55 protein-coding genes (2 of these 55 cut by a window edge) are annotated in these 57,671 nt (G+C 55.1%); 22 read left to right on the forward strand and 33 right to left on the reverse strand.

Going from position 1 to position 57,671, the window contains the following annotated elements:
* The 3 genes from CUC55_RS11780 to htpX form a co-directional block, all read right to left on the reverse strand.
* Positions 1 to 529: the start of a heparinase II/III family protein gene (locus tag CUC55_RS11780; RefSeq protein WP_103087942.1), read on the reverse strand. Its footprint begins 1,094 nt before the window's first position; only the first 529 of its 1,623 coding nucleotides appear in the window; the start codon lies at positions 527 to 529; its stop codon lies off the left edge, out of view.
* Positions 530 to 873: 344 nt separating this feature from the next.
* Complete coding sequence (locus CUC55_RS11785) at positions 874 to 2,256, reverse strand: RsmB/NOP family class I SAM-dependent RNA methyltransferase (protein ID WP_103087943.1); 1,383 nt, start codon at positions 2,254 to 2,256, stop codon at positions 874 to 876.
* Positions 2,253 to 3,212, reverse strand: coding sequence for a zinc metalloprotease HtpX (gene htpX / locus CUC55_RS11790; RefSeq protein ID WP_103087944.1), 960 nt, complete (start codon positions 3,210 to 3,212; stop codon positions 2,253 to 2,255). Before htpX ends, CUC55_RS11785 begins: the two co-directional genes overlap by 4 nt.
* A 108-nt stretch (positions 3,213 to 3,320) precedes the next feature.
* Here htpX and CUC55_RS11795 point away from each other — a divergent pair, with 108 nt between their 5' ends.
* Positions 3,321 to 3,521: a DUF1674 domain-containing protein gene (locus CUC55_RS11795; RefSeq protein ID WP_067646075.1), complete on the forward strand. Its 201-nt coding sequence runs from the start codon at positions 3,321 to 3,323 to the stop codon at positions 3,519 to 3,521.
* 64 nt (positions 3,522 to 3,585) lie between these two features.
* Here CUC55_RS11795 and CUC55_RS11800 read toward each other — a convergent pair whose 3' ends face one another.
* From CUC55_RS11800 to hemE, 8 genes are all read right to left on the reverse strand, one after another.
* Positions 3,586 to 4,470 (reverse strand): ParB/RepB/Spo0J family partition protein, encoded by an 885-nt coding sequence (locus tag CUC55_RS11800; protein ID WP_067646077.1) that lies wholly within the window; start codon positions 4,468 to 4,470, stop codon positions 3,586 to 3,588.
* Between the two features lie 70 nt (positions 4,471 to 4,540).
* Complete coding sequence (locus CUC55_RS11805; RefSeq protein ID WP_103087945.1) at positions 4,541 to 5,335, reverse strand: ParA family protein; 795 nt, start codon at positions 5,333 to 5,335, stop codon at positions 4,541 to 4,543.
* 20 nt (positions 5,336 to 5,355) lie between these two features.
* Positions 5,356 to 5,973 carry a 16S rRNA (guanine(527)-N(7))-methyltransferase RsmG gene (rsmG, locus tag CUC55_RS11810; protein ID WP_103087946.1) on the reverse strand — a complete coding sequence of 206 codons (618 nt, stop codon included), beginning with the start codon at positions 5,971 to 5,973 and terminating at the stop codon, positions 5,356 to 5,358.
* Between the two features lie 11 nt (positions 5,974 to 5,984).
* Positions 5,985 to 7,862 carry a tRNA uridine-5-carboxymethylaminomethyl(34) synthesis enzyme MnmG gene (gene mnmG, locus CUC55_RS11815; protein ID WP_103087947.1) on the reverse strand — a complete coding sequence of 626 codons (1,878 nt, stop codon included), beginning with the start codon at positions 7,860 to 7,862 and terminating at the stop codon, positions 5,985 to 5,987.
* Positions 7,863 to 7,917: 55 nt separating this feature from the next.
* On the reverse strand, positions 7,918 to 9,243 hold the full coding sequence (gene mnmE, locus CUC55_RS11820) for a tRNA uridine-5-carboxymethylaminomethyl(34) synthesis GTPase MnmE (RefSeq protein ID WP_103087948.1): 1,326 nt from the start codon (positions 9,241 to 9,243) through the stop codon (positions 7,918 to 7,920).
* 84 nt (positions 9,244 to 9,327) lie between these two features.
* Positions 9,328 to 10,593, reverse strand: a complete 1,266-nt coding sequence (gene rho, locus CUC55_RS11825) for a transcription termination factor Rho (protein ID WP_103087949.1) — start codon at positions 10,591 to 10,593, stop codon at positions 9,328 to 9,330.
* Between the two features lie 187 nt (positions 10,594 to 10,780).
* Positions 10,781 to 11,278 carry a protoporphyrinogen oxidase HemJ gene (gene hemJ, locus CUC55_RS11830; RefSeq protein ID WP_103088011.1) on the reverse strand — a complete coding sequence of 166 codons (498 nt, stop codon included), beginning with the start codon at positions 11,276 to 11,278 and terminating at the stop codon, positions 10,781 to 10,783.
* 59 nt (positions 11,279 to 11,337) lie between these two features.
* The gene (gene hemE, locus CUC55_RS11835; protein WP_103087950.1) at positions 11,338 to 12,372 is read right to left on the reverse strand and encodes a uroporphyrinogen decarboxylase; all 1,035 of its coding nucleotides are present in this window, start codon (positions 12,370 to 12,372) and stop codon (positions 11,338 to 11,340) included.
* A gap of 405 nt (positions 12,373 to 12,777) precedes the next feature.
* Between hemE and CUC55_RS11840 the strand changes: the two genes are divergently transcribed.
* From CUC55_RS11840 to dnaQ, 5 genes are all read left to right on the forward strand, one after another.
* Positions 12,778 to 13,599: a pyruvate, water dikinase regulatory protein gene (locus CUC55_RS11840; protein ID WP_103087951.1), complete on the forward strand. Its 822-nt coding sequence runs from the start codon at positions 12,778 to 12,780 to the stop codon at positions 13,597 to 13,599.
* A 33-nt stretch (positions 13,600 to 13,632) separates the two neighbouring features.
* Entirely contained in the window at positions 13,633 to 14,232 is a 600-nt protein-coding gene (locus tag CUC55_RS11845; RefSeq protein WP_067646093.1) for a Maf-like protein, read from the forward strand.
* The gene (locus CUC55_RS11850) at positions 14,225 to 15,082 is read left to right on the forward strand and encodes a shikimate dehydrogenase (protein ID WP_103087952.1); all 858 of its coding nucleotides are present in this window, start codon (positions 14,225 to 14,227) and stop codon (positions 15,080 to 15,082) included. The genes CUC55_RS11845 and CUC55_RS11850 overlap by 8 nt, the downstream gene beginning before the upstream one ends.
* Complete coding sequence (coaE, locus tag CUC55_RS11855; RefSeq protein ID WP_103087953.1) at positions 15,079 to 15,678, forward strand: dephospho-CoA kinase; 600 nt, start codon at positions 15,079 to 15,081, stop codon at positions 15,676 to 15,678. The genes CUC55_RS11850 and coaE overlap by 4 nt, the downstream gene beginning before the upstream one ends.
* A gap of 2 nt (positions 15,679 to 15,680) precedes the next feature.
* The gene (gene dnaQ, locus CUC55_RS11860; protein ID WP_067646099.1) at positions 15,681 to 16,379 is read left to right on the forward strand and encodes a DNA polymerase III subunit epsilon; all 699 of its coding nucleotides are present in this window, start codon (positions 15,681 to 15,683) and stop codon (positions 16,377 to 16,379) included.
* A 140-nt stretch (positions 16,380 to 16,519) separates the two neighbouring features.
* Here dnaQ and secB read toward each other — a convergent pair whose 3' ends face one another.
* Positions 16,520 to 17,002, reverse strand: a complete 483-nt coding sequence (secB, locus tag CUC55_RS11865) for a protein-export chaperone SecB (RefSeq protein WP_103087954.1) — start codon at positions 17,000 to 17,002, stop codon at positions 16,520 to 16,522.
* An 83-nt stretch (positions 17,003 to 17,085) separates the two neighbouring features.
* Positions 17,086 to 17,598 carry an FxsA family protein gene (locus tag CUC55_RS11870; RefSeq protein WP_103087955.1) on the reverse strand — a complete coding sequence of 171 codons (513 nt, stop codon included), beginning with the start codon at positions 17,596 to 17,598 and terminating at the stop codon, positions 17,086 to 17,088.
* Between the two features lie 194 nt (positions 17,599 to 17,792).
* Between CUC55_RS11870 and CUC55_RS11875 the strand changes: the two genes are divergently transcribed.
* The 5 genes from CUC55_RS11875 (at position 17,793) to CUC55_RS11895 (ending at position 23,151) form a co-directional block, all read left to right on the forward strand.
* Complete coding sequence (locus CUC55_RS11875; RefSeq protein ID WP_157940949.1) at positions 17,793 to 18,488, forward strand: Tim44/TimA family putative adaptor protein; 696 nt, start codon at positions 17,793 to 17,795, stop codon at positions 18,486 to 18,488.
* Positions 18,485 to 19,603, forward strand: a complete 1,119-nt coding sequence (mltA, locus tag CUC55_RS11880; protein ID WP_103087956.1) for a murein transglycosylase A — start codon at positions 18,485 to 18,487, stop codon at positions 19,601 to 19,603. The genes CUC55_RS11875 and mltA overlap by 4 nt, the downstream gene beginning before the upstream one ends.
* Complete coding sequence (locus tag CUC55_RS11885; RefSeq protein ID WP_103087957.1) at positions 19,603 to 20,190, forward strand: Smr/MutS family protein; 588 nt, start codon at positions 19,603 to 19,605, stop codon at positions 20,188 to 20,190. Before mltA ends, CUC55_RS11885 begins: the two co-directional genes overlap by 1 nt.
* Positions 20,187 to 20,552, forward strand: coding sequence for a helix-turn-helix domain-containing protein (locus tag CUC55_RS11890; RefSeq protein WP_103087958.1), 366 nt, complete (start codon positions 20,187 to 20,189; stop codon positions 20,550 to 20,552). The genes CUC55_RS11885 and CUC55_RS11890 overlap by 4 nt, the downstream gene beginning before the upstream one ends.
* A gap of 160 nt (positions 20,553 to 20,712) precedes the next feature.
* Positions 20,713 to 23,151: a DNA gyrase subunit B gene (locus CUC55_RS11895; RefSeq protein WP_103087959.1), complete on the forward strand. Its 2,439-nt coding sequence runs from the start codon at positions 20,713 to 20,715 to the stop codon at positions 23,149 to 23,151.
* A gap of 115 nt (positions 23,152 to 23,266) precedes the next feature.
* Here the strand turns inward: CUC55_RS11895 and CUC55_RS11900 are convergent, their stop codons facing one another.
* Positions 23,267 to 23,869 (reverse strand): nitroreductase family protein, encoded by a 603-nt coding sequence (locus tag CUC55_RS11900; RefSeq protein WP_103087960.1) that lies wholly within the window; start codon positions 23,867 to 23,869, stop codon positions 23,267 to 23,269.
* Positions 23,870 to 24,061: 192 nt separating this feature from the next.
* On the opposite strand from CUC55_RS11900, the gene CUC55_RS11905 reads away from it, so the two are divergent.
* From CUC55_RS11905 to CUC55_RS11940, 8 genes are all read left to right on the forward strand, one after another.
* A complete protein-coding gene (locus tag CUC55_RS11905) occupies positions 24,062 to 24,904 on the forward strand; it encodes a fumarylacetoacetate hydrolase family protein (RefSeq protein ID WP_103087961.1) in 843 nt (280 codons plus the stop codon).
* A gap of 169 nt (positions 24,905 to 25,073) precedes the next feature.
* Positions 25,074 to 26,309, forward strand: a complete 1,236-nt coding sequence (locus CUC55_RS11910; RefSeq protein ID WP_067646121.1) for a polyhydroxyalkanoate depolymerase — start codon at positions 25,074 to 25,076, stop codon at positions 26,307 to 26,309.
* Between the two features lie 45 nt (positions 26,310 to 26,354).
* Positions 26,355 to 27,122 carry a M48 family metallopeptidase gene (locus CUC55_RS11915; protein WP_103087962.1) on the forward strand — a complete coding sequence of 256 codons (768 nt, stop codon included), beginning with the start codon at positions 26,355 to 26,357 and terminating at the stop codon, positions 27,120 to 27,122.
* Between the two features lie 103 nt (positions 27,123 to 27,225).
* Positions 27,226 to 27,882, forward strand: a complete 657-nt coding sequence (locus tag CUC55_RS11920; RefSeq protein ID WP_103087963.1) for a phosphoribosylanthranilate isomerase — start codon at positions 27,226 to 27,228, stop codon at positions 27,880 to 27,882.
* 2 nt (positions 27,883 to 27,884) lie between these two features.
* Positions 27,885 to 29,105 carry a tryptophan synthase subunit beta gene (gene trpB / locus CUC55_RS11925; RefSeq protein ID WP_067646127.1) on the forward strand — a complete coding sequence of 407 codons (1,221 nt, stop codon included), beginning with the start codon at positions 27,885 to 27,887 and terminating at the stop codon, positions 29,103 to 29,105.
* A gap of 2 nt (positions 29,106 to 29,107) precedes the next feature.
* A complete protein-coding gene (trpA, locus tag CUC55_RS11930; protein WP_067646129.1) occupies positions 29,108 to 29,947 on the forward strand; it encodes a tryptophan synthase subunit alpha in 840 nt (279 codons plus the stop codon).
* Between the two features lie 37 nt (positions 29,948 to 29,984).
* Positions 29,985 to 30,878, forward strand: a complete 894-nt coding sequence (accD, locus tag CUC55_RS11935; protein ID WP_067646131.1) for an acetyl-CoA carboxylase, carboxyltransferase subunit beta — start codon at positions 29,985 to 29,987, stop codon at positions 30,876 to 30,878.
* 40 nt (positions 30,879 to 30,918) lie between these two features.
* On the forward strand, positions 30,919 to 32,262 hold the full coding sequence (locus CUC55_RS11940; RefSeq protein ID WP_103088013.1) for a bifunctional folylpolyglutamate synthase/dihydrofolate synthase: 1,344 nt from the start codon (positions 30,919 to 30,921) through the stop codon (positions 32,260 to 32,262).
* Between the two features lie 148 nt (positions 32,263 to 32,410).
* Here the strand turns inward: CUC55_RS11940 and trxA are convergent, their stop codons facing one another.
* From trxA to chvI, 12 genes are all read right to left on the reverse strand, one after another.
* Complete coding sequence (gene trxA, locus CUC55_RS11945; RefSeq protein WP_067646133.1) at positions 32,411 to 32,731, reverse strand: thioredoxin; 321 nt, start codon at positions 32,729 to 32,731, stop codon at positions 32,411 to 32,413.
* A 90-nt stretch (positions 32,732 to 32,821) separates the two neighbouring features.
* The gene (addA, locus tag CUC55_RS11950) at positions 32,822 to 36,379 is read right to left on the reverse strand and encodes a double-strand break repair helicase AddA (protein WP_103087964.1); all 3,558 of its coding nucleotides are present in this window, start codon (positions 36,377 to 36,379) and stop codon (positions 32,822 to 32,824) included.
* Entirely contained in the window at positions 36,369 to 39,545 is a 3,177-nt protein-coding gene (gene addB / locus CUC55_RS11955; RefSeq protein WP_103087965.1) for a double-strand break repair protein AddB, read from the reverse strand. Before addB ends, addA begins: the two co-directional genes overlap by 11 nt.
* 25 nt (positions 39,546 to 39,570) lie before the next feature.
* On the reverse strand, positions 39,571 to 40,290 hold the full coding sequence (locus CUC55_RS11960; protein ID WP_103087966.1) for a nucleotidyltransferase family protein: 720 nt from the start codon (positions 40,288 to 40,290) through the stop codon (positions 39,571 to 39,573).
* Positions 40,291 to 40,300: 10 nt separating this feature from the next.
* Entirely contained in the window at positions 40,301 to 41,815 is a 1,515-nt protein-coding gene (gene tsaE / locus CUC55_RS11965; protein ID WP_103087967.1) for a tRNA (adenosine(37)-N6)-threonylcarbamoyltransferase complex ATPase subunit type 1 TsaE, read from the reverse strand.
* Positions 41,812 to 44,247, reverse strand: a complete 2,436-nt coding sequence (locus CUC55_RS11970; RefSeq protein WP_245417747.1) for a sensor histidine kinase — start codon at positions 44,245 to 44,247, stop codon at positions 41,812 to 41,814. Before CUC55_RS11970 ends, tsaE begins: the two co-directional genes overlap by 4 nt.
* A gap of 352 nt (positions 44,248 to 44,599) precedes the next feature.
* Complete coding sequence (ahcY, locus tag CUC55_RS11975; RefSeq protein WP_103087969.1) at positions 44,600 to 46,000, reverse strand: adenosylhomocysteinase; 1,401 nt, start codon at positions 45,998 to 46,000, stop codon at positions 44,600 to 44,602.
* Between the two features lie 126 nt (positions 46,001 to 46,126).
* A complete protein-coding gene (locus CUC55_RS11980) occupies positions 46,127 to 46,402 on the reverse strand; it encodes an HPr family phosphocarrier protein (RefSeq protein ID WP_067646147.1) in 276 nt (91 codons plus the stop codon).
* Positions 46,403 to 46,416: 14 nt separating this feature from the next.
* Entirely contained in the window at positions 46,417 to 46,818 is a 402-nt protein-coding gene (locus tag CUC55_RS11985; RefSeq protein WP_067646150.1) for a PTS sugar transporter subunit IIA, read from the reverse strand.
* Positions 46,819 to 46,943: 125 nt separating this feature from the next.
* Complete coding sequence (locus CUC55_RS11990; RefSeq protein ID WP_425352816.1) at positions 46,944 to 47,462, reverse strand: HPr kinase/phosphorylase; 519 nt, start codon at positions 47,460 to 47,462, stop codon at positions 46,944 to 46,946.
* Positions 47,398 to 49,176: a stimulus-sensing domain-containing protein gene (locus tag CUC55_RS11995; RefSeq protein ID WP_425352824.1), complete on the reverse strand. Its 1,779-nt coding sequence runs from the start codon at positions 49,174 to 49,176 to the stop codon at positions 47,398 to 47,400. Before CUC55_RS11995 ends, CUC55_RS11990 begins: the two co-directional genes overlap by 65 nt.
* A 64-nt stretch (positions 49,177 to 49,240) precedes the next feature.
* Complete coding sequence (chvI, locus tag CUC55_RS12000; RefSeq protein WP_103088014.1) at positions 49,241 to 49,966, reverse strand: two-component system response regulator ChvI; 726 nt, start codon at positions 49,964 to 49,966, stop codon at positions 49,241 to 49,243.
* 336 nt (positions 49,967 to 50,302) lie between these two features.
* Here chvI and CUC55_RS12005 point away from each other — a divergent pair, with 336 nt between their 5' ends.
* Together CUC55_RS12005 and arfB are read left to right on the forward strand one after the other, a co-directional pair.
* Entirely contained in the window at positions 50,303 to 51,913 is a 1,611-nt protein-coding gene (locus tag CUC55_RS12005; protein ID WP_103087972.1) for a phosphoenolpyruvate carboxykinase, read from the forward strand.
* Between the two features lie 109 nt (positions 51,914 to 52,022).
* Complete coding sequence (gene arfB / locus CUC55_RS12010; protein WP_067646301.1) at positions 52,023 to 52,457, forward strand: alternative ribosome rescue aminoacyl-tRNA hydrolase ArfB; 435 nt, start codon at positions 52,023 to 52,025, stop codon at positions 52,455 to 52,457.
* Between the two features lie 3 nt (positions 52,458 to 52,460).
* Here the strand turns inward: arfB and coaA are convergent, their stop codons facing one another.
* From coaA to hisB, 7 genes are all read right to left on the reverse strand, one after another.
* The gene (coaA, locus tag CUC55_RS12015) at positions 52,461 to 53,429 is read right to left on the reverse strand and encodes a type I pantothenate kinase (RefSeq protein WP_103088015.1); all 969 of its coding nucleotides are present in this window, start codon (positions 53,427 to 53,429) and stop codon (positions 52,461 to 52,463) included.
* Positions 53,430 to 53,458: 29 nt separating this feature from the next.
* Positions 53,459 to 53,782: a phosphoribosyl-ATP diphosphatase gene (locus CUC55_RS12020; protein ID WP_103087973.1), complete on the reverse strand. Its 324-nt coding sequence runs from the start codon at positions 53,780 to 53,782 to the stop codon at positions 53,459 to 53,461.
* A gap of 16 nt (positions 53,783 to 53,798) precedes the next feature.
* Complete coding sequence (gene hisF / locus CUC55_RS12025) at positions 53,799 to 54,575, reverse strand: imidazole glycerol phosphate synthase subunit HisF (RefSeq protein ID WP_103087974.1); 777 nt, start codon at positions 54,573 to 54,575, stop codon at positions 53,799 to 53,801.
* Entirely contained in the window at positions 54,572 to 55,306 is a 735-nt protein-coding gene (gene hisA / locus CUC55_RS12030) for a 1-(5-phosphoribosyl)-5-[(5-phosphoribosylamino)methylideneamino]imidazole-4-carboxamide isomerase (RefSeq protein ID WP_067646166.1), read from the reverse strand. Before hisA ends, hisF begins: the two co-directional genes overlap by 4 nt.
* 1 nt (position 55,307) lies before the next feature.
* Positions 55,308 to 55,958, reverse strand: a complete 651-nt coding sequence (gene hisH, locus CUC55_RS12035; RefSeq protein WP_103087975.1) for an imidazole glycerol phosphate synthase subunit HisH — start codon at positions 55,956 to 55,958, stop codon at positions 55,308 to 55,310.
* Between the two features lies 1 nt (position 55,959).
* A complete protein-coding gene (locus tag CUC55_RS12040) occupies positions 55,960 to 56,451 on the reverse strand; it encodes a DUF2628 domain-containing protein (RefSeq protein WP_067646170.1) in 492 nt (163 codons plus the stop codon).
* A 75-nt stretch (positions 56,452 to 56,526) separates the two neighbouring features.
* Complete coding sequence (hisB, locus tag CUC55_RS12045) at positions 56,527 to 57,123, reverse strand: imidazoleglycerol-phosphate dehydratase HisB (RefSeq protein WP_067646172.1); 597 nt, start codon at positions 57,121 to 57,123, stop codon at positions 56,527 to 56,529.
* Positions 57,124 to 57,324: 201 nt separating this feature from the next.
* Here hisB and hslV point away from each other — a divergent pair, with 201 nt between their 5' ends.
* Positions 57,325 to 57,671, forward strand: the 5' portion of a protein-coding gene (gene hslV / locus CUC55_RS12050) for an ATP-dependent protease subunit HslV (protein ID WP_103087976.1). Its footprint extends 181 nt past the window's final position; only the first 347 of its 528 coding nucleotides appear in the window; it begins with the start codon at positions 57,325 to 57,327; its stop codon lies off the right edge, out of view.

Here is a 57,671-nt window from a genome sequence, read left to right on the forward strand (position 1 = left end):
CCAAGGCTATCCGGATTTTCAAGCGGATTTCACCATCAGGCGCATATTTTGCGATGAGGCTGAGATACCGCACGTGGTACCCAAGGCTTTTCAGAAAGCGGCGATAGAAGCCAGCATCTGCATTCTGTAGAATGACCGGAGAATGCGATAGCCAGGAAATCAGCCTTTGTGCCACAATTTCCGGGGTCCAGGCGACCCCTTTGATCCTTCGCCCATGAAGGGCAATCCAGTCTGACACCAGAAGCCTGGAGCGAGCGCAGGCCTCATCCGATTTGCTGGCGCGGACGTGCCGCAACCAGCCAAATGCGTGAAGCCTCTCTTCGAAAGCTGCCGATGGCAGATCGAGCGAGAAAGGGGATGCCCCGCCCGTTTCCAGAACGCGTCCAGCGAGCGCGATACGCCCCTTGACCAATTCCTGCGCGACATAGGGGTCGACCGCGCGCAAATCCGTAGGTGCTGCAACCAGACCACTGGGAACACGTTCGGCAAATCTCAGAAAACGGAGACGCGACGGCGCAATGCCGATCATGGCACGGTTTCTAAATATCCGTATAAAAAGCCCCGCAACACTCAAGTTGCTTTTCAGGGATGTAACCAAACTTGCGTTTCCCGCCCGCCCGAAGACGTGTTCTGGTTCAGTATCTCAGCTGGAAATCATCGTTGATTTTCGTGCTAAGACGCCGATTGAAAGCGACCTTTATGCAGCTGAACGTCCGCACCGCCCTTGGGAAAGGACGCCATATTGCGATTGCGACATCGATCAATATTTCAGGAAAAGCTTCATATTTTGTAAACGATCCAAATCCGGCATGACCAACGTAGATCATTCAAGATGTGAATCCGGCTCAAGGTTTAATGTCTGGCTAAAAATGCTTATGTCAAACGCAGAACCGCAGCATAAAAGCCGTCAACGCCGCCAAACATATCCGGCGTCGTACGCAGATCTCCGATATCATTGATAGCAGCTTCCAAGCCAGGAAACTGGGCTTTAGCAGTTGGAACACGCTGCAAGGAAGGTTCACTCGCGAGAACCTTCGCCACCATCTCCTCACCCTCGGACGGATCGAGCGAGCAGTTTGAGAACACGATCATGCCGCCGGGCTTGACCATGGTCATGGCGTGGCGAAGCATCTGTTCTTGCAGGGCTGCGAGCTTGGCGATATCTCGCTCATCCTTGGTCCAGCACACGTCCGGGTGCTTGCGCAAAGTTCCGGTGGAAGAGCAGGGCGCATCCAAAAGCACAGCATCGAACAAAACATCGGGCTGAAATTTCAGCATATTGCTTTCGATCGTCTCGGCTTTCAGCTTTAGTCGATCGAGATTTTCACGGAGCCGCTTCAGTCTGTTGCCGGATTGATCAAGCGCAGTAACATCCGCACCGGCAAGGATAAGCTGTGCTGTCTTGCCGCCAGGCGCGGCACAGAGATCAGCCACGCGTTTGCCCCTCAGGTCACCCATCAACCGCACCGGCAAGCTGGCAGAAAAGTCCTGCACCCACCATTCACCATCGGAGAAGCCATCCAGTCCGGAGACGGATCCCTCGAAAGAGCCAAGTCGAACGCTGCCATTGGGCATAACGATACCGTTCAACTTTTCAGCCCAATGATCGGGATTGGANTTTACAGTAACATCAATGACAGATGGCACAAGCTGCGCCTCGGCCATACGCTCCGCAGCGTCNTTTCCATAAATCTTGACCAGACGGTTGTAAAACCAGCTTGGCAAAACTGGCACTGCACTCACCGCCTGCAAAACATCGTCTTTTTCACGTCCCAAACGCCGCAAGACAGCATTGACGAGTTTTACGAAGCGCTTATTTCTTGGATCGCGATGTGCTTGCTCCACCGCCAGATCGACAGCCGAATGGTCCGGAATATCGAGATAAAGCATCTGAGTGACACCAACGACGAAAACATGGTGCAATGACCGCGCTCCCTGTGGCAAAGGCCCATCCAGAAGCATTGCGAGAACTGCTTCGATACGTGGGAGATGTCTCAGCGAGGTGTTGACGATGGCACGCACCAGAGCACGGTCAGGAAGGCTCAGTGCCCGATAGGCAGGGTTGCCGTTCTCCGCATCCAGCATGCCATCCAGCGATGTCTTTTTGTCCAGCACCGCAGAGATGATCTTGACTGCAGCTACGCGAGCAGCGAGCCCTGGTTTCCAGTCGTCAGCGAAGGATGCCTCGTTGTTGTTTCCACCAGACGGCTTACGTTTATGATGTTTTGCCGGCGTGGCGGAGGAATTCGATGTCAAGACCAGGGACCTTTGCGCTCGTTTTGATCGCTTTTTCCNAAACCGGTGTTTGGAACAGAGCGTGATTTGCGAACCGCATTAGCATTTGTCGGCTGAGAGGTCGATGCCTGCGAGTAACCCTTCGACATGGCATGAAGCGCAGCGATCCGGTTGTTCGTATCGGGGTGTGTCGAAAACAGATTGTCCATCCGTTCGCCGGAGAGCGGGTTGATGATGAACATATGGGCTGTCGCCGGGTTTCTCTCGGCGTCGTCATTGTGGATTTGCTTGGCTGCACCGGCGATCTTTTGCAGAGCAGAGGCAAGCCACAACGGATTCCCACAAATCTCAGCACCGCGTCGATCAGCGGAATATTCACGTGTACGGCTAATTGCCATCTGCACCAGCATAGCAGCAAGCGGTGCGACGATCATCGCCACCAGCACACCTATGAAGCCAAGCGGATTGTTGTTTTCACGATTTCCACCAAAGAAGAAAGCGAAGTTGCCCAGCATTGAAATCGCACCGGCCAATGTGGCCGTGATGGTCATCGTCAATGTGTCGCGANTTTGAATATGGGCCAGCTCATGAGCCATGACGCCAGCCACTTCCTGCGGCGTCAGGCTTTCCATCAATCCGGTCGATGCTGCGACAGCTGCATTTTGCGGGTTGCGACCCGTCGCAAAAGCATTGGGTTGAGGACTATCATAGACGTAGACCTTCGGCATAGGCAGACCTGCATTGTGCGAAAGGTCCCGGATCATGGCGNAAAAATCCGGCGCATTACGTTCATCGACTTCTTGCGCCCGGTAGGCCTTCAGCACCATTTTATCTGAATTCCAATAGGAAAACAGGTTCATTCCAGCTGCGACGAGAAGAGCGATCATCATGCCGCCTGTGCCACCAATTAGAAAGCCGATGCCCATGAACAAAGCGGTCATGAACGCCAACAACATAGCCGTACGCATCAGGTTCATCTAAAATCTCCGATCAAAAGGCGAAATGACTTATCAAGTCATAGCAACTTCTATAATCTGGTTACGAACAAACGTATTTCAATATGCTGTCATAAGGCCTTGAGATCTATGCAAGACGCGTACAACGACAACAGTGGCGAAAATGAAAAGAAGCTGCCACCTGCGGCAGAGCGCGCGCTGAAGGAGGCTGAGGAGCGCCGCCGGATGGCAAAGGCGCTGGAATTGCCCGCAGAAACCGGCGGGAGAGGCGGCGCCGAACCCGTGCGTTTTGGTGACTATGAAATCAAGGGGCGAGCCATCGATTTTTGAGCGAGGCTGCCTAGGCCCCGCTTCTATAAAATACAATTTTATATTTAAAATCAGTTATTTACGACTATTTCTGTTCAAGAAGACGACACACGCCTTCCAGTTGTTCAAGCGTGCGGTAATTAATACGGATATGGCCGCCCGTTCCCTTGTGATTGATCTTAACGTCAAGCCCCAAAGCATCCGACAGCGTGCGCTCCAGCGCAACCGTATCGGAATCCTTTTCATGCTCCTCTCTGCGCGGTAGCGTAGGATTGAGCTGCATGTGGATATCAGCCTGGGCCAGACGTTCCGCGTCGCGAACGGACAGTCCTTTTGCGACAATGGAGCGTGCAAGGTTGATTGGGTCTGACGTCGAAACCAATGCCCTCGCGTGCCCGGCCGACAGGGAGCCCTGTGACAACATATCACGAACGGGTTCAGGCAGCTTCAGAAGACGCAAACTGTTGGCAACGTGGCTTCGACTCTTGCCAATAATCTCGCCGAGATCATTTTGCGTGTAGCCGTGTTCAGCGATCAGTTGGTCATACCCCATCGCCTCTTCCAGCGGATTGAGGTCAGAACGCTGAACGTTTTCAACAATTGCCAACTCAAGTGCGGTGCGATCATCGACATCACGGACAATCACTGGAACTTCGGTAAATCCTGCAAGTTGTGCTGCGCGCCAGCGACGTTCACCGGCAATGATCTCATAACGATCTTGGCTTGTTGTACGAACGACAACCGGCTGAACGATACCATGCTGACGAATCGAGGATGCGAGATCCTGAAGTTCGCTCTCATCGAAATGACGGCGCGGGTTACGCGCGCTACGGGCAATAAACTCAATTGGAATAGTACGGTCTGCATTCACCGCGCGTTGCGGTTCACCAACAGGAAGCGGTTGGTCCATTTCGCCAATCAAGGCTGCAAGACCACGTCCAAGACGGCGCTTCGAAAGATCATCACTCATATTCAACTCCACAATCACGCAGACGCGTTATTCATCGTACTCTGCGGTGTAATGCTTATTTCGTCGCTGTTTAGGCGGCTTTCCGTAAACGCTCGCGCTGAATAACTTCAGATGCCAATTGCAAGTACGCTTGGCTTCCAGCACATTTCAAATCGTATAATATGGCGGGCTTACCGTAGGAAGGCGCTTCAGACACACGGACATTCCGAGGAATGAGTGTGTGGTAAACCTTTTCGCCGAGATGCGTGCGGACGTCGTTGACGACCTGCTGAGCCAGATTGTTGCGGGAATCAAACATTGTCAGCACGATGCCCTGGATATCCAGAGTAGGGTTCACGGTACCACGTATCTGATTGACGGTGTCGAGCAACTGACTCAACCCTTCAAGCGCGAAGAACTCACACTGCAGCGGAACAAGCACGGAATGCGCTGCGGCCATCGCATTCATCGTCAAAAGGTTGAAAGAGGGCGGGCAGTCGACAAGAATATAGGAATAGGAGCGAGCATCATCGGCTTGCAAAGCGTTTCTCAGAAAAAAGACCCGATTGGCTGCATTCGCCACTTCCATCTCGAAACCAAGCAAATCCATCGTGGAGGCGACGATGTCCAGATTTGGGACAGCAGTCGGCACCGCGACTTCCGCGACGGAATTCGTACCGACTAATAAATCATAGGATGAAAGTTTACGAGATCGCCGATCAATACCCAAGCCCGTGCTTGCGTTGCCTTGAGGATCGAGATCCACAACCAGAACACGTTCACCAATTGCTGCAAGTGCCGTCGCAAGATTGATGGCAGTCGTTGTTTTACCGACGCCACCTTTCTGGTTTGCAATCGTAATTATCCGGNTTTTTTCGAACATAATGCCGCACCTGACTTGGTAAATCAGCTTCTCGAGGCAAGGTGACTAATCTCCAGAACTACGGAGCTCGCTTCGACGCTGCTCTGATGNTTTAACAGATCGAAATCCCAACGACCACGCGCTTTTTGCACCTCTGCCTCATAATCCCGGCCTTTGTTGAAATAGCAGCGCAAATTTTCGTTTTTGCGGTTCCAAGGCTCCACATACTCCAGCAATAAGTCCAGGTCGGCGAGTGCTCTCGCAGATATGACATCACAATTGGTTATAACCGCCGATGCCGCTTCAATGCGAACGGGATGTACTTTTCCCCGCGCGCCTGTTTCATTCAAAGCCACACGAAGAAACCCGGCCTTTTTCCTATTGCTCTCCACAAGATGAACCCAGCCTTCACCGAACTCAGCCATAAAAATTGCTGTAATAATTCCGGGAAATCCGCCCCCGCTCCCTAAATCGACCCAAATCTGGGGCTTGGGAGAGAGTTGGAAAATCTGAGCGCTGTCAGCAATGTGCCGCGACCACAATTCGCCGAGCGTGGAGGACGCGACCAGGTTCGTTGTCGCATTCCANTTTTTGAACAGATCGACAAAATGCTCAAGACGCTCTTGTGNTTCACGTGNAACACTTTGACCGTTTATCATCATATTAGGACTCGTTATAGCTGTGAGCGCAACTTTTGATTTTGCGTGGAAGTGCCCTTTTTGACGAGAGCGAGAATGAGTGAGATAGCCGCGGGGGTCATTCCGTCAACACGTCCGGCCTGAGATATGTTGGAAGGACGCGCTTTTTGAAGTTTTTGCTTCAGTTCATTCGACAGCCCCGACNAAATGGAGAAGTCAAAGTCTTCCGGAATTGTCCGATCCTCATCCCGTTTGATGTCAACTATATCAGCACTCTGACGCTGCATATAAACCGCGTAACTAGCCTCGATCTCAAGGACTTCCCCGACCTTACTGGAGATCTCATGAAATTCGGGCCACACTGTTTTGAGGCTTTCGAAGGTGATATCGGGGTAAGCGAGCAATTCGTATGCGGAACGCCTTTGCCCATCATGGTTCAATTTCAAACCATGCTTCGCCGCTTGGGTCGGGCTGATTGAGCTTTCTTTTAAAACAGAACGACTGTGCTCAAGTCCCTCGACAAAATTATTGAATCTTTGTCCTCTGGCTGTGCCAACGATACCAGCGTTTATTCCAAAAGGTGTTAAGCGCAGATCGGCATTGTCTACACGAAGCGACAGCCGATATTCGGCGCGTGACGTAAACATCCGATACGGTTCTGTCACACCTTTGGACGTCAAATCATCGATCATGACGCCAATGTAAGATTCAGTACGGCTAAAGTGCACCGGCTGNCCCCCACCTGCAAGAAGGGACGCGTTAAGACCTGCGACGAGACCCTGTGCCGCAGCTTCTTCATAGCCTGTCGTCCCATTGATCTGACCAGCGAGAAAAAGCCCCGGTATCTTACGGCACTCGAGCGAAGGTCGGAGTTCGCNGGGATCGACATAGTCATATTCAATGGCATAACCGGGCTGGATGATCCTGACACCTTCTAGCCCTGGGATTGCATGAATGAACATCTCTTGAACGCTAGCGGGAAGGGATGTCGAAATACCANTTGGATAAATTGTATCGTCATCTAATCCTTCGGGCTCGAGAAATATCTGATGTCCGTCGCGCTCGCCGAAACGAACGANTTTGTCCTCAATGGATGGGCAATATCGGGGACCGACACCTTCAATTTGCCCCGAATACATCGCCGATAAATGGATGNTTTCTTGGATGATTTTATGAGCGACCGGAGTTGTCCGCGTCACACCACATTCGATTTGCGGATTGACGATTTGATCAGTCATAAATGNAAATGGCACTGGATCGGCATCAGCACCCTGGCGTTCAACTGCGCTCCAGTCGATCGTCTTACCGTCAAGACGGGCAGGCGTACCCGTCTTCAGCCGGCCCATGTTCAAGCCTGCCCGGGTTAGGGTGTCGGACAGTCCAATGGAAGGTTTCTCGCCAACGCGGCCCGCCGGTATCTTTTCGGAACCGATATGAATGAGACCGCGTAAGAAAGTTCCGCTCGTCAAAACGACTGCTGCGCAAGGGATTCTGCGACCGTCGGACATGATGACTGCCGTGATGGCACCGTGCACTATCTCGATATCATAGGCATCGCCTTCGATGACAGTCAAATTTTTGATAATGCGAATTTCGTTCTGCATTGCTTCTCGATACAGACGACGATCAGCTTGGGTCCGAGGTCCCCGAACCGCAGGCCCTTTTTTGCGATTGAGCATTCGGAACTGGATGCCACCCGCATCGGCGACCCGACCCATCAGGCCATCGAGCGCATCAATTTCCCGTACAAGGTGACCTTTACCCAAACCACCGATTGCCGGGTTACAGGACATTACGCCAATGGTATCTTTGTTGTGCGTCAATAGAGCGGTCTTCGAACCATGACGCGCAGCGGCAGCCGCTGCTTCGCTTCCAGCGTGACCGCCACCAATTACAACGACATCATATGTCATTATAAATCTCTTTGCTTTTGACGCATCTCATCAGAGTGCGAGTGTTTCACGTGAATCATTTGCCGATACNAAACTCGGNAAATATGACGCCGAGTAAGTCTTCGACATCAACGCGGCCGGTGATGCGACCGAGAGAGGTTGCAGCCAACCGCAGATATTCCGAGCGGATCGCTAGATCCATACCCTCGGATTTCAGCGCATCACTAACATAGTTTAACGTCTCTTCAAGGCGTTTCTTATGTCTTGCCCTGCCAGGCACAAGTGTCAGGGATGAACCGACACGCTTTTCAATCTCTGAAGCGATATGCTGATGCAAACAGTCTAGTCCCCAGCCAGTCTCGGCAGAGACAGAAATATGNTTTGCAATATCGTCAGGTGGTTGAGCCAGATCGGCCTTGGTCCTGATGAAGGTAAACGGTAATTCAGACAGTTCGGCCAATTGTTGCGGTGCCGAATCGATGTCAGACAACAAAAGAACGAGATCAGCCTGGCCTGCGGTTTGTTTCGCGCGACGAACACCTTCGAGCTCGACAACATCAATTGTATCTCGCAAACCGGCTGTATCGAAGACGGTTACAAGGTAACCGTTGATATTGAGATCAACACTCAAAACGTCGCGGGTAGTACCGGCAATATCGGTCACTATGGCGATATCTCGACCACTGAGCGCATTGAGGAGACTGGACTTGCCGACATTGGGCGCACCAACCAACGCGACCTTGAAGCCATCACGAACGATTTCTGACGATGACCCCGCCTGAAGGTGAGTGTCAAGCTCGCCATAAAGGCTGGAAACATCATTCCAGACCTTATCCGCGACAGAATCTGGGACGTCTTCCTCATCAGAGAAATCCAGTTCCGCTTCGATGAGAGCTCGACATCGGGTCAAGCGATGCGCCCAACCGTCATAGAGTTCGGATAAACGACCACTCGTCTGCTCGACTGCGAGACGCCGCTGCATCTCAGTCTCGGCCTTCAACAGGTCGGCGAGACCTTCAACTTCCAGCAAATCCATCTTGCCATTGTCATAGGCGCGTTTCGAAAACTCACCCGCGTCGGCGTGGCGTATTTCCGAGATAGCATCGAGTTCCCGAAACACAGCTTCTGCAACAGCTCTGCTGCCGTGAATATGGATTTCTACGCAATCCTCGCCGGTAAACGAGTGAGGCGCTGGAAACTGAAGGACCAGCGCTTGATCCAACTCTTCATTGTTTCGGTTACGAATCGTTTTTAATGCTGCTTTGCGCGGTGGTGGCAGATCGCCCGCTGTCATCAAACCTAAAGCCGTTAATGCCTTAGGTCCGCTCAATCGTAAAACGGCAACGCCCGCCGGAAGAGAACCGCTCGACAAAGCATAAATCGTATCATTGGAATGAGACATAAAGCGTCATCTCGCTNAAACAATTGGCCGCATCCGAATAACGGACGCGGCCTTATGGTCGGTTAGCATGATCTCAGAAGAAGATCAGGTGTTCATGGAATCGAAGAAATCACCATTCGTCTTCGTCTGCTTAAGCTTGTCGATAAGGAATTCGATAGCATCTGTTGTGCCCATTGGCGCCAGAATGCGGCGCAGGACAAAGATTTTCTGGAGATCCTGGCGCGGCACCAACAGGTCTTCCTTACGTGTACCGGATTTGAGAATATCCATCGATGGGAAGATGCGCTTATCGGCGACCTTGCGGTCCAGAACGATTTCAGAGTTGCCCGTACCCTTGAATTCTTCGAAGATAACTTCGTCCATACGGCTGCCGGTATCGATCAAGGCGGTTGCGATGATCGTCAGCGAGCCACCTTCTTCGATGTTACGGGCCGCACCAAAGAAGCGCTTGGGGCGCTGCAAGGCGTTGGCATCCACACCACCTGTCAGGACTTTACCCGAAGACGGGACGACGGTGTTGTAAGCGCGGCCAAGGCGCGTAATCGAGTCGAGCAGAATAACCACGTCACGCCCGTGTTCGACAAGGCGCTTAGCCTTTTCGATAACCATTTCAGCGACCTGAACGTGGCGAACGGCGGGTTCATCGAAGGTCGAGGAAACGACCTCACCCTTCACCGAGCGCTGCATATCGGTCACTTCTTCCGGCCGCTCATCGATCAGAAGAACGATCAGGTAGCATTCTGGATGATTGGCGGTAATGGAATGAGCAATGTTCTGGAGCAGAACGGTCTTACCTGTGCGCGGTGGCGCAACGATAAGGCCACGCTGACCTTTACCGAGCGGTGCCACGAGATCCATGACACGAGCGGAGAGATCCTTCGATGTCGGAACCTCCAGCTCAAGCTTGAAACGCTCATTCGGATAAAGCGGCGTCAGATTATCGAAATGGACCTTGTGGCGGANTTTTTCCGGATCATCGAAATTGATCGTGTTGACCTTCAGCAGCGCGAAATAGCGCTCACCTTCTTTCGGTCCACGAATCGGCCCTTCGACGGTATCGCCTGTTTTCAAGGAGAAACGGCGGATTTGCGAGGGCGAGATATAAATATCGTCAGGACCTGGCAGATAATTCGCGTTGGCCGAACGCAGGAAGCCAAATCCGTCCTGGAGAACTTCGACGACACCTTCGCCGATGATCTCGATGTCCTGACTTGCCAGAACCTTGAGGATTGCAAACATGAGCTCCTGCTTGCGCATCGTGCTCGCATTTTCGACTTCCAGAGATTCCGCAAATGTCAGCAAATCGGTAGGGGATTTGCTCTTAAGTTCCTGAAGCTTCATTTCAGCCATGAAGAGAAAGACCGTCTTTAAAATATGTGTGTGGGGAAAGGCTTGATCGCGAATCAGGTACTNGGGGTGTCCCGCAGACGGCTGAATAATTCACATGCCATTGAGATGAGTTACGGGAAAATAGCGATTCAACCGTAAAGCCGCAAGAGGAAAGCACCAATTCCGAGNAAATTATCGTGAACACCTCTCAAGCGAAGGGTTTCACAACCACAAGTATGACTATGGCGATCATCAGAACCGTCGGAACCTCGTTCATCAACCGCCAGTGACGGGCAGAACGTTTGTTTTCATCCCGGGCAAAGCGCTTGACGCTGCGGCTAAAGTAGACATGCGCCGCAGTCATGAGAACGACAAGACCGANTTTCGCATGCAGCCATCCGCCCGAAAATCCATAAACAGACCAGGCGAGGTAGAGACCCAGAACCCAGGAAATCATCATCGCCGGGTTCATTATGACCTTCAAGAGCCGCTGTTCCATGATTTTGAAGGTCTCCGATGTCTCTGATCCGGGCGCCGCATCCGTGTGGTAGATGAACAGTCGTGGCAGATAAAACAGGCCCGCCATCCAGGAAATCACCGCGATGATGTGCAACGCCTTGATCCAGAGATAAGCATCAGCCGGATCCACATGCAGAACGACCGCGATCAGCGCGACGAAGACCACGAGTGCCATACCGGCGCGCATCCGTGTCTTGCGACCGGCCTTTGCGGATGTCTGCTCATTGTGCGTTTGCTCGCTCTCGCTCATTTCACCACACCGTGGGAGCGTACCCTTGCGACGAGCCGTGCGACGTTCTCAGGGTCTGCTTGTGGGGTGATGCCGTGGCCGAGATTGAAGATCAGTGGTCCTGNCCCGAGACAGTCAAGGATAGCATCGATACCGTCTTCAAGCGCTTTGCCGCCGGCAACCATCAGCATCGGGTCGAGATTGCCCTGCACCGGACCGTCCTTCTGCAGATCACGAGCGAAAGAGAGAGGCACGCTCCAGTCGAGACCGATGGCATCGGCTTTCGTTTTCTGGCGGTAATCCTTCAGCAGAATACCGGCACCTTTAGCAAAAGCGATGATTTTAGCGTCCGGTTTACGAGCCCGCACGGATTGAATGATCCTTGCGACAGGCTTTACAGCGTAATCCTCGAATTCTTTTTCACCGAGCACGCCTGCCCAGGAATCGAAGATTTGCACGGCATCGGCACCGGCATCAAGCTGCGCTACGAGGTAATCAGCGGAGACCTCAGCCAGAAACGCCAAAAGCTTTTCCATGGCCTCCGGATGCTGGTAACCGAAAAGGCGTGCAGGTGCCTGATCAGGCGTGCCGTGACCGGCAATCATGTAGGTGGCGACCGTCCAAGGCGCACCACAAAAACCAAGAAGAGTGGTTTTTGATGGTAAGTCATGGCGAAGCTTCGTAACCGTTTCAAACACCGGTTGGAGATGCGGTAGGATGTTATCCGCCTTCAGATCCNAAATACCGGCAGGGTCAATTGGATCCATGGCCGGACCCTTACCCTCGGTGAAGGTCACATTGCGTTTCAGGGCGTCAGGTATCACCAGAATATCGGAAAACAGAATAGCTGCGTCCAGATCAAACCGGCGGATCGGCTGGAGCGTCACCTCAGTGGCAAGCTCTGGATTGTAGCACAGGTCCAGGAAACTTCCTGCGACTTTACGCGTTTCTCGATATTCCGGAAGATAACGACCCGCTTGCCTCATAAGCCAGATAGGGGGAGGGCTAAGTGCCTCTCCATTCAAAACCTTCNAAACGCTACGCTCAGACATCGGCTCATCNTTTCTAAAAATAAAATAAAAGAGATTCTTAAGATTTTCTATTTCTTAGAGTCTGTGAGTAGCAAGGATTAAATCCTGTCCGGCTTATATGCCGCATGCTGGAAAACGTCGTGGCTGTGAGGATAAGAGTCCACCAAAGATTGGATCGTTTCTTGGATAAGTCAAAATCCATCATAAAAACAGATATTTAAGGTTGAGATTCAGCCATTCTGAATTGTGGATAACAGCTGAAAGATTTTTAATAGCCTCTTATTGTCCTCACAATTCACAAGCGGGTCTTTGCTTGCTACACAAAAAGCCGATTGTGGATAAAACGCAGGTTTTGCGCCCAGCGGACCACCACCCGCTGCAAAGCCTCATCTTGTCCACCCTTATCAACAGGGAGACGAAAACAGCGTGGAGAACCAAAAAAGCTTCTTCCATCTTCACCTGATTTCTGACTCCACGGGTGAGACTCTGATGTCGGCAGGCAGGGCGGTGTCAGCGCAGTTTCAAACGGCCATGCCGCTGGAACACGTATATCCAATGATCAGAAACCAGAAACAGCTTCAGCAGGTCCTCGATAGCATCGATAAGGAACCCGGGATCGTGCTCTACACGATTGTTGATGAAAAGCTGGCGGAATTCCTGAACCTACAATGCCACGCTATCGGCGTTCCCTGCGTCAATGTTCTGGAACCTGTCATCGGCANTTTCCAGACGTATCTTGGGACAGCATCCAGACGACGGGTTGGTGCGCAGCATGCCCTAAATGCAGATTATTTTGCGCGTATCGAGGCGCTTGATTTCGCTATGGACCACGATGACGGGCAGATGCCGGAAAGTTACGACGAGGCGGATGTCGTTCTGATCGGCATCAGTCGGACGTCAAAGACGCCGACAAGCATTTATCTCGCCAATCGTGGCATCAAGACTGCGAACATTCCCGTAGTACCGGGCGTTCCGTTGCCACCGAGCCTATATGAGGCAACCAGACCTTTGATCGTCGGCCTGGTCGCGACCTCCGATCGTATTTCCCAGGTCCGTGAACATCGCGAGTTGGGGACGACAGGCGGTTTCGACCGTGGTCAATATATTGACCGGGCGACTATCATGGAGGAACTGAAATATGCTCGCGTTCTTTGCGCTCGCAACAACTGGTCTCTCATTGATGTCACACGGCGCTCGATTGAAGAGACGGCCGCTGCCATTCTTGCCCTTCGTCAACGGACACGTTAATCCATTTTCTAAACCGTTCGGAGACCATGGTTGATGAAACCAGACCTTATTCTCGCTTCCTCCAGTGCTTCCCGCCAGATGCTAATGCGCAATGCTGGCTTGGCCTTCTCTGCGCAGCCTGCCGACATTGATGAGCGCGCTATCGACGCGGAGCTTGAGAAACAGGGTGCGACCCCAGACAGGATTGCAGTTGAGCTCGCCAAAGCAAAGGCTTTGGCCGTCAGCGCTTTGAACCCGGAGGCAATTGTCCTTGGGTGTGACCAGACCATGTCACTTGGTGACAGAATTTATCACAAGTCGAAAGATATGGCTGAAGCGCATGCCAACCTGATGTGTTTATCAGGTAAGACGCACCGTCTTAACTGCGGCGCTGCATTGGCCAGAAACGGTGAGATTATCTGGGACGTCGTCACGATTGCCGACATGACAGTGAGACATCTGGATGCTGCTTTCGTCCACCGTCATCTGGAACGGGTCGGGCCGAACGTGCTTTCGAGCGTGGGCGCGTATCAGTTGGAGGGAGAGGGAATACAGCTTTTTACAGCGATTAATGGAGATTATTTCACCATTCTTGGTTTGCCGCTTCTGCCCCTCTTAACAGAACTTCGCGAGTTGGGTCTGATCGATGGCTGATTCACGTGAAACATTAACCAAAACAGCGTTTGTTACCGGCTACCCGATAAAGCATTCCCGTTCGCCGTTGATTCACAGACATTGGTTGGAAAGATTTGGAATTGTCGGGTCCTATCAAGCGCTGGAAGTTGCCCCCGACGACTTTGGTGCATTCATTGCAGAGCTGAAATCCGGTAATGGTTTTGTCGGTGGAAACGTCACGATTCCTCATAAGGAATCCGCCTATCGATTGGCAGATCGACCAGATGAGATTGCGCAGGAATTGGGAGCGGTCAACACCGTCTGGCTCGAGAATGGTGTGTTACACGCTTCTAATACGGATGGCTTTGGTTTCATATCCAATCTAGATGCGTCTCATCCTGGATGGGACAAGACAAGCCGGGCGGTGGTATTGGGTGCTGGGGGCGCAAGCAGGGCGGTTATTCAGGCGCTAAGAGATCGCGGCATCTCTGAAATCCATGTTGTAAACCGCACTGTTGAGCGCGCGAAAGAATTGCGCGATCGATTTGGCGCGCAGGTTTATGCTCATGCATTGCAGGCACTGGACGAAGTGTCCACGGGTGCGGGTTTTTTCGTCAATACGACATCTCTTGGAATGGAGGGTGGTGAGGTGCCGGATATTGATTTTTCAAGGCTGTGCAGCGGTGCTGTCGTCACTGATATCGTCTATGTTCCGCTGAAGACGCCCATTTTGAAGATGGCAGAGCGTCAGGGATACACCACAGTAGATGGCCTCGGCATGCTTCTTCATCAAGCCAGACCCGGTTTTGNAAAATGGTTTGGTCAAAAACCAACGGTCGATGACACGCTGAGATCTTTGATCATCGCTGATATGGATAAACGTGGATGATCGTCATCGGACTTACCGGATCGATAGGAATGGGGAAATCGACAACAGCGGGGCTATTTGCCCATGAGGGTGTTGCTGTGTTCGATTCGGACGCTGTTGTACACCAGCTTTACGAGGGGGAAGCGGTCTCATTGATTGAGGAGGCTTTTTCCGGCACTACGAATGAAGGCAAAGTCGACCGTGAAAAGCTTGGCGAAGCATTGAGGCGGAATCCGGCTAATTTTATCCGGTTGGAGCAGATCGTGCATCCGCTAGTGCGGGGTAAGCAACAGGAGTTTCTGGAGCAGGAACGTACCCTTGGTACCGAATTTTCGCTGCTCGATATTCCTCTTCTTTTTGAGACCGGTGCTGAAACCCGCGTTGATGTGGTCGTAGTCGTTACCTGTGCGACTGATATTCAGCGACAGCGTGTATTGGCGCGCCCGGGAATGAACGAAGAAAAATTACAAATGGTCCTTGCGCGGCAGGTGCCCGATGAGGNAAAAAGNAAACGTGCCGATTTCATCATCGATACCGGGCGGGGAATAGACGATGCCCGCGCCCAGGTGCTGGCGGTGCTTGTCGTCTTGCGGACTAGACGAGACGGAAAGGTGTGACGATGCGCGAAATCATATTCGATACGGAAACCACGGGGCTGGAATCGAAGGCCGACCGGATCATTGAAATCGGTGGCATCGAACTCTTCAATCATTTCCCGACCGGCAAGACGATCCATCTCTATATCAATCCGGCGGATCGAAAAGTTCACCCGGATGCGCTGGCGGTTCATGGCATCACGGACGAGTTTTTGCAGGACAAGCCGAAATTCGAGGACGTGGTTCAGGAGATTCGCGACTTCTTCGAGGGCGCGCGCTGGGTAGCGCATAATGCGACTTTCGATATGGGCTTTATCAACGCCGAGTTTGCCCGTCTTGGTATAGAGCCCGTTTCGCCGGAATTGGTGACTGATACGCTGTCCATGGCGCGTCGCAAACACCCGATGGGTCCGAACTCGTTGGACGCCCTCTGCCGCAGATATGGCATCGACAATTCGCACCGAACTCGACATGGAGCCTTGCTCGACTCTGAACTTCTTGCCGAAGTCTATATCGAGATGATCGGTGGTCGGCAGACGGCTCTCGGGTTTGGAGCTGCGGCAAAAACACAAAACGTGGATGTCGTTGATGACGTTCCCTTTGAACCTCTGCATCGTAGCAAACCACTCCCGATCAGGCTGGATCCGGAAACGGCTGCGGCGCATGGAAAGCTTGTTATGACGATGGGCGACAAGGCGATCTGGAATAAATACCAGCACTGAACATCCTCTACGGATAGTCGGTGAGCCATGATCACTCTGTTCTAAGCCTGAGCAGGTCGTTAAGATGCCATCGCCGCTCAAAAATAACCCGGGCTTTTGACCCGGGTTCTCTGTCTCAATCATCTGTCAGCTATCAGCTATCAGTTTGGAACGGCCTGGACCTGTGCACGGGCCTGTTCTTCAGCAACACGCTGGGCAAACATCTGAGAGAAATCGATAGGATCGATCATCAGTGGCGGGAAACCGCCATTGCGTGTGACGTCTGCAATGATCTGGCGTGCGAAGGGGAACAGCAGGCGAGGGCACTCGATGAAAAGCACAGGCAGCATATGTTCCTGCGGNAAACCGGTAATACGAAAAACGCCGCCATAGACCAGTTCAGCTACGAACAAAATCTTGTCGCCATCCTTGGCTTCAGCGTTCAGCGTCAGGACGACGTCGAAGTCGGAACCCGAAATCGGGTTTGCATTGACGTTGACGTTGATGTTGATCGCAGGCGCGCCATCTCTGGCCTGAAGCGAACGGGGAGCACCAGGATTTTCAAAGGACAAATCCTTGGTGTATTGGGTCAGAATATTGAGGGAAGGGTTTGCACCGTCCTGCGCACCGTTTTCAGTGGTCATACTATGTCCTCGCGGATTGAATTCTTGGAAAGCCGTCTATCANTTAGACAATAGGCTTACAACCCTTTGATATACGGGTCGCGTCAAGGTTTGGGCAAGTTGCGATCATCCCTGTTTTGCGACCAGGGAGAGTTGTTCGGNCCATCGCGATGGAAATCCTCGTCATCCAGATCCACCACCTTGGCAGAGCCGGAATTCTGCTGATCTCTGCGAAACCCTTGCGTTTTGAAGGACCCCGCAACGACGATGCGAGGACCGATCGCCTTCCAGATCAACGTCCTGAAGGCTGGCACTAGCAGAAGCAGTCCAATGATATCGGTAATGAAGCCAGGCACGAACAAAAGAATACCGGCGATAACGCGCATGCCGCCGTTGATCATCGCCTGAGCGGGTTCATCGCCGGTGCGACTGGCANTTTGCAGATTGCGCACCATGCCGAGACCGCCAGCTCTGAGAATGACGAGACCAAGGAACGAGGTAAATAGAATAAGCGCCAGCGTCAGCCACAACCCCAGTGCCTTGCCAACGACGATAAAACCGGCAATTTCGAGGATCGGCATCAGAAGTACGACGATGGGTAAGAACGAGAAACGCATATCGTTAGCCTTGCGTGTTACTGGAACACCGAGCCGAAAGCTTTCTTCCGGAAAATTCGATGCTGGATCGGGACGAGATCATCACTGTGCCGAACCTTTGATAGAGCCGATTGAATCTGCAGGTTTGAATGATGAGCAGATGCAGACTATATGATGTGTAGAAAATTAGATTTAAATGGCGGTTTCGGTAAAAGATGGGCTCAAGCGACTTTATAACATTGTTTTTCCTTGTGGCTGCAGTGCTGATCTTTCTTCAGCTTCGCAGCGTTCTTGGCCGTCGTACCGGTAGTGAAAAGCCTCCGATCGACCCTTATAGCCCACGCGATGCTGCCAAATCTCCCATTGAGGATAACAAGGTCGTGACCTTGCCTCGTCGTGGCSATGGTGAAGAGGAAAACCCNTTTGCAGAAATCGACGCGATTGCACCGGTAGGTTCTGCGCTCAATGATTCGTTGCGTGAATTGACGAAGACCGATCCGTCTTTCCGCCCCAAGGAGTTCCTGAACGGCGCGCGCATGGCATACGAGATGATCGTGATGGCTTTCGCCGATGGAGACCGCAAGTCTCTCAAAAATCTTCTGTCCAAGGAGGTCTATGAAGGATTCGATGCGGCAATCTCTGAACGGGAAAGCCGCGGCGAAATTGTCAAATCGACATTCGTCGGTACAGNAAAGATCGATATCACCCACGCCAGCATCCGTGATTCCGAAGAGCAGATTACCCTGCGGATCATCAGCCAACTGATTTCGGCAACCTATGACAAGGATGGCAAGGTCATCGATGGCGATGCGGAAAGTGTTTCCGAGGTTGATGACATCTGGACCTTCTCGCGTGATATTCGCTCGCGTGACCCGAACTGGAAGCTGATCGCGACCGAATCTGAACAATGACGACGACTGGGCAGGATTTCGACATCAAACATGTGTCGTTCGATGAACTGCCCGGTTGGCAGGCGGATGACCCGTCACCGCTCTTCCCGGCGCTTCGATCCGTCCTCACACATTTGCGGGGTGGCAAGCCCTATCGCACAGGCGCGATTGGCCTGACAGCGGACGATCTTGTGCCGCTTCTTGAAAAAGCCGACAAGGTTGAACTGGCGGGTGCAGAGATTGCCCGCCAGNTTTTTGAAGAACAGTGTCTGCCATTCAAAGTATCGCTCACGTCCGGTNAAAAAGGCTTCGTAACCGCCTTTTATGAACCGGGATTGGAAGTGTCCGCGACACCGGATACGGTCTGGAAATATCCAATCTATCGCCGTCCCGCAGATCTGATCGATCTGGATGAGAGCAACAGGCCTGCTGCCATCGATGCCCATTATGCCTTTGGTTTAAACCGTGAGGGAGCGATCAGCACTTACCCTGATAGAGGCGAGATTGATCGGGGCTATCTGCAAGGCCGAGGTCTGGAAATCGCCTGGGCGAAGTCAAAGGTCGATCTTTTCTTTGTTCATGTACAGGGTGCTGCGAGGCTTCGTTTTGCCGATGGAACCATCAAACGCATTACCTATGCTGCAAAAGCCGGCCACCAGTTTTCTGCGATAGGACGCTTGTTGCTGGACCGCGGCGAACTCGACGCTGCCACTATCTCGATGCAGACAATTCGCGCATGGCTCAACGATCACCCTGAGCAGGTGGACGAGGTGCTTTGGCACAATCGCTCCTACATCTTTTTCCGCGAGGCAGATGTGGAAGGCTTAGAGCTCGGCCCTATCGCTGCCGCAAAGGTGCCTCTGGTCGCCGGTCGGTCCCTGGCGGTCGATCGCCTGATCCATACATTCGGATTTCCGTTTTATATCAATGCACCGAGCCTGACGCATCTCGATACAGGCCAACCGTTCGGCAGGCTGATGCTGGCGCTGGACACCGGCTCGGCGATCGTAGGACCGGCGCGAGGCGATATTTTTACAGGCTCTGGATATGAGGCTGGAGAACTGGCTGGCACGGTGCGCAACGAAGCAGATTTTTATATATTGATACCGCGTGGAGCAGCGGAAAGGTATCGGTGATGAAGGGCGGCCGCAAGCTTGGCAAGGACGAGCGCATTTTATGGGGCAAGGTAGCAAAGACGACGCGGTTGATTTCCGGGCGCGTCGAAGACCTGCTTGCCTTTGAAGCGCTGGAAGCCGAAGTCGAGATTGTCGTGCCGAAGCAGCCTGAAACGAAATCCGGCAAACCCATTCCACCATTCCCGCNAATGATCATCGAAACGGTACCCCAGGCGACCCTCGCCGAGACGGACAGGAAGCGAATTCACACACCGCTGGAGAAGCCGGTCAAGCGCAAATTGACCCGCGGGCGTCTGCCGCTGGAGGCGCGGATCGATCTCCATGGCATGTTCCAAAGCGAAGCTCACGCCGTGCTGCTCGATTTTCTGATCCGTGCGCATGAGCGCGGGCTGCGCCACGTTCTCGTCATTACCGGCAAGGGTCGGTCCATGGGCAGTGATGGCGCGTTGAAGCGAGCGGTGCCCATGTGGNTTTCCAAGCCGGAATACCGCTACCTCATTTCGTCCTATGAGGACGCATCGATGAACCATGGCGGCGACGGCGCGCTTTATGTGCGTCTTGCCAGACGGCGAGGCGATACGTCATGACTCCNTTTGCCGATGCCGTGCGCGTGCTGCGGGNAAAAAAGGGTGTGACGCAAAAACAGATGGCGCTGGCGATTGGTGTTTCGCCTGCCTATCTCTCGGCGCTGGAACACGGCAAGCGAGGCAAACCGAGTTTCGATTTGCTCCAGCGTATTGCCGGATATTTCAACATTATCTGGGATGAGGCTGAAGAATTGTTCTCGTTGGCGGGTGCGTCAGACCCACGTGTTGTGATCGATACCGCCGGTTTGCCGAAGGAATATACCGCTCTGGCCAATGGATTGGCGCGGAATATTCGCAAGCTGTCGCCAACTGTGATAGATGAATTGGCAGAGGTGCTGCAAAAAAGCCGTTCTTGCGATTGAAACCCGCGCTATCCCCTGTTTTGTGCCGGGTTTTGGCGGTTGTGGACTTTGGATATCGAGGCGGAATTTCTATAGTCACACGTCAGATTTAAAGTGATTCGCTGTAGCACTATCCTGGTTTGAGATGGCGCTGCGACAGATACATTTGGAAAGAGTGCTTATGACTGAAACGACGTCGAGCGNAAAAAACGCCGCCAGTGCAGCCTATGGAGCCGACTCGATCAAGGTCCTGAAAGGCCTTGATGCGGTGCGCAAACGTCCCGGCATGTATATCGGTGATACCGACGACGGTTCCGGTCTGCACCACATGGTCTACGAAGTCGTAGATAACGCCATCGATGAAGCGCTGGCCGGTCACGCCGATCTTGTAACAGTCACGCTGAACGCCGATGGTTCGGTTTCCGTCACCGATAACGGTCGCGGCATTCCAACCGATATCCATACCGGGGAAGGCGTCTCGGCCGCCGAAGTCATCATGACGCAGCTGCATGCGGGCGGAAAGTTCGACCAGAATTCCTATAAGGTTTCGGGCGGCCTGCATGGCGTGGGTGTTTCCGTTGTCAACGCGCTGTCGGTCTGGCTGAAGCTGCGTATTCGCCGCAACGGAAAAATCCACGAGATTTCCTTCACGCACGGCGTGGCCGATGGCCCGCTGAAGATCGTTGGCGAATATGAGGGCCGCTCTGGCACGGAAGTCACCTTCCTTGCCAGCACCGACACCTTCACCATGACCGAGTATACCTACGCGACGCTGGAACACCGGTTGCGCGAGTTGGCCTTCCTGAATTCGGGCGTGCGCATTCTTTTGACCGACAAGCGTCACTCCGACATCAAGCAGGAAGAGATGTTATATGATGGCGGTCTTGCAGCCTTCGTGCGTTATCTCGATCGGGCCAAAAAGCCGCTGGTGGACAAGCCGGTTTACATCATCGGCGAAAAAGACGGCATCACCGTTGAAGTCGCGATGTGGTGGAACGACACCTATCATGNAAACATGCTGTGCTTCACCAACAACATTCCCCAGCGAGATGGCGGAACGCATATGGCTGGTTTCCGTGGCGCGCTGACGCGCCAGGTTACCTCCTATGCAGATAGTTCTGGTATCACCAAGCGTGAAAAAGTGTCACTGCAGGGTGAAGATTGCCGTGAAGGTCTGACCGCCGTTCTCTCGGTCAAGGTCCCCGATCCGAAGTTCTCGTCGCAGACAAAAGACAAGCTGGTGTCTTCAGAAGTGCGTCCGGTCGTTGAAAACCTCGTCAATGAGGCGCTCAGCACCTGGTTTGAAGAACACCCGACCGAAGCCAAGATCCTTGTCGGCAAGGTCGTTGAAGCCGCAATTGCGCGTGAAGCCGCTCGCAAGGCCCGTGAACTGACCCGTCGCAAGGGCGCGCTCGACATCTCATCCTTACCCGGCAAGCTTGCCGATTGCTCGGAGCGCGATCCGGCCAAATCCGAAGTCTTCCTCGTCGAGGGTGATTCNGCTGGTGGGTCTGCAAAGCAGGGTCGCTCGCGTGAAACACAGGCTATTTTGCCGCTGCGCGGTAAAATCCTGAACGTGGAACGCGCTCGGTTCGACAAGATGCTGTCGAGCCAGGNAATTGGTACGCTGATTACGGCTTTGGGCACATCCATCGGTAAGGATGAGTTCAATGCGGACAAGCTGCGTTACCACAAGATCATCATCATGACCGATGCTGACGTGGATGGCGCCCATATTCGCACGCTGCTGCTGACGTTCTTCTTCCGCCAGATGCCGGAACTGATCGAGCGTGGTCATATCTATATCGCCCAGCCACCACTCTATAAGGTCACGCGCGGCAAGTCCGTCCAGTACCTGAAAGACGAGAAGGCGCTCGAAGAATATCTGATTACAATGGGTATTGACGAAGCGTCGCTCACGGTCGGCTCCGGCGAAGTCCGTGTCGGCGATGATTTGCGCGAGGTTATTCTCGACGCGGTGCGCATGCGCACGCTGATTGACAATTTGCACTCACGCTACAGCCGCTCTATTGTCGAGCAGGCCGCCATCGCCGGTGCGCTCAACCCGGAACTGTCCGCAGATGCCAGCAAGGCTGAAGCCACGGTTGCTGAAGTTGCGCGTCGTTTGGATATGATTGCCGAAGAGACAGAACGGGGCTGGACAGGCGAAGTTTTGAACGATGGTGGCTTGCGCTTCTGGCGCATGGTGCGCGGCGTGAAGGAAGTTTCTACGCTGGATATGGGCCTGATGGGATCGGCAGATGCTCGACACATCGATCAGCTGGCCACTCGCATGGGTGACGTCTACAAGACACCGCCGGTGCTGAAGCGCAAGGACGGAGCGCTGACGATTTCCGGACCACGCTCGCTTCTCGACGCGATCTTCGCGTCCGGTCGCAAGGGCCTTTCGATGCAGCGGTACAAGGGGCTGGGCGAAATGAATGCCGAGCAGCTATGGGAAACCACGCTCGATGCCAATGTGCGTTCGCTGCTTCAGGTGAGAGTCCCGGATGCGACGGATGCAGATAGTCTCTTCGCCCGCCTTATGGGTGATGAAGTCGAGCCTCGGCGCGACTTCATTCAGGNAAATGCCCTGAACGTAGCCAATCTCGACATCTAATTTTAAACGGTGGATTGTTGCNAAAAAACGATTCACGTGAAACGTCTTGTTAAAGAAAGGCCCTGTGGAACACTCCATCGGGCCTTCTCGCATGATGGCGAGCCGCCGTCGCTCTTCAATCGGCTTTGCCGGTGAAACTTCCTTCGAATGCTACGTCAGAGAGTGGCAGTCTTTCACTGGGANTTTCTCGTGCAGCCAAATCGTCGGGCAGGGTGCTTTTGTCAGCGATGGTGCCAATGGCAACTGCTGCTTCCACGACATAGCCTTCAGGCACGTTCAGCGTTTCAACGATCTTGTCATTGAAAATACCGGCCATGGCATGGGCGTGGTAACCGAGATAATGCGCCTGCAAGGCGAGAGCGAACCACGCCGCACCAGCATCGAAGGAATGGGTCGTCGCGGGNTTTTTCTCACCGTCGCGTGAAACATTATAATTCCGTGAAATGACGAAAAGCAGGACGGATGCGTCCTTCGCCCAACGCTGGTTTCCCTCCATCAAAAGACTGATGAATGTGTCCCAATGCGGGCTGCCCTTATGGGTATAAACGAAACGCCACGGCTGCTGATTGGATGCCGACGGCGCCCAATGTGCTGCATCGAGAATTGTCAGCAAATGTTCTTTGGGCATCGCTGCATCAACGAAAGCGCGTGGCGACCATCGGTCCAGAAAGATGGGATCCACCGGGTATTCTGACTGACGTGAATTGCTGTAGGTCATATCATCTCCTCGACAATTTTCGGCGTCACAATAACACCTCGTGAAGCCATGGAATGGTGTAGCCTTCATTGGAGGACGCGCAAAGCAGAATGCGCGAGATCAACGAGGGTCCGCANTTTTGATGGTCTAAGCGTGACAAGGATAAATAGTTCGTTCATATATGCATGATCATAGCTATAGGGAGAGAGTTCCATGAAACTGATGCGCGTTGGCCAACCTGGCCAGGAAAAGCCAGCCATCCTTGATGCAGATGGTAAAATCCGAGATCTGTCGGCGCATGTGAGGGACATTGGCGGTGAGGCAATCTCTCCGGACGGTTTGNAAACCATTGAAAACCTCGATCTTTCTTCACTTCCTGTATTGTCCGAAGACCGTATCGGCGCCTGCGTTTCCGGCACTGGCAAGTTTATCTGCATCGGGCTCAACTTCTCCGACCATGCCGCCGAAACCGGTGCCAAGGTGCCGCCAGAACCGGTGATCTTTATGAAGGCCACCTCCGCCATCGTCGGTCCTGACGACAATGTCGTCATTNCCCGCGGTTCGGAAAAGACAGACTGGGAAGTCGAACTGGGAGTCGTGATAGGCAAAACGGCAAAATATGTGTCTGAGGCTGACGCGCTTGATTATGTTGCCGGCTATTGCGTGTCCCATGATGTGTCGGAACGTGCTTTTCAAACTGAGCGTCAAGGGCAGTGGACCAAAGGTAAATCCTGTGACACCTTCGGCCCTATTGGACCTTGGCTCGTTACCAAGGACGAAGTTGCCGACCCGCAAAACCTCGGCATGTGGCTGAAGGTCAATGGCGAGACGATGCAGAATGGCTCCAGCAAGACCATGGTCTATGGCGTTGCCCACGTCGTGTCCTACCTCAGCCAGTTCATGTCCCTGCATCCCGGCGACATCATTTCCACCGGCACCCCGCCAGGCGTCGGCCTTGGGATGAAGCCTCCGCGCTTTCTCAAAGCCGGTGATGTGGTCGAACTCGGAATTGACGGGCTTGGAACGCAGAAGCAGACATTCATCGCTGATATCTAATTGAAGATCGTGGAAATAGTGCATGGGCAGGCTTCGGCTTGCCCTTTCGCATTGAGCCACGAAGGATAGGAGGACTTCGCATTAGTCTCAAAATCGGTTGANTTTGTGCAAGTGCGAAAAGATGCTACTCTCCTTAAAAGACTGAGATGACGATGGGAGGCGTTTATCTATGTTCTATCAATTTTATGAAATGAACCATGCCGCGATGGCGCCGCTGCGCGCCAGTGCCGACCTCATGCGTCGAGCCTATAGCAATCCGCTCAATCCCATGTCGAATACGGCTTTTGGTCGCAGTCTGGATGCAGGCTTCGAAGTTTTCGAGCGGTTGACCCGACGTTACGGTAAACCGGAATTCGGACTTTTCTCCACGCTGGTCGATGACGAGCCTGTGGCCGTTAACGAGGAGATCGTCTGGTCGAAGCCGTTTTGTAATCTGGTACGTTTCAACCGTAATGTTGCTGTTGATCGCAAGGCCGACCCAAAAATTTTGCTCGTCGCCCCGATGTCTGGACACTATGCCACGCTTCTTCGGGGAACAGTTGAAGCATTGCTATCCTCTGCCGAGATCTACATCACCGACTGGATGGATGCGCGAACAGTGCCGCTAACCGACGGCGGGCTCGATCTGGATGACTACATTTCCTATGTCATCGAGATGCTGCATCACATCGGTGAAGGCGTGCATGTCGTGGCCGTTTGCCAGCCATCGGTGCCGGTACTGGCGGCCGTTGCCATCATGGAGGCCGATGGGGATACCTTCTCACCGGCTTCGATGACACTGATGGGTGGGCCTATCGATACCCGCATCAATCCAACCGCAGTCAATGAAATGGCCAAAGGCAAGCCCATCGAGTGGTTTCGCGACAATGTGGTGATGCAGGTGCCGTGGCCGCAGCCAGGCTTCGGCCGCGCCGTCTATCCCGGCTTTCTGCAGCTGTCTGGCTTTATGTCCATGAACCTCGATCGGCACATGACGGCGCACAAGGATTTCTACCTCAACCTCGTCAAGAATGACGGAGAGCCGGCAGAGAAACACCGCGATTTCTATGATGAATATCTGGCAGTGATGGATTTGACCGCGGAATTCTATCTCCAGACTGTTGAAACCGTTTTCATCGAACATGCTCTCCCCAAGGGTACAATGCTGCACAGGGGCAGGACGGTGGAACCATCTGCTATCCGAAACGTCGCGCTATTCACCGTGGAAGGCGAGAACGACGACATTTCCGGCGCCGGCCAGACGAAGGCTGCTCATGACATTTGCTTGAACATTCCCAATGAGAAGCGGGAACACTACGTGCAGCCGGATGTCGGCCACTATGGCGTTTTCAACGGCTCACGCTTCCGCAGCGATATCGCACCCCGTATGCTGGATTTCATGCGTAAACATCAAAAGGCCGTGTGAGGTGAAGCTGATAGCTTTTCGCATCGCGAATCGCTATGAAAGGACATGTTTTCGCTTCTCCGAAAGACCTTGAAATCGTCTGCGCTGTCCCGGTCTGCGCCATCGCAGCGCATGGTGGATGTTGACGGTCGTAGCTTGCCGATTACCATCAGGGAAAATCAACGTGCAACCCGCATCACCTTGCGGATCGAGCCCGGCGGCAAGGCGTTGAAAATGACCATTCCCTACGGTCTTCACCACCGAGACGTGGACGATTTTCTTGATCGCCATAATGGTTGGCTCAAAAGCAGACTGTCGAAANTTTCCGATGATGCTGGGCTGGTGGATGGCGGCAGCATCTTCATTCGTGGCGTTCTGCATCGCATTGAACATACCGGCACATTGCGTGGTGTCACTCATCTGGCCACTGGCGAGGCTGGAGAAGCGGTGCTGCGTGTCAGCGGGCTGCCAGAAAATCTAAGAAAGCGGATTGCAACGTTTTTGAAGAGGGAAGCGCGCGCCGATCTGGAACGTCTCGTTGCCGTTCATGCCAACAGCATCGGTAAGCCGATCCGTTCGATTTCCATAAAGGATACCCGTAGCCGTTGGGGGTCCTGCTCGCATGAAGGCAATCTCAGCTTTTCCTGGCGCATCGTCATGGCGCCGGAAAGCGTGATCGATTATCTGGCCGCCCATGAAGTAGCGCATCTTCGCGAGATGAACCATGGACCAAAATTCTGGGCTTTGTGCGAGACGCTGTGCCCGGATATGGAAACGTCGNAAACATGGTTGAAACGGAATGGATCGCAACTTCACGCAATCGATTTCGACTAAAACCATTCTAAACATTTTGGATTCACGTGAAACATTTGCTCTGNTTTAACGACTGTTTCGATTTGGCTCGACTCGACGGTCATTTCGTGGCACCTCCCAAGCTATGAGACCGGATATCAAGATTTGCGGATTGACGTCGGCGGATGCAATCGAACGGGCCGTTCGGCGCGGTGCGAGCCATATCGGCTTCATCNTTTTCGAGNAAAGCCCGCGCAACATCGAACCCGACATTGCCGGTAAACTTGCAGATGCCGTGCGCGGCAGCGTCAAGATCGTCGCCGTCACCGTCGATGCCGGCAATGATGAGCTGGACGAGATCATCGATCTGTTGAAACCCGATGTGCTTCAGCTTCATGGCAGCGAAAGCCCCGAGCGGGTGCTGAACGTTAAAGCCGTCTATGGATTGCCTGTCATTAAAGCGTTTTCCATTCGCGATGACGATGATCTTGCCAGAATTGATCCCTATATTGGGATTGCCGATAAATTTCTGTTCGATGCCAAGCCGCCAAAGGGTTCCGATCTGCCCGGCGGCAATGGCGTCTCTTTCGACTGGACGTTGTTGCGGTCTCTTGACGAAAGTGTGGATTACATGCTTTCGGGAGGCCTGAACAAGGACAACATCGCTGCAGCCTTGGCGGAAACCGGGGCGANGGGAATAGATGCATCTTCCGGTGTCGAGAGATCACCGGGTATCAAGGATCTGGCCATGATCGACGCATTTTTCGATGCGGTCCGCTCAGCAGGATCAAAGGGAGTTTGAGAGTGAACGAAACGCTGAAACCCAACTCGTTCCGCGCCGGTCCCGACGAGGACGGCCGTTTTGGTATTTACGGAGGCCGCTTCGTTGCCGAAACCCTGATGCCATTGATTCTTGAGTTGCAGGAGCAGTGGAACAAGGCAAAGACTGACCCCGAGTTTCAGGCCGAGCTTGCCCATCTCAACACCCACTACACCGGTCGTCCAAGCCCGCTTTATTTTGCCGAGCGGCTGACACAGGAGCTTGGTGGCGCGAAGATTTACTTCAAGCGCGATGAGCTGAACCACACCGGGTCGCACAAGATCAACAACTGCCTTGGCCAAATCCTGCTTGCCAAGCGCATGGGCAAGACCCGCATCATCGCGGAAACCGGTGCTGGCCAACACGGCGTTGCATCTGCAACGGTCGCGGCCCGTTTCGGAATTCCCTGCGTCGTCTATATGGGCGCAACCGATGTGGAGCGTCAGGCCCCTAACGTATTCCGAATGAAGCTTCTGGGTGCCGAAGTAAAGCCGGTGACGGCTGGCCACGGCACGTTGAAGGACGCCATGAATGAAGCGTTGCGTGACTGGGTCACCAATGTCGATGACACCTATTACATGATTGGTACTGCGGCTGGTCCGCACCCATACCCTGAAATGGTCCGCGACTTCCAGTCAATCATCGGGCACGAGGTGCGTGAGCAGATGATGGCAGCGGAAGGTCGCCTTCCGGATATGCTGATAGCAGCCGTCGGCGGCGGCTCGAATGCCATCGGTCTGTTCCACCCGTTCCTTGATGATGCCAGCGTCAAAATCGTTGGCGTCGAAGCCGGCGGTAAAGGTCTTGAGGGTGAGGAGCATTGCGCGTCGTTGACGGCGGGATCGCCCGGCGTACTTCACGGCAACCGCACTTATCTGTTGCAGGACAGCGATGGCCAGATCAAGGAAGGTCACTCGATTTCTGCTGGTCTCGATTATCCCGGCATCGGACCAGAACATTCCTGGCTGAAAGATGCGGGCCGTGTTGAATACGTGCCCATTAAGGACAATGAGGCGCTGGATGCCTTCCAGTTGCTGACGCGAACCGAGGGCATTATTCCGGCGCTGGAACCAGCCCATGCGCTGGCGGAAGTCATCAAGCGTGCGCCGAAAATGGATAAAGACCAGATCATCGTCATGAACCTGTGCGGCCGTGGCGATAAGGACATCTTTACCGTGGCGAAACTTCTGGAAATGGGTGCGTAATCATGACTGCACGTATGGACAAGCGCTTTGCCGATCTGCGCGCTGAAAATCGCCCCGCACTGATCACCTATTTCATGGGTGGCGACCCGGATTTCGAAACGTCGCTCGGTATTATGAAATCCCTCCCGGAAGCCGGTGCCGATGTCATCGAACTCGGCATGCCGTTTTCCGATCCGATGGCGGATGGCCCGGCCATTCAGCTCGCTGCACAGCGTGCGCTGAAAGGCGGGCAGACGCTGAAAACGACGCTCGATCTGGCGCGGGAATTTCGCAAGCAGGATAATGCGACACCGATCGTTCTGATGGGCTATTACAATCCGATCTATATCTATGGTGTCGAAACGTTTCTGGACGACGCGTTGGCGGCTGGCATAGACGGCCTGATCGTGGTCGACCTGCCGCCGGAAATGGACGACGAGCTGTGCGTGCCGGCTCTGAGCCGCGACATTAATTTCATTCGCCTTGCGACGCCAACGACCGATGAGAAGCGATTGCCTGTTGTTCTCAAAAACACCTCGGGCTTTGTCTACTATGTATCGACAAACGGGATTACCGGTTCTGCACTACCGGAACCGGCCCTGATTTCTGGCGCAGTCGGGCGGATCAAGTCGCACACGAATCTTCCGGTCTGCGTCGGCTTCGGGGTCAAAACGGCCGATCATGCCCGCGCGATCGGTGCAGTTGCCGACGGCGTCGTGGTCGGCTCTGTCATCGTCAACCAGATTGCCGCCAGCCTGACCAAGGATGGCAAAGCCACGAATGACACTGTTCCCTTCGTCACAACACTGGTAAAGGGACTTTCAACGGGTGTGCGCGCATCGCGCCTTGCCGCTGCCGAATAAGTCTTCGGTTCAGCGCAGATAGTCAGGAGTATTAGACGTGAACTGGATCACCAATTACGTACGGCCTCGGATCAACTCCATGCTTGGCCGCCGCGAGACGCCGGAAAATCTTTGGATCAAATGCCCAGAGACAGGCGAGATGGTCTTCCATAAGGACCTCGAAGAAAACAAGTGGGTCATTCCGGCCTCCGGTTTTCACATGAAGATGCCAGCGAAAGCGCGTCTTGAAGACCTGTTCGATGGCGGTGTTTACGAAGCGCTACCGCAGCCGAAGGTCGCTCAGGACCCTTTGAAGTTTCGCGATTCCAAAAAATATTCTGATCGTCTGCGCGACAGCCGTGTGAAGACCGAACAGGAGGACACGATTCTTTCCGGTGTCGGCAAGCTCAAGGGCTTGAAGATCGTGGCCATTGTGCACGAGTTCCAGTTCATGGGCGGCTCGCTGGGTATCGCTGCCGGTGAAGCTATCGTGAAAGCGTTTGAGCGCGCTATCTCCGAGCGTTGCCCCGTCGTGATGTTCCCCGCTTCCGGTGGTGCACGTATGCAGGAAGGAATTTTGTCGTTGATGCAGCTGCCGCGCACCACGGTTGCCGTCAACATGCTCAAAGAAGCGGGCATGCCCTATATTGTTGTCCTGACCAACCCGACAACGGGTGGTGTCACTGCATCTTACGCCATGCTGGGTGATGTGCATATTGCCGAGCCCGGTGCTGAAATCTGCTTTGCTGGCAAACGCGTCATCGAACAGACGATCCGCGAAAAGCTGCCTGAGGGTTTCCAGACATCGGAGTATCTGCTGGATCACGGAATGGTCGACATGGTCGTGGATCGGCGCGAAATTCCCGACACGCTGGCTAGCCTGTTCAAGATCATGACCAAGACACCAGCCGATAGGTCGACGGAAATCCTGCCGCTGGCGGCTTCCGCCTGACGTCTATAGAGACTGGGCTCCGGAGGGGCCGATGACGGATATGACGACGCCTGCGCAAAGCGAGGCAGAACGGATCATCGAAAAGCTTTTGGGCCTTCATCCCAAAGGCTTCGATCTGTCACTCGACAGGATCACCATTCTCCTCGAAAAGCTTGGCAATCCGCACAAAAGATTGCCACCCATCATNCATGTTGCTGGCACCAACGGCAAAGGCTCGGTTACAGCCTTCAGCCGCGCGCTTCTGGAGGCCGCAGGTCTGAGCGTGCACGTCCACACCTCTCCCCATCTCGTCAATTGGTATGAGCGCTACCGACTCGGCATTCGCGGCGAAAAGGGCCGCTATGTCGAAGATGAGGTTCTGGCCGATGCGCTGGAACGTGTTGCTTCTGCCAATGGCGGCCAGATGATCACCGTCTTCGAAATCCTGACAGCCGTTACCTTCGTTCTGTTTGCGGAACATCCAGCCGATGCTGCTATCATCGAGGTTGGCCTTGGCGGCCGTTTCGACGCCACCAACGTCATCACCAACCCGGCGGTTTCGATCATCATGCCGATCTCGCTCGATCATCAGGCCTATCTGGGCGACAGCGTCGAGCTGATTGCTGCCGAAAAGGCCGGGATCATGAAATCGGGATCGCCCGTCGTCATCGGTCATCAGGAATATGACGCAGCGCTCGATGTGCTGGTCGATACCGCAGAACGTTTGAAGTGTCCGACCGCAGTCTACGGGCAGGATTATTCCTCCCATGAAGAGTTTGGGCGCATGGTCTATCAGGATGAGTTTAGCCTGGTAGATGCACCACTGCCGCGCCTTCCTGGCCGCCATCAACTCGCCAACGCTGCCGCCGCCATCCGCGCCGTCAAGGCGGCTGGCTTCGAAGTGACGAACAAGATGATCGAAACGGCGATGGCCTCAGTCGAATGGCCGGGCCGCCTTCAACGGATCAAGACTGGCCATATTGTTGATCTCGCACCTGCCGGTTCGGAAATCTGGATCGATGGCGGCCATAATCCTGGTGCTGGCGAAGTGATTGCCGAAGCTATGGCAGGCTTTGAAGAAAAGCAGTCGCGTCCGCTGTTTCTCGTTTCGGGCATGATCAATACCAAGGATCAGGTCGGTTATTTCAAGGCCTTCGCCGATATCGCTCAATATGNTTTTACGGTGCCTATCCACGGCACGGATGCAGCAATCGATCCAGTGGTGCTGGCGCACGCAGTGTTCGATGCCGGGTTGGTCGCCGCGCCGACATCCTCGATTGAGGAAGCGCTGGAAGAGCTGAAAAAGCGCATTGTACCCGGAAAACCAGCGCCGCGGATTTTGATTGGTGGCTCGTTGTATCTGGCAGGCAATGCGCTGGCATTAAACGGCACGGTTCCGACGTAAAAGCCCGCGGACATCGGCTTTGAGAATTGAGCCGCCAGATCCCCATCGTCATCCTCGGGTCAAGCCTGAGATGACGTCGAGGGTGGGGATAATCCAACNAAAAAGCCCGGCGATAACCGGGCTTCTCTGATTTCAGGTCAACGCTCAATCAAGCAGCACTGGAAATCCATGCTGAAAGAGCGGTCTTTGGCGCTGCTCCAACCTTGATGTCCGCCACTTCACCGCCCTTGAACATGGCGAGCGTGGGGATGGAGCGAACGCCGAACTGCGCTGCAAGCTCCGGATTTTCATCAATGTTCAGCTTCACGACCTTGACCTTGCCAGCGAGCTCGGTGGCGATTTCTTCAAGGCTGGGGGCAATCATCTTGCACGGACCACACCATTCAGCCCAGAAATCGACAACGACGGGCTCTACGGAATCCAGAACTTCGGCCTGGAAGTTTGACGTATCGACTTTCACGGTAGCCATGGTTGGCTCTCCTTTCGATGACTTGATTGTCAGTGATTTCGGTTGATAGACAAGTGATGCCGGTGGGCAGCAATTTCAATGTCCGGTATCTCACTTTGTCTCGATTGCGGCAAGGGCGGCGGCAAGCGCATCGTCGCTGAGCGTCACAAATGAAGCGTTTTCCGTGTAGACCAGAGCGCATGTAAAGGTCTTGCCTGGATAAAGCGGCGCCAGAATGCTCTTGTAAATGGCAAGCTGTGCCTTGTGCGCCAGAGATATGTCGGCATCTTTCTCCGGCGGCACGCGGTTGGTTTTGTAATCGACCAGAATGACCCGGTCGCCTTCCACCGCCAGCCGGTCGATCCGACCGGAGACCGCGTAATCCTTCGTGCCCAACCGCAAGGTTCCCATGATGGAGATTTCCGCGCGACTATTGTTGGAAAAAGCAGATTTGAGCGCGGGTGCTGACAGAACGTTAAGCGTCGAGCGAATCAGATTTTCGCGGTCCGTCTCCGGCCAGAACCGGGCGGCGCGTTCCGCATACCGGCGGGCAGCATCGTCGCGCTGTTCCAAGGGGTATTCCGGCAATGTCTGCAGCATCCGGTGCACCAGCTTGCCGCGTTGCAAGGCAAGGCCGGATGAGACCTCCTGTTTGGCAAATAGCGGTGAAGTGACCAGCAGGTCCTCGGATCCGTCATCGATGATCGTTCCGGCACCGGAAGGGCTGAGCGGACGCGGCAGAGCTGGTGGTGGAGCCAAAGGCTGCATCAGCGAAAGTGGCAGCACCTCCCGAACGGGAAGGGGCAGCGGTTCGGTTTTGGTGATTGCCTTGGCGTCTCRGCTGGTCGAGTGCCACAAGAGACCATCCCAGTCTTCGCCGCCTGCGGAAAAACCTTGGCGTTTGCAGCGGGTTTCATCCGCCGCCAGCGAACGCGCAATCATCGCATGCCAGCAATCGAGANTTTCCCGGGGNNCCCGATAGCCACAGACGATCAAGTGATCGGCAGCACGCGTCATCGCCACGTAGAGAAGACGGCGATATTCCTGCTCAGCCGAAAGCTTGAGTCGGTCCTCATCTTTCGACACCAGCGCATTGTCAAAACCTTTGCCCGGCAACCAGATGGGTAGCGAAGCATCATGGGTTTCGATGAAACGCAGTTTCGGCAGATGGCTGTGGATGAAAGCCTTCGAGCCGCCGTCGACCAGAAAAACAACGGGCGCTTCAAGACCCTTGGAGGCATGCACCGTCATGATGCGGACTTCGCCGCGTTCCTTGTCCTGTTCGCGCTTGATTTCAGGCGCGTCGGTTTCCATCACGGAAATAAAGGATTGCAGGCCCGGAAGGCCGGTCCTTTCATGATCGAGCGCGAAGGACAGAAATTCGTCCATAACGTCGCTGGCTTCATTGCCCAGCCGTCCGAGGAATTTTGCTCGACCTTCATGCAGGGTCAGCACGGCAGCAAAGAAGTCATGGATCGTCTGCGTTTTTGACAGTTCGATGAAGTGTAGAAGTTGGGCCACGGAAACCGTGAAATGGCTCCCTTCCGGCTGTTCTGATACCGCTCGCAAATACTGCCAGACGCTGGTATCCGGCGGGCGTTTGGCGGCGATCTCGAAGATGTCTTCTTCTGAGTGATTGAACAGCGGGCTTTTCAGCAGTGCCGATAGCGACAGGTCGTCCTGCGGCAACAGCACGAAGCGGCCAAGCGCCAGCAAATCCTGAATGGCGATGTGGTCGGTCAGCCGCAGGCGGTCCGCACCGGCAACGGGAATGTTCTTTCGCTGTTTTAGCTCGCGGGTCAGCGCGTTGACGAAGGCGTGGCGCTTTCTGACCAGAACCAGAATATCACCCGCCTCGATAGTGCGTTCCACGCCCTTTTCCACCACCGTTTCCTTGCCGATCATCTCAGCGATTCGCGCTGCGATGCGGCGCGCGACGATGGCGGGCGGGGCGCTTTCGCGCAGCGCATCGAAGGGTGCCGTCCAGTCCTCTTCATTTTCCACCGGCTCGGCGGCAATCATGTCCCACAGTTCAACGGTACCTGCCTGTCCTTGGCGGTTGGAGCGGTGCTCGACGGGCTCCTTCTCGGCGCTCAACCCCTCCGCATGTTCTGGCAGGGAAAAGACCTGATCGACGGCGGCAAGAACATCGTCTGTGGAGCGGAAGGACAGGGGTAGACGGACGGAATGGAATGTCTGTTCCACCGCGGTGACGCGCCGCTGCGTTTCCCGGCTTTCCTGCGAAAAGCGTTCCGGCCGCGCGCCCTGGAAGGAGTAGATCGACTGTTTCTCGTCACCTACGGCGAATACTGTGCGCCGCCCCTCACGCGCCGTGTGACCATGGAAGAAATCAGCCGCCAGCGACTGGATGATGGACCACTGCACAGGGCTGGTGTCCTGCGCTTCGTCCACCAGAATGTGATCGATACCCTGATCCAGCTTGTAGTGAACCCAGGCTCCGGCCGTATCGCGATTCAAAAGCGTCGCAGCGCGCTCTATCAGATCCTCGAAATCCAGCTGGCTGCGCTGTTTCTTTAAATCCTCGAAATCACCGATCAACCGTTCTGCGAGAGTCAGCGCATGTCTGGTCGCTTCCAGCATGCGGATGGTGCGGTATCGATCTCGGCAGGCGACGACATGGGCACGAGCCGCTGTCAGGTTGTCCAGCAGGGTGGGTGCAGACNTTTGCATGGCCTTGTTGATAACGTAAGCGTCGGACTTCGGCGCGCCTTGCGAGGTCNAAAGAGCAGCTTCAATGAATTCGACGCGCTTGAAAACATCTGTCGTACGTGCGGCTTCACGAAGGGCGTAGGCGACATCGATGACACGCGATCCGCCGATTTCGTCGCTCAGGGTTAGGTAGGTTTCCATCGACAGGCCGGAAAGACCGGGCAGGGGCCAATAGGCCGCCGCTGCCGTTTCTTCTGTTTCCTCCGCGCCAACCCCTGCCTTGGCCCGCAGCGCGGCATCGACTCCACCGCTCTGGCGTGCCTGTTGAAGAAAGCCGTTTAGCGCGTTGCGGTTGGAAACGATGGCGCCGAGCAGCGCCTCCAGCCCGGTCTCATCGGCGATATCGAGAACGTAAGCCAGCGCGTGCGCCAGCGGCTGATCTGCCTCCATGGAGACGGCGGTCAACAGCGTGCGGCGCGCTTCTGCCAACAGCGCGCTTGCGGCACGATCATCCAGTACCGAGAAATGCCCGGCGACATTCGCTTCCAGCGGAAACTGGTGCAGCAGCGCTTCGCAAAAGGCGTGAATGGTCTGAATTTTCAGGCCACCCGGCGTTTCCAGCGCCTTGGCAAACAGCCGCCGTGCTTCCTTCAGCTTAATGAGATCGGGAACACGGCCTTCGATGGCGGTGATGCGATCACTGAGATCGGCGTTGGAGAGTGTAGCCCAGTCGGCGAGACGGTCGAACACACGGCTCGACATCTCCGATGCCGCCGCCTTGGTGTAGGTCAAGCAAAGGATCGCGGATGGGCGGCATCCGGCCAGAAGCAGGCGGATCACCCGCTGCGTCAGAACGTGAGTCTTGCCAGACCCGGCATTGGCCGACACCCAGGCGGAGCTGGTGGGGTCTGACGCGCGGGTCTGCTGCGCGCTCGTCCAGTCGATCCAGCTTTTCGGATCGTCCTGCTCAGGGCCGTGATCGATGATGTCATTCAGCATCGCCATCTCCCGGTTCTGCCGTCGACCATTCGGAGACACGGGCAAGGTGGTCATATTCGCCGCCATAGGCCTGCTGCTCTTCGGGAATCAGCCGCGAAACGAAGCCGTTTTTGCCTTCGCGCAGCGAAATCAAGAACTTGGCAAGTTGGTCGAGGGAATCACTCGCCAGCTCCACTGCCGATTTCGGCGCGGTTTTGGCTGTTGCCTTGGTGTGTTCGTTGTTGATCGTATCCGTGCCAAAGCGCTCGCCTGGGCGCAGGCGCACATAGATCAAATCCTCCGGTGTCGGAGAGCCCGTATCGCGGAAGGCACCGCGCATCAGCGCCGCCGCTTCCAGCGCCAATTGCGGATCAAGCAGCGAACGCGCCTGTTTGACGGAAGGCGAAAGTCCGGTCTTGTAATCGATGATATCGGCCTTGCCGGATGTCTTGATGTCGATGCGGTCGGCGACGCCGGTCAGGCGAATGCCCGCTTCCGGAATTTCCTGCCCGGCCCTCGCCTCTATGTGGCTGCGCTTGACCAGTGCGCGACGATCNTTTTCCCATTTCAGAAACTCGCGCGCGACAGCTTCGAAGCGAGGCCGCCAGACCACATCGATATGCGGTGGCAGGTTTTCCGCATCGAAACAGGCATGCAGCACCCTGGACATTGCCTCTTCGGCAGCGGGCGTACCGGGCACATGTTCTTCGCGGGAATAGGTTTCCATGATGCGGTGATAGAGTGTTCCACGGTCGGCAGCACCCGGATCACGGTTGAATTCATCCAGCGGATCAAGCTTCAGGATGCGTCGCGCATAGATGGAATAGGGATCGCGCCGCAGCCTTCCAACTTCACTGAAGGAATAGGATTTTGGTTGCAGCTCTGCCGGCGGTGTAGGTGCAGGACGCTTGGCGGCTTGCTGGCTATCGCCTTCATCCAGCATGGTAGCCCAATGGCGGTAGGCCGTGCCACGTGCCTTCAATGTCTCGGTAAACTCTTCCCCGCCCAGCGCCAGAAGCCGTTGCAGCCAGCGTGAGGCGACGGCGGGGGTGGAGCCCTGGCGCAGAGCGCGGGTGTAGAAAATATGTCGCGTGCCATTCGCCATCTCGAAATCATGCGCCAATTGGCCGATGCGTCGTTCCGGTGGCTCGAGCCCGATGGCGGTTTTCATGTTACGGGACAGGAAAGGATTGTTGGCTGTCTGGCCGGGCCATATGCCCTCGTTCAAGCCGCCGATGATGACGGTATCGACGCTTTGAAGACGGGCTTCCAGCGCACCAAAAATGAAGACACGAGGGTGGCGCATGGCGCGAGGCTTGATCGATTCGCCAGCAATCAGCGCCGTCATGATGTCGATCCATTGCGGACCGTTGGCTTCCAGCACGCTGCCGCACTCCATCAACTCCGAAAGAAGACCGGACAGTTTTTCGCCCGCCTCATGCGACCAGAGATTGGCCAGATCACCTTTTTCATCGATGCATATGGCTTCGATCACCCGCCCTGTTCGCTCTGCCCAGTCGGCCAGCGTAAGCCGCGCCGTTAAACGGCCACTGATGGGGTCTTTGCGGACAAAAGCCGCATCCAGCGGTTCGATGGCCCTCTTGATCTGACGGGCCAAATCGGCAGCGACGATGGCAGTGCCCTCAGTCAGAGATTTCCGCCATTGCGGCGGATGCCTGTCGTCGGTCTGGAGGGCGATTTGCTGTTGCAGAAGGGTTTCCAACGTGTCGAGCGTCGTTTCTGTGCGACCACCGCGTAACGCCAGCAGTTCCAGGCCGGCAACGGCCTGGCCCACGTCTGCTTCGCCAAGACCGAAGCGGGCGAGGGGGTGTTTGAGCAGAGACATGACCGCAACGGGATCACCGGGACGCAAGATGGCTTCGAGCGCCAGCATCAACAGACCAGCCTGCTGCGTGGCTGACAGCGGCGTACCAGCGGAATCGTCGGCCTCGATGCCGAAGCGGGCAAGCTCTGTCGCGACGCGGCGCGCAAGCCCACGGTCCGGGGTAATCAGTGCCGCCTGTGATTGGCCGCCTATGCCGGGCTTTTCGAGCGCCANGCGAAGGGCAATGGCGATGGCCGTTGCCTCTTCGCGTTCATTGGCGGCTTCTATGATAGACGCGGTGGCGAAGGCCTCATCGAAAAATGCATCGCTTTTTTCGGAGCGCCATTCATTCCACTCGCTGGTTGCCTTGGCCGGGGCAAGGGCCGTGGAAAAGATCGCGGCACGGTTTTGCAGGTCGGCGTCCAGCACACCGATCTGCTCGGCCTCGTTACGCGATACGCCGAGCTTTTGCAGCAGGATGAACAGGCCATATTGCGAATGCGTGCGGCTGGACGGATCGTCAGGGCTTTCATTGATCGACTGCCACTGGTCCTCGGGCATGTCTATGTCTAGGCCCGGCAGAACGACGGTTCCCTGAGGCAGGGCCGCGACTGATACAATCAGGTCCGCCGCTGCCGGGATGGAGCCGGTGGAGCCAGCAACGATGATGGGATCGTCCGATCCGATCTTTGTCAACCGCTCGGCTTCCGCGCGTAAAATGGCGTTGCGGTGCCGCCCGGCTGAGGATTTGTTGAGTTCTTCTAGCCGTGCGGGCCAGAAGACGCTGGCAATTTTCAGGAAATCGGCGGTCAATTGCCACCATTGCGCATGGTCGGCGGTGTTGAGCTTGGAGAGCGCATCCCAATCCCGATCTTCCGTGTCCATGGCGTCGATGACTTCGCCCAGCGAGCGTGCCAGCCAGATGGCATCGGCCGGGCTTGCGGGGGCGACCAGCGGCGAATCGGAATGAACGGCGCGGATCGCATCCGGCAGGCTGTTGCGCCAGGCAAGGATCAGGCGTGCAAGTTCGACCAGTCGCGCCGTGCTGGAAATGGGTGGCGCGAGATCGATGGTTGCGGGCGTTTCGACATCGAAGAAGCCGCTATCGTCATCGGTCTCGCCCAAGGGACGGATGATGGGCAGAATGGCCGACTGGCCGCCGAGCAGATCCACGAATTCCGAACGCAGTACACGCGCCGAACGGCGGGTGGGAACGTAGATAGTGACCTTGGCCAGCGACAGCGGATCAGCGGCATCGTAACGAAAGCCGGGTGTCAGCCTGCCATCGCATAGTGCTGCTGCCAGCGTTCTGAGGAAAGGCGTTCCGGGGGCGATGGTTAGAATACGCTTGGCGTGCGCCAATGGGTCATCTCACTATTCGGTTGCTTTAGAGGGCTGCGATGGTTCGTTCCGCATCTTCTATAGCATCCGGCGTGCCGACAGTAATCCATTGACCGGAAAGTGACAGGCCAAAAAGCCTGTTTCCGATAATGGCACGGTCGAAATAGATGTTGAGATTGAAGGCATCTGTAGGCGCGTCTTCCAGGAGCCGCGTATCCATGGCGATAGCACCGGCATAAACCACCGGACGCGGCTCACCTTCGTTGTAGCGAGTCAATTTCCCATCATCGGCGAGGTTGAAATCCNTTTTGCCGTTATGGCCAGTCGTCCGGTCCATGTCGACGCAGAGCAGCGCCATGTCCATGGTCTCAGGGTCGAAAAAATGTGCAAGCCTCTGCAGATTAGTGNTTTCATCAGGCGTTTCGCCAACCCAGAACAGGTCGGCATTCATCACGATAACGGGCCCAGGTTCCAGCTGTTTCAAGCCCTTGGCCAGTCCGCCACCGGAATTCATCAACTGTTCCCGTTCGTCCGAGATCAGGATTTTAACGTCTTTACGCGTCTCAAGATGATCGACCATCTTGTCGGCATGATGGTGCACATTGATGACGATAGTTTCGACCCCGGCCTCAACAAGCACATCAATGACGTAATCGATCATCGGCCGCCCGGCGATCTTGACCAGAGGTTTGGGAATCGTATCGGTAATCGGCCGCATTCGGGTACCCAGACCCGCCGCCAGCACCATCGCTTGTCTGATCGTCATGGGAGACACTTCACTCTTTGTGGATATCGATGCCTGCACGCTCGAACCAATAACGCAGGATGTCGAGATCGGGATGTTCCAGCGCTGAGCCCAGATAGGCGAATGTGCGTGGCATGTGTTTCATATAATGCGGCTTGCCGTCCCGCTTCATCAACCGCACCCAGATTCCCGCCAGCTTGCAATTGCGCTGGGCTGCCATGATCGCGAAAGCTCTCAGGAAGGATGCTTCATTGAAAGCAGGGTTGTTGCGCCTGATGCCGAGATAGTGCGCCATCAACCGCGCCTGCATATCAGGTGAAATCGTAACCCGCGCATCCTGAATGATGGACGCCAGATCGTAAGCCTTCGGCCCTATCATAGCATCCTGAAAGTCGATGATCCCAACTCGGTCAGTGCCGGNTTTCTCGGGTTGCCAGATTATGTTGGGCGAATGAAAATCTCGCAGCAAAAGCCCGGTTTCCGCATTATCGAGCTTTTCGATTAACTGGTCCCATACGGCAAAGAAGCCCTGCCTCTCACTGTTATCGATTTCTGCGTCATGAATATACGGCAGGTACCAATCCAAAAGCAGCGATGTCTCGATCTTCATCGCATCCGCGTCGAAGCGCGGCACTTGATAGGTCGTGCCATTCGTGAGAGTGATATCGCCAGAAGCGTAGGCATCATGCAACGCTGCGAGACAAGCGACGCTTGCCAGATAGCGCTCCTCAATTGGATTGCCCTCGGCATCCAACACCCCATCGCGACCCATATCCTCCAGAAGCAGAATGCCGCGCTCCAGATCCTGCGCTAGGATGGCGGGTACGGAAAAGCCGTTGGCTGAGAGGTAGTTGTCGATTGCAACGAANGGGGTGACCTCGCGGGCGAGATGCACGATTTCGGCGTAGGTCTTGCCATCCTTGATGACTGGCCCTTTTGGGGGCGGCTGCCAATCCATCAGCAGGGATTGGCCCTTGATGTCGCTTACCAGCTCATAGGTGCGATAGGCGGCATCGCCGCTGAAATACTGACGGGAGGCGTTCTGTTTGCCGTTTTGATCAAGAAAATCGCGGATCGCAAGTACTCGCTCAAACCGCGCTCTTTGCCTCGGCGGTGCATCGATGGTCGCCACACGTCCTTCGCTCTGGTGGGTCAGGCGCAGCGTGATCGTGCTGTCATTGGGCAATACATTTGCCGCCATCTCCGGCCATTCGATCAGGCAAACGCCATCGGTCAGCATCTCGTCAATGCCGAGTTCATCCAGTTCGGAGGCATCAGACAAGCGATAGAGATCGAGATGCGCGACGGGAAACCGGAGATCGTAGGACTGGACGATGGTGAAGGTCGGACTGGGTACCTCGAGATATTGATCACCGGCAATTGCACGGATCAGCGCGCGCGCCAGCGTTGACTTCCCGGCACCGAGATCGCCGATCAGCGCAATGCAATCGCCGGGCTGTACGGTCAGCGCCAACTCCTCGCCAAGCCGGATCGTCTCGGCTTCATCGGCGAGGNAAATGGAAATAGGCGGAACCGTCTCGTTCATTCTGCGGCGATGGAATGCGGATGTGAGCCGGATGGAATGCGGCAACTGACCACGGTGCCTTCACCGGGGCGGCTGTCGATGGTGACATTACCGCTGTGGAGACTGACAAAACTTTCAACGATGGAAAGGCCAAGGCCAGCGCCAGTGCGGCGTCCGCCATTGCCACGTGTCGAGAAGCGGTCGAAGACGGNTTTTAGCATGTCTTCCGGGATACCTGGTCCTTGGTCTGCCACTGAGAAAACGAAGTCGCCTTCGCTGCGCTGGCACGTCAGCGTAATAGCCGATCCCTCGGGTGCAAAGTTTGCGGCATTGGTCAAAAGCTTGATGAGAATCTGCTTCAGACGCTGATGGTCGGCAACGATTGCACCCAAATGCGCAGGGGCGATGATCTCCAGCAGAACACCGCTTTCCTGCAAGCGATCCGTTATCTGCACCGACACATCGGCCAGAAGTTCGTTCAGATCGTTTTCGGTATAGTTGAGATGCATGATGCCTGCGTCAACAGTCGCCAAGTCAAGAATGTCGTTCACAATTGTCAGCAGTACGGATGAAGACGTGGAGATGTGATCGAGATATTCCGCCTGACGGTCACTGAGATCACCGATGGCGGGCGTTTTCAGGAGATCCGTAAAGCCAATGATATTGGTCAAAGGCGACCGGAGTTCGTAGGACACGTGCTGGACGAAGTCGTTCTTAAGCTCGTCGGCCTTGCGCAGCGCTTCGTTCTTTTCCTTCAGTGCCCGTTCTGCACGCACGCTGTCTGTCATGTTGACGAAGGTCAGCATGGTTTGAGAATCCGGCAAAGGAATAATCGCGTAATCCAGCACGAGGCCTGACAAAAGTTCGAGCGTGCCCTGTTTCGACAGGCGTTCATCATCGAAACTCGTGATGAACTGGCTGAAAGCGCGCCAGCCATCCGGCTTTTCATAGGATTGCGAGCAGGCTTCTTCTATGGAGCGAATATGCTTACCAGCCTCGGCTTCTTCGCCGGTGATGGCCCACAGCGCGCGGAAGGCGGGGTTCGACAGGCGGATGCGTCCGTCTGCACCAAACACGGCTACACCTTCGGAAAGATGGTCGATGGTTTCACCCTGAACCTTAACCAGCGTGTTGTAGCGCATTTGCAGGTCGACCTGCTCGGTCAGGTTTTCAAAGACCCAGGTTGCGCCGCCCTGCGGATGCGCTGTTGCGATTACACGCAGCGTCTGTCCGTTCGGCAAATGCCAGAGATCTGTTTTCGTATCGAGGGAACGGTAGACAGCGAGAGCCGTCTCTTTCCAGCTCTTCCAGTTCAACTGTTCCGGCAGTTTGCCATCGGAGCGCAGGCGGTCCAGAAGCTCGGAATTATCCGGTTTGGATTCCAGCAGAACAAGATCGACACCCCAGAGACTGACGAAGGCCTGATTGTAGAATTGCAGGCGCTGTCGGCCATCGAAGATCGCGACCGGTGTTGCCAGATGATCCAGTGTCTCGGCGTGGCTTTTAAGGGTGCGTTTCAACTCTTCACGCACGGTTTCGGCTTCCGTCGTGTCGATGGCTATGCCCGCGGAACCGCCCGGCGTTTTTATATCGACAACATCGAAAAAGGTTCTGTTGCCGGAAACGACGGTGGAGATGCGGTCATGATAGGGTGATTCAGGTGTGGCGCTCGCGCGAATTTTCTGGCGTGTGACAGTGTTCAGCAACTCGCGCTGTTCGCTGACGGCCTCATGTGGGTTGCGGGCGTCCACGCCCTGTGCATACGCGTGGTTCACCCATGTCAGTGCACCATCGGAATTGCGTCGCCAGACGGGCTGCTCAATACTGTCGAGAAGATCCTGGAATGTCGAGATCGACGATACCAACCGCTCACGCTCGACTTTAAGATTGGCAAGCTCTGCACGCAGATTATTGAGCGCCACNAAACGGGCAAATGCCTTGCCGCCGGACACGCGACCTTGAACCTCTATCACCTCGCCGCGCTGCGTCTCGACGGTCAGGTCGAAACTCTGCGCGTGGCTGCGCAGTTTTTCAATGGCTTTTTCAAGCGGAGCAGCGGACGCCGGCCGAAGCCAGCGACCGAAGGCCAGAAAATCGTGATCGGCCTGTGGTACCCCAGTTTCTGGTGGTAGTTGACCTATGAATTCCGCTCTTTGGCTCGAGCTTTCCCAGATCACGATACGGCGCGACTTATCCGCAATCAGTGCTTCGTATTTCGAAATCTTTGCATTGGCTTCGGAGAGCGCCGCTTTGAATTCGTTGGTCTCAGCTTCGATGTTTCCACGTTGGCGAACAAGCCAGACGATGGAAAATAGCGTCGCTGAAACGACACCGATAAACAATGAATAGGTTATGGTTTCTGAGGACGAGAACAGGCGTTCTCCAGTCTGCNAAACCGTGTTTTGCTGTGCTTGCGCAACTGTCGCAAAGCCGCTCAAGACAGTTCCCGTCATCAGGACGGAAAGTGTCTTCGCTCNTTTGCGAATAACGCTCACTGACCCCGCAAGCGAGGCTTTCAAGCGACTACGCACCGGCGCATCCAAGCTGCCCGGCTCATGGTGGTTTTTCGCCCGCTTTTGCGCGCGTGAATCGTCTACCGTCATCCCCGGTCTGTCTCCGTCCTATGTGCCGCATTCTCGACAAGACATCCCATTTCCGCACGCTATGCCCGCGCACGAATCAAGTCTTGTGACAATACCGCCTTCGGAAACCCCCGTGAAGGGAGGGTGCNAAAAGATATGGCGGACTTTGTCAAGCCCGCCATATCCATATCTAGTACATTAATTGTGGATATTAACCATAAAATCAATATCTGTAGTGTTCAGCCTTAAATGGACCTGTCTTGGACACGCCAATATAATCTGCCTGAAGATCAGAAAGTTCTGTCAGCTTCACGCCCAGCTTCTCAAGATGCAGACGCGCAACCTTCTCATCCAGGTGCTTTGGCAGCACGTAGACGTCGTTCTTGTACTCGCCCTGCTTCGTGAACAACTCGATCTGGCCCAGAACCTGGTTGGTAAAGGACGCAGACATCACGAAGGATGGGTGACCCGTAGCATTGCCGAGGTTGAGCAAACGGCCTTCCGACAGAAGGATCATGCGGTTGCCCTTGGCGAACTCGATGAGGTCTACCTGCGGCTTGACGTTGGTCCACTTCAGGTTCTTGAGAGCAGCAACCTGAATTTCGTTGTCGAAGTGGCCGATGTTACCAACGATGGCCATGTCCTTCATCTCGCGCATATGCTCGATGCGAATGACGTCCTTGTTGCCGGTGGTGGTGATAAAGATGTCAGCCGAGGCGACGACGTCTTCCAGACGAACGACTTCAAAACCGTCCATGGCAGCCTGCAGCGCGCAGATCGGATCGATTTCCGTGACCTTGACGCGAGCGCCAGCGCCCTGAAGCGAAGCAGCAGAACCCTTGCCAACATCGCCGTAACCGCAGACGACGGCAACCTTGCCTGCCATCATCACGTCGGTGGCACGACGAATGCCGTCAACCAGCGATTCCTTGCAGCCATACTTGTTGTCGAACTTCGACTTGGTCACGCTGTCATTGACGTTGATCGCAGGGAAAGGCAGCAGACCCTTCTTGCTGAGGTCGTAGAGGCGGTGAACGCCTGTCGTGGTTTCTTCGGTCACACCCTTGATGGCATCGCGCTGCTTGGTGAACCAGCCCGGAGAGGCGGCAAGGCGCTTCTTGATCTGGGCGATGAGGATTTCTTCTTCCTCGGAATCAGGCTTGGACAGAACGTCTTCGCCAGCTTCCGCGCGCGCGCCGAGCAGAATGTACATGGTGGCATCGCCGCCATCGTCTAGGATCATGTTGGAGAAGCCGCCATCGGTCCACTGGNAAATCTTGTCGGTATATTCCCAATATTCGGTGAGGCTTTCACCTTTGACTGCGAACACCGGAATACCGGTTTCGGCAATGGCCGCTGCCGCATGGTCCTGGGTGGAGAAAATGTTGCAAGATGCCCAGCGAATGTCAGCGCCCAGTTCCTTCAGCGTCTCGATGAGAACAGCTGTCTGGATGGTCATGTGCAAGGAGCCGGAGATCCGTGCACCCTTCAAAGGCTTGGTCTGGCCGAATTCTTCGCGGCAGGACATAAGGCCCGGCATTTCGGTTTCGGCGATGTCGAGTTCCTTGCGGCCGTAGGCGGCCAGGTTGATATCGGCAACGATGTAATCTTTTTCAGCACTCATAAGTATCTCCTGCTCAAAGGTGGCAGGGACGAACCGCTGCCTTAAAGATAGCTGCGGTTTATCAGGCTGGGATCAATCTGGCAATAATGATATAAAGAAGTCTTTATGTCTTTATATGCGTGGTTATCAAACCTCTTCGCCGAAACGGTCTGCAACTAGCGCTTCAAGTGCTGACAATGCCTCTTGCGCCTGATTGCCGCTGGCTTCGACAACGACAGTGCAGCCTGGGCTGGCAGCCAGCATCATCAGGCCCATAATGGAAGTGCCACCAACGGTCATGCCATCTTTGGAGACAGTGATTTCTGCGTCGAAACCATCAACCATCTGCACGAATTTCGCAGACGCTCGGGCATGAAGGCCGCGCTTGTTGACAATCAGCAATTCCCGCGAAAGAGGCGACATTCAAATGAACTTTTTTACTTGCCGCTGAGAACGCGGCTGGCGACATTGATGTATTTTCTGCCAGCATCCGAGGCCTCCTGCAAGGCCTTCTCCATGTTATCTTCGGTGCGAATGCCCGCAAGTTTGATCAGCATGGGTAGATTGACGCCTGCGATGACCTCGACATTGCCATTATGCATGACGGAAATGGCCAGATTGGAAGGCGTACCACCAAACATATCGGTCAGAATAATGACGCCATTGCCGTCATCGGCGCGGTCTACGGCATCGAGAATATCCTGCCGACGTTGATCCATGTCATCTTCGGGACCGATACAAACTGTCTCGATCAATTTCTGAGGACCGACCACATGCTCTACCGCGTGTCGGAATTCCTCAGCCAGCTTGCCATGGGTGACAAGCACTAGTCCGATCATTAAATGCTCCCTTTCGCACGCACCTTGATTGCCGACTATCGCAATGCCGCAATCATGTCTATCGGTGGGGGCACATCTTGATGAGGAAAATACGAAGCGCAAGCCCCAAATTGCCGGTTTTCCATTCACATTCCCTTGGTTATGAAAAGATTCTGAGCAAGTGCAGCAAATTTTCCATAGGGCATGATGCTGTCGCGCGGAATATGCAGTAAGGGCAGATGGGCACCGCCGACAAACTCCATCATTTCANTTTCAGGCGGCAGACGGGGGCTTTCCGGGTGTAGGGCAGATGTGATGGCATAATGCATCTGCGCTTTTGCCACGCTGTCCATGGAAATAATGCCGCTGCCGCGCAGTTCCAAAAGTCCCGCAATCGGCTCGGGTCGTTCCGCAATCACGATCCCGTCGCGGATCGTGATAAAGACCTGATCATCCGCCAAGAGAACTGCTGACAGGCCACAGCGCTGAGCCTCTGTCAGNAAACTGAATGCAAGCTCGCTTTTTCCGCTGCCGGATGGGCCGACAAAGAGGAGGCCTGTCTGCCCGACTACGATCGCGGTCGCGTGAATATTGGTTCGCTCAGCGCTCATTGGCTTGCGCAAGTGGAAGCGACAGGCTGAAACGTGCACCGCAGATGACGCCATATTTGTCGATGATGNTTTCGGCCTTCAAAGTCCCGTTATGCGCTTCTGCAATCTGTCGGCTGATGGAAAGGCCGAGCCCGGAATTCTGGCCAAAACCTTCGGCGGAAGGGCGGTCGGTATAGAAACGTTCGAAAATTCGATCGATGTCTTCGGCCTGAATGCCGGGGCCATTGTCTTCAACGCGCACGATGCAGCGATCTTTCTGCCTCAACAGATGTACGAAAATCCGGCCATTATCGCTGTCGACGAAGGAGCGGGCGTTTTCGATGAGGTTGGTCACGATCTGGCCGATGCGAAGATCATGGCCGTTGACGATGTAGCTGACCTTGGTGCCTGGCTTATGATCGACGGTCAAATCGATCGTGACCTTCTTTTTCTTGGCGCTGATCTGGCGGGATATCTCGACCAGATTGCCGAGCAGCACTTCCAGATCGACGGGCGAAGCATCGGCACGGGCGAGTTCGGCATCAAGGCGCGAGGCATCCGAGATATCGCTAATGAGACGGTCCAGACGGCGCACATCATGAAAGATGATTTCAGTCAGGCGCTGTTTGGATTCCTCGGTTTTGGCCCGAGGCAGGGTTTCGACGGCGCTTCGCAAGGATGTCAGCGGGTTTTTAAGCTCGTGGCTAACGTCTGCAGCNAAACTTTCGATCGCGTCGATGCGATCATAGAGCGCGTTGGTCATCTCGCGGAGAGCGATGGAAAGGTTGCCGATTTCATCCTGTCGCGCCGAAAAATCCGGGATTTCCTCACGTGCTTTCGCACCGCGTCGCACGCGGATCGCTGCCGCCGACAGGCGTCTCAGCGGCGTTGCTATCGTGGAGGAAAGCAACAGCGACAGAACAATATTGACGAGGGTAGCAATGCCGAAAACGCGCATGATGGCGAGACGCTCGGCATGCACGATCTTATCGATATCACCAGCCTGCGTGGATAGAAGCAACACGCCTAACACCGCACGGAAGCGCTGCACAGGAACGGCAACGGAAACGATCAGTTCGCCTTTTTCCGTAACGCGCACCACGGCACCGCGAACACCGGTTAGGGCGTTCATCACTTCCGGGTAGATGGAGCCATCGCCGCCCGGCGTTTCTTTGTAGAGCGGCAAGCTGCTGGGTTGGAGCATGCGATTGAAGACACTGGCGAACCACTCGCTCCATGTCTGCGTTTCCTGCACGACGGGCGGCAGATCGTAGCGCAAAACCTGGCCGCGTGAATAAAGGTGGCGCGAATCCAGCAACAAGTTGGCATCCGCATCGAAAAGACGGGCACGGGTGCGGGTTGGTGAAATCAACCGCCGAAGGACGGGTGCTACACGCTCGGGATTGATCGGAAAGCTCAGGTCTTCATCGTTGGGCACAGGCGTGATGCTCTGACCCGCCTGCAATTCCAGCAGCTTTTCAGGGTTGATGGTGATGGAATTGGTGTCGACAGATGCAGAGGCCGAAATCGCGCCTGCGATAATTTCTCCCTGTGTCAGAAGGCTTTCGACACGCGCATCGATCAGGCCTTCGCGGAACTGATTGAGATAGAGAATACCACCGACGAGAACCACGGTCGCCGCGACGTTGAAAAATAGGATACGCCGGGTGAGGCTGGNAAACACGGCATTGCCGAAAATACGCCGGACAATCGTCAGCGGATGAATACGATGCCGTCGACCGCTTTCACGGTCGTCGGCATCGGTATGATCCGATACGCTGTCCTGCATTTTGTTCAGCAACGTCGTCCCTCAGCGCCGCTATATCGCGGCGTCATTTCATGGCTGCCGTATCTCAGGCTGCTTCGCGAAAGCGATATCCCACACCGTACAGTGTTTCAATCATGTCGAAGTCGTTATCGACCAGTTTGAACTTCTTGCGCAGGCGCTTAATATGGCTGTCGATGGTCCGGTCATCAACATAGACCTGCTCGTCATAGGCCGCGTCCATCAGTGCATCACGGCTTTTGACCACACCGGGGCGCTGGGCCAACGAATGCAGGATGAGGAATTCGGTCACGGTCAAGGTGACNGGCTCGCCCTTCCAGGTACAGGTGTGGCGTTCCTGGTCCATGGCCAGTTGGCCGCGCTCCAGGGTACGGGCCTGTTGGTCTGCTGTTGGCTTCAGCGGGCTTGCACCCGGCACGGCGGCGTCACGGCTGCTGGCGCGACGAAGGATCGCCTTGACGCGCTCGACCAGAAGACGCTGCGAGAAGGGTTTAGTGATGAAGTCGTCCGCGCCCATTTTAAGGCCGAACAGCTCATCGATTTCCTCGTCCTTCGAGGTGAGGAAGATCACCGGCAGGTCGGACTTCTGGCGCAGGCGGCGCAGCAGCTCCATTCCATCCATACGCGGCATCTTGATATCAAAAATCGCCAGTTGAGGTGGACGTGCAACCAACCCGTCGAGGGCAGACGCACCATCAGTATATGTTTCGACCTTGTAACCTTCTGCTTCAAGCGCGATCGAGANCGACGTCAAAATATTCCGGTCATCATCCACAAGCGCAATTGTCTGCATAATATTGGTCTCCAGCGTCATTCATCAATACTCCCGACATGCACCCCAGCCAAAGGTTGCGCCGTGAGCCTTTCTCATGAGTATAAAGGTGGAACAAATTGTGGCAAAGGNAAAGAGTGGCTTTCTTGGCTGTCCGGCAGCAGTAAATTCTGCAGAGGCAGACATTGCCGGATTCAACAGGGAACTAAACCGATTTAAAATGGAATAAAATCTTTTAAATCGATTAATATATTGAAATTATTGATTATTTTTAAAGTCGGACTTGTCTTTTGTTTTAACCGGGATTAATTTCCGTGAAAATTTCAACGGCTTTGTTTAACGAAAAGGAACGCGCCCGTGGAGGAACTTGGAGTACATAATCCTGAAAATGGACTGTCGGCACTCGGTCTGACTGGCGTTTCCGCGGTTCACTACAATCTCATAGAGAGCGAATTGTACGAACACGCGATCCGCAACGGTGAGGCAGACGTGACTGCTGACGGAGCATTGCGTGCGGTCACCGGCCAGCACACGGGTCGTTCTCCAAAGGACAAGTTCGTTGTTCGCGATGCTTCGACAGAAGATAAAGTCTGGTGGGACAACAACAAGCCGCTTTCGCCTGAGCACTTCGACATTCTTCATAAGGATATGCTTGCCCACGCCGCTGGCAAGACGCTCTATGTGCAGGATCTTATCGGTGGTGCGGATGAGGGCAATGCGCTTCCAACCCGTGTCGTGACTGAACTTGCATGGCACGGCCTGTTCATTCGCAACCTGTTGATTCGTCCATCCCGCGAAAAGCTTGCATCCTTCAAACNAAAGCTCACGATCATTAATCTACCGAGCTTTAAAGCCGACCCTGCCCGCCACGGCGTTCGCACTGAGACAGTTATCGCGTGCGACCTGACCAAGGGCCTAGTTCTGATCGGCGGCACTTCCTATGCCGGTGAAAACAAGAAGTCTGTCTTCACCGTTCTCAACTACCTGCTGCCTGCCAAGGGTGTCATGCCCATGCATTGCTCGGCCAATGTCGGTCCTGATGGTGACGCTGCTGTGTTCTTCGGCTTGTCCGGAACCGGAAAGACGACGCTGTCTGCCGATCCATCGCGGACACTCATCGGCGATGACGAGCATGGCTGGGGCGAAGACGGTATCTTCAACTTCGAAGGTGGCTGCTATGCCAAGGCCATCAAGCTTTCGGCAGAAGCGGAGCCTGAGATTTATGCCGCCACTCGTCGCTTCGGCACAGTGCTGGAAAACGTCGTTCTCGATGAAAACCGCGTTCCGGATTTCAACGACACGTCGTTGACGGAAAACACCCGTAGCGCCTATCCGCTGCACTTTATTCCGAATGCATCCGATACTGGCCTCGCCGGTCATCCCAAGACGATCATCATGCTGACCGCCGATGCCTTCGGCGTGCTGCCGCCGATTGCCCGGTTGACGCCGGAACAGGCCATGTACCACTTCCTCTCCGGCTACACGGCAAAGGTTGCTGGCACGGAAAAGGGCGTGACTGAGCCGGAAGCGACATTCTCGACCTGCTTTGGTGCACCCTTTATGCCGCGCCATCCCGCCGAATACGGTAATCTGCTGCGTGACCTCATCGGCAAGCACGGCGTCGATTGCTGGCTGGTCAACACCGGCTGGACCGGTGGTGCCTACGGTATTGGCAAGCGCATGCCTATCAAGGCAACCCGCGCGCTTCTGAGTGCAGCGCTCACAGGGGAGCTGAAAAACGCACAGTTCCGCACGGATGTGAATTTCGGCTTTGCGGTCCCGACCGCGCTTGATGGTATCGACAGTGGCATTCTCGACCCGCGTTCGACCTGGGCTGATGGTGCAGCTTATGACGCCCAGGCTAAGAAGCTGGTTTCCATGTTCGTCACGAACTTCACCAAGTTCGAAGACCATGTCGACGGCAAGGTCCGTGATGCTGCTCCCGGTCTGTTGGTCGCTGCCGAATAAGAACTGNAAATGGATTCACGTGAAGCCCGGCCTTGCGCCGGGTTTTTCGTTTCTGCATGTGGNTTTCATCCGCACCGATCTGTGGCATCACCGCTGCCGGAGAACGAACATGGCCAGCGCCCCGCTATTTATCAGCAACCGAATCACGATCGCCGGATGGGAACTGACGGAACAATTCGTGCTGGCAGGTGGTCCCGGCGGGCAGAACGTCAACAAGGTGTCGACCGCCGTTCAACTGTTCTTCGATGTCGCCAATTCCCCGTCTCTGCCAGATCGCGTCAAAACGAACCTGCTTCAGCTTGGTGGCAGGCGGGTGTCGAAAGACGGCGTTTTGATGATCGAGGCCAATCGCTTTCGTACGCAAGAGCGTAACCGCGAAGACGCGCGAGAGCGGCTGAAAGAACTCGTCCTCAAGGCCGCGGAACCGCCGCCGCCAGTGCGCCGGGCGACGAAACCCACCAAGGGTTCGGTCGAGCGGCGTCTCAAAGCCAAATCCGGCCGTTCTGACGTCAAAAAGATGCGCAGCAGGCCCGATAAGGAATAGCCCTCAAAGCTTGCGAAGCGCCACCGTGTCGATCAGGTGGTTTTGTCCCTTGCGCAAGATCAGGTCGGCACGCGGGCGTGATGGCAAGATATTTTGCCGCAGATTCTTGAGATTGATGTTTTCCCAGAGCCCCTCGGCAATCGCCCGGGCTGCTTCTTCCGATATAGAGGCGTAGCGATTGAAGTAAGACGATGGATCGCGGAAGGCTGTTTGCCGCAGGTTCATGAAACGGTTGACGTACCAGTTATGGATCAGCGGTTCGTCGGCGTCGATGTAAATGGNAAAATCGAAGAAATCCGATACCATCGGCACGATCCGTCCACCCGCTGGCAAATCGCGCGATTGCAGGACGTTGATGCCCTCGAAAATCAGAATGTCTGGCCGGTCGATGGTGGTAAATTCGTTGGGAACCACGTCATAAGTCAGGTGCGAATAGCGGGGCGCCATCACATCCGGTTGCCCGGCCTTGATAGCTGAAAGAAACCTCAACAAAGAGCCGATGTCATAGCTTTCGGGAAAGCCCTTTCGCTCCATCAGACTTTCCCTCCGCAAGACCTCGTTGGGGTAGAGGAAACCATCTGTGGTGATGAGATCGACCTTGGGGCTGGATGGCCAGCGCGCCAGAAGTTCTTTCAGAATACGGGCAGTCGTTGATTTACCAACAGCGACCGATCCGGCAATGCCAATGACGAAGGGGGTCTTGTTAACACCTGCCATGTTGAGGAACTGGTTGCGCTGTTCGAACAGGACCTGCGACGCCTCGACATGGGTAGAGAGAAGGCGCGACAGCGACAGGTAGATGCGCTTGACCTCGTCCAAATCGATGGGGTCGTTCAGCGAACGCAATCGTTTCAACTCGTCAGCCGAAAGCGTCATCGGCGTATCGGCGCGGAATTTCGACCACTCTTCCGAACTGAAGAAATAATAGGGTGAATATTCGTCGGGGCGGAAATGATCGAGCGTGTTTGGCATGCTTTGTCCTCCCATGCGTGCCACGGTCGTCATTTAGCAGGCCTCGATTCCNTTTCCTGCAGGCCGGATTGGCGAGTGCGGCGCTCCAGTTCTGCGAGCACGTCGGAGAGTGGAATATCCGCGATCTTCAGAACCACCAGTAGGTGGTAAAGCAGATCGGCTGCCTCATCCGTCAGGTTCTTGCGATCATTGGATATGGCGGCGATGACGGCTTCCACCGCCTCTTCGCCCAGCTTCTTGGCCGCGCGGGGCTGGCCCGCCGCCACAAGCTTGGCCGTCCAGGATTGCTCGGACGAGGCGCTGGCACGTTCAGCGACGATGCGCTCCAGATCGGAAAGGGAAAAGCTGGTCATCTCTCGCTACCTTGGCTTAATCGAGGCGCATGGCGATGCCGTGCTCGGTCATATAGGCCTTGGCTTCACCGATGGAATAGGTGCCGAAATGGAAGATGGATGCGGCCAGAACTGCCGTCGCGTGGCCATCTCTCACGCCGGCAACGAGGTCGTCCAATGTGCCGACACCGCCGGATGCGACGACAGGCACACGGACCTGATCGGCAATCGTGCGGGTCAGCGCGATGTCATAACCGCNTTTGGTACCATCGCGGTCCATGGAGGTGATCAGCAATTCGCCAGCACCGCGCTCCACCATCTTGATGGCGAATTCCACAGCGTCGATACCGGTCGGCTGGCGGCCGCCATGGGTGAAGATTTCCCAGCGATCGGTTTCGCCTGTCACGGAAACCTTCTTGGCATCGATGGAAACGACAATGCACTGATTACCGAATTTGTCTGCCGCCTGCGCCACGAAATCAGGGTCTTTCACGGCAGCGGAATTGATCGAGACCTTATCGGCACCGCACAGCAAAAGCTTGCGAATATCTGAAACGGCACGAACCCCACCGCCGACCGTCACCGGCATGAAGCAATGGTCCGCTGTGCGGGACACGACGTCGAAAATCGTATCGCGATTGTCGGAGGAGGCGGTGATATCGAGAAAGCAAAGCTCATCGGCACCGGCAGCATCATAGGCTTTCGCGGCCTCCACCGGATCACCGGCATCGATGAGATCAACAAAGTTGACGCCCTTGACGACGCGACCGTCTTTGACGTCGAGGCAGGGAATAATGCGGGCTTTCAGCGTCATGCGCGTGCCTCCTTGATCAACGCCAGCGCATTTGCCGGGTCGATGCGGCCATCATAGAGCGCGCGCCCTGAGATGGCGCCCTCCAGCTTGGCGGCATCCGGCTCCAGCATACGCTTGATGTCTTCGATGGAGGCCAAGCCACCAGAGGCGATCACGGGAATGGAAACGGCATTGGCTAGTTCCAGCGTGGAGGCCCAGTTGATACCGGCCAGAATGCCATCGCGGTCAATATCGGTGTAGATGATGGCGGCAACGCCCGCACCCTCGAAACGTTTGGCGAGTTCGATGACACCGAGTTCAGAGGCTTCCGCCCAGCCTTCTACTGCAACCTTGCCACCCTTGGCATCGATACCGACAGCGACCTGTCCGGGGAAACGCTTGCAGGCTTCGATGACCAGAACCGGATCGCGCACGGCAACGGTGCCGAGAATGACGCGGGCAAGTCCGCGGGAAAGCCACGCTTCGATATGCGCCAGCGTTCTGATACCGCCACCCAGTTGCACTGGGTTCTTGGTGGATTTGAGAATAGCATCGACGGCATCGCCATTGACGCTCTGCCCGGCGAACGCGCCGTTCAGATCCACCACATGTAGCCACTCGAAGCCCTGGTCTTCGAAGGCCTTTGCCTGCGCGCCGGGGTCCTCGTTGTAGACGGTGGCCTGCTCCATGTCACCAAGCTTGAGGCGAACGCACTGGCCGTCTTTAAGGTCGATTGCAGGAAATAGGATCATGTCAGGGCTTCCAGCGCAGGAAATTCGAAATGAGGGCAAGGCCAAGTGTCTGGCTTTTTTCCGGGTGGAATTGCGCCCCGACCTTGTTGTCGCGACCCACGAAGGCCGTCATCGCGCCACCGTAATTGGTGGTGGCAATGACATCCTCGGCATGTTTGGCGGCAAGGTGATAGGAGTGCACGAAATAGGCGTGCAGGCCATCCGCACCGGTCTTGATGCCGTCAAACAGTGGGTGAGGGCGGTGCAAGTCGAGCGTGTTCCAGCCGATCTGCGGGANTTTCAAGTTAGGATCGGAGGGCGTCATTTCCACGACATCGCCCTCGATCCAGCCGAGGCCTTCGCTCGTGGTCTTTTCCAACCCGCGTGAGGACATAAGCTGCATACCAACGCAAATGCCAATGAAAGGGCGGGCCTTGGTTTCGACGGCTTCGATCAAAGCCTCATTCATACCGCTCACGGCATAAAGANCCGCGCGGCAATCGGCATAGGCCCCTACGCCAGGCAGAACGATGCAATCAGCGGATGCAACGGCCTCCGGACTGTCAGTTAGATCGATGGTCGCATCGATACCGGCTTCGCGGGCAGCGCGCTCAAAGGCTTTCGTCGCCGAGCGCAGATTGCCGGAGCCGTAATCGATAATTGCCACACGCATATCAGCGCCTTCCATTCAAATCGAATTGAAACGACCCGGCTGGATCGTTCATGAACCCGTTGCCGTTTGTGCGGTCCTGTTTCCATTCCGGCTGCGGGATTTTGGAGATTTGCGAGATGTCATCTTCTGGCAGGTTTGAAAAGTAAATCTCCTCGGCAGCGGCAAGGTCACGTGCGTGAACGACATCTTTTAACGTCCAGCCGTTGCAAAGGAGATGTCGAACAAGAATATTTCGTCCTTCGAACCCAGCGATCAAACCTGCGGCGAGCGCGAAGAGTGCGCCTGTAGTGCCGAAGCCTTCCAGTCCTGAAACCTGACCTGCCGACACTTGCAAAACAACAATTCCGATGGCGACCAACCACAGGCGCTGGATGGCGAACCACACCCAGGGAAATAGCAGGGCAAGCCATGAGAAGCGATCAGCGATGAACCGCGTGGAGCGGTGATCGCGGTCTGGACCGCCGGGTGCTTCAAGAACCAGATAAGATGTCATCGGCTTTCCTGACAATGGTCTCAGCGATGGATAAAAGCGCAATGGCTTCGTGCCGCTCTGACGATTTCATCTATCTCAGGCCAGCATGCCCTTTGTCGAGGGAACGCGGTCTGCCTGACGGGGATCGATCTCGGTGGCAACGCGCAACACGCGGGCAACCGCCTTGAAGCAAGTTTCGGCTATATGGTGGTTGTTGGCACCATAATGATTCAGGATGTGAAGGGTTATACCGGCATTCTGTGCCAGCGCCTGAAAGAATTCACGCACGAGTTCGGTATCGAAGGTGCCGATCTTTGGCGCAGAGAATGCGACATTCCAGACAAGAAACGGACGACCGGAAATATCGACGGCGGCCTTGGTCATGGTTTCGTCCATGGCAAGATCAAGCGACGCATATCTGGCGATGCCGCGACGGTCCCCGAGTGCCTTGGCAATGGCCTGGCCGATGGCAATACCGGTGTCTTCGACTGTGTGGTGATCATCGATATGCAGGTCGCCCGTCACATCGATGTCCATGTCGATAAGCGAATGGCGGCTGAGCTGGTCGAGCATATGATCGAAGAACCCCACACCGGTGGAAATCTTCGATTTGCCTGTCCCGTCGATATCGATGCGCACGGAAACGTTTGTTTCGTTCGTCTTGCGGGAAATCTCGGCTCTACGCTCTGCCATTTGGCTGCTCCGTATCAATATCGGGGTTCCTTATCAGCAAGACTGGCAAATATCCAGCCATTACATTGTCTTGCCGCATTGCACCCCGGTCCGCACCGTCCGGCTCATTTGCAATCGCNAAAACCGGACTTACATAGACTTCGAACAGGGATCGAAGACGCATCCCGTTGCAACGCCCTCTCAAGGGCAAACAGGTGTTTGATGACAACAATTATTACTGTGAGAAAGGCCGGCAAGGTGGTGATGGCCGGTGACGGTCAGGTCAGTCTCGGCCAGACGGTGATGAAAGGCAATGCTCGCAAAGTGCGCCGCATCGGCAAGGCCGGTGATGTGATTGCAGGCTTTGCCGGTGCCACGGCCGATGCCTTTACGTTGCTCGACCGTCTTGAAAAGAAACTGGAGCAATATCCCGGCCAATTGATGCGCGCAGCCGTCGAGTTGGCCAAGGACTGGCGCACGGACAAGTATCTCCGCAATCTCGAAGCCATGATGCTGGTGGCCGACAAATCGATTACGCTGGCGATTACGGGTAATGGCGACGTTCTGGA

Source organism: Agrobacterium bohemicum, from assembly GCF_002896715.1.
Classification (GTDB): domain Bacteria; phylum Pseudomonadota; class Alphaproteobacteria; order Rhizobiales; family Rhizobiaceae; genus Agrobacterium; species Agrobacterium bohemicum.

Excerpts from the sequence above, each read along its gene's own strand:
- hisB (WP_067646172.1), bottom strand. The coding sequence starts at position 57,123 with ATGGCAGAGCGTAGAGCCGAGATTTCCCGCAAGACGAACGAAACAAAC.
- trpA (WP_067646129.1), top strand. The coding sequence starts at position 29,108 with ATGACTGCACGTATGGACAAGCGCTTTGCCGATCTGCGCGCTGAAAAT.
- CUC55_RS11980 (WP_067646147.1), bottom strand. The coding sequence starts at position 46,402 with ATGTCGCCTCTTTCGCGGGAATTGCTGATTGTCAACAAGCGCGGCCTT.
- CUC55_RS11910 (WP_067646121.1), top strand. The coding sequence starts at position 25,074 with ATGTTCTATCAATTTTATGAAATGAACCATGCCGCGATGGCGCCGCTG.
- CUC55_RS11800 (WP_067646077.1), bottom strand. The coding sequence starts at position 4,470 with ATGAGTGATGATCTTTCGAAGCGCCGTCTTGGACGTGGTCTTGCAGCC.
- trxA (WP_067646133.1), bottom strand. The coding sequence starts at position 32,731 with ATGGCTACCGTGAAAGTCGATACGTCAAACTTCCAGGCCGAAGTTCTG.
- CUC55_RS11795 (WP_067646075.1), top strand. The coding sequence starts at position 3,321 with ATGCAAGACGCGTACAACGACAACAGTGGCGAAAATGAAAAGAAGCTG.
- arfB (WP_067646301.1), top strand. The coding sequence starts at position 52,023 with ATGGCCAGCGCCCCGCTATTTATCAGCAACCGAATCACGATCGCCGGA.
- hisA (WP_067646166.1), bottom strand. The coding sequence starts at position 55,306 with ATGATCCTATTTCCTGCAATCGACCTTAAAGACGGCCAGTGCGTTCGC.
- dnaQ (WP_067646099.1), top strand. The coding sequence starts at position 15,681 with ATGCGCGAAATCATATTCGATACGGAAACCACGGGGCTGGAATCGAAG.
- CUC55_RS11985 (WP_067646150.1), bottom strand. The coding sequence starts at position 46,818 with ATGATCGGACTAGTGCTTGTCACCCATGGCAAGCTGGCTGAGGAATTC.
- CUC55_RS12040 (WP_067646170.1), bottom strand. The coding sequence starts at position 56,451 with ATGACATCTTATCTGGTTCTTGAAGCACCCGGCGGTCCAGACCGCGAT.
- CUC55_RS11845 (WP_067646093.1), top strand. The coding sequence starts at position 13,633 with ATGAAACCAGACCTTATTCTCGCTTCCTCCAGTGCTTCCCGCCAGATG.